Source organism: Thermostichus sp. MS-CIW-40 (assembly GCF_054058315.1).
The window spans coordinates 1-57,001 of the sequence record NZ_JBSSAC010000017.1 but is presented as its reverse complement, the minus strand read 5'-3'; the positions used below and the strand labels follow the sequence as shown (position 1 = coordinate 57,001).

Below are 57,001 nucleotides of genomic sequence, written 5' to 3'. Positions count from 1 at the left end.
TAGCTCTCAGGGTGCTTGCACGGGCGGTGGGTTGTTGCGCAAAAACGGCTGTACGGCTACAAATCCCAACCCAAACGATCCAATGACTAAGACGACTGCAGCGGCCATCCAAAGTACGGCAGAGCCCTGGGATCCGTGATGTTGCTCCCGTACCCGCTGATAAATGCCGGTGGAATAGGCTGAGGAGTCTGCCTCGCCGAGATAGGGATCCGGGCCGCCCCTATCCTGCATCAACTCGTCCAGGGAAGGAACCTGGTAGCCAGTGCGGGGGTAGGGCTCGGCAGAGGTGTGGGTGGAAGGGTGGCGAAGGGAATCAAAGGAGGACGGGACAAAGCCGTTGGATGAGAAGGAGGGGGTCTCGTTGCGGGCCTGTCGGCGCTTGAGGCGATTCAAAAAATCGTAGCTGGGAGGGGCTTCCGGTTGGCCGGGATTGGCAGTCGGGCTGTTCTGTTGGAAAGAGGCTTCAGAAGCTGCAGCAACTTGGGCAGCCTGGCCATTTGCGTCAGCAAGCCGTAGGCTGATTTGCTGCAGGCGCTTCAGGGTGTGGCCCAATTGCCCCTGGAACTCTCGGGTGATGGCAGCGAGCTCTCCAGACAACTGCTGATGCAGAGCGCGCAGGTGCTGGTTTTCCGAGGAAAGCAGGCTTACCTGCTGACGGGCAGACTCCAACTCTTCGGCCACTTGTTGATACACCTGAATCGGCACCACCCCTGGCCCCGTCTCCATTGCGGCAGGGGAGCGAAAGCCACTGGGGTTACTGTTGCTGTTGCGAGCGCCAGAGGGGCTAGAACCCCGAAAACCGTATTGCATAGATTGGGATCGACTCGGAAGGACAGGGGGCTGGGACAGCTTGACACAGAGGGATCCAAGATATCAGGGATCTCCAAGGATAGTGCTGAACACCGGCAATCTAAAGGCGTGCAGCTCTAGCGTTAGTGTAAGCCGCAATTACTACCCCAAGCATACCGCTAAGCCTTTGGAATGGGCGATCTCTTCACAGCAATTTTTCCCGCCCACAAGCGCCATTTCCCCGCTGCTTCCAGGGAGGGCCGGCTTGCGCTGTCGTTCCCACGTCACGAATACTCCCCCACCAAGTCCGGGGAGCCTGAAGATTCGGAATCTGAGGCAGAGGAGTCCTGCAGCAGCCGCTCCAGATCCCGTCGCAGAGGTGGTTCCAACTGTTCCAGCTCATTGACAAAGTCTTTTATACCCTGAAACTGGCGATAAACGGAGGCAAAGCGCACGTAGGCCACCTCACTTAGGTGTTGCAGGCGCTCCAGCACCATCTCGCCGATGCGCAGGCTGGTTACCTCTTGGGCATCTTCCAATTGCAGTTTTTCTTCGATCTCATTGACCAGCTCTTCCATCTGTCTGACGGTGACGGGGGTTTTTTGGCAGGCACGCATCACCCCTTGCAGGATCTTGTTGCGGTTGAAGCTTTCGCGGGATCCATCCCGTTTAATGACCATGATGGGCATGAACTCGATGCGCTCATAGGTGGTGAAGCGGTAGCCACAGGACATGCATTCTCGCCGCCGCCGCACACTCTGGCCACCTTCTGCCGAACGAGATTCCAAAACTCGGATTTCTTGTTTGCTGCAGCGGGGACATTTCATGGCTTGCAGTCCTTACAAAGCGACAGGTGGGTAGGAGGGTGCCTCAATTTTACCGGATGCTTAATCTTCTGGTGCTTAGACAGATTGCAAGTGAGATGGACTCTGTTCGTCGAGTGCAGATTGCAAGGGATCCCACCAAGCAGCGGCTTGCGCCTGGATCTGGGCCTTCAGCTCCGGTTCCATGCGATCCAAATGGATCAATACCCATTTCATTCTGCCCAAGGGGGCTAAGAGGGATCGCTGACGCAACAGGAAGTCCCAATACAACGTATTGATGGGGCAGGCTTGTTTGCCAACCTTTTCGCTGGGATTGTAGCGGCAATGGCGGCAGTAGTCACTCATTTTGCGGATGTACTGAGCAGAGGCGGCATAGGGTTTGGTGGAGAGCATGCCCCCATCGGCAAAAAGGCCCATGCCGATGACGTTGGGCTGCATCACCCAGTCGTAGCTGTCGATAAACACATCCTGAAACCACGCTTCTACTGCCTGGGGCTGAATGCCACTGATGAGGGCGAAATTGCTGAGCACCATTAGCCGCTGGATGTGGTGGGCATAACCATGACGGCGAATTTGATCCAGGGTGTGCTGCAGACAGGCCATGTCGGTTTTGCCCGTCCAAAAAAACTCTGGCAGGGGTCGCTGGTGGCCAAAAAAGTTGTTCTGGGCATAGCCGTTGGGCATTTGGTATTCGTAGAAGCCGCGCATGTACTCCCGCCAGCCCAGGATCTGGCGGATGAAGCCTTCGGCGGAGGGCAGGGGGATCCCGCCGCGATGGTAGGCTTGTTCGACGGCAGCGATGACTTCGTGGGGGGTGAGCAGGCCCAGATTAAGGTAAGGGGAAAGCAGGGAGTGGTAGAGAAAGTCTTCCCCAGTTTGCATGGCGTCTTGCCAAGGGCCGAAGTGGGGCAGGCGCTCGTGGATGAAGTGATCAAGCACTTGCAGGGCTTGGGCGCGGGTGACGGCCCAGCCAAATCCTTCTAGAGATCCGAAGTGATGGCCGTAGTGTTGCTTAACTTTTGTGATCACGGCCTGGGTGATGGCGTCGGGGGGGAAGGTGAGGGGCTGGGGGTAGCGCATTCCGGGTTTGGGGGGATGGCGGTTTTCCCGGTCGTAGTTCCAGCGCCCGCCCAGGGGCTTGGGGCCATCCATGAGAATGCGGAAGCGTCTTCGCCCTTCGCGGTAAAAGTCTTCCAGAAGCAGGCGCTTGCGGCCTGAGGCCCACTCGATAAATTGATCAGCTGTCCAGAGGAAGTGGTTGTTTTCCACAACCAAGAGGGGGCAGGGGAGGGTGGATCTCAGCTTTTCTATTTCATCTCGGACGGGAATATCGGCGGGCTGCATGAGGCGGATCTGCTGCAGTTGATGCTGCTTGGCCCAGGTTTGCAGCGGCTCGGCAAAGCCTTCCGCTTCCACATAGGTGACCGGGTAGCCCCGCTGTTGCAGTTCTTGGGCAAAGTGACGCATGGCCGACCAGACCAGCACCAATTTCTGCTGGTGGTGGTTGCGGGAGCTGGCCCAGGTGTGGGATTCGATGAGAATGACCGGAACTCGGTCTGGGGATAGGGTCGAGAGGGAAGCGAGGGCGGATTGCTGTGGGTGGAGTTGATCCGCAAGGATCCAAACCCCTTCTGGGCCGGCAGATGGAGCGATCATGGGATGCTGAAGCTCTCGGTCTATGGGAGGAGCGCTGAGAATGACACAGGTTGAGTTTAGCTCTGGGGGGCAAGGCCAGGTGGCAGTTGCAAGGGATCCCAATGTCTGCTGAATCTCTGCGGATTGTTTTCAAAGCATGAACGGTACAGACGAGGAGAGAGAGACATTGCCGGAGAGACCCCACAGGCCGGGGATCCCTTGCCTGCGGTGGTGGGCCGGCCTGGGGATGGTGGCCCTGCTGCTGCTGGTGATCTGGAATTGGACGGATCCCTTGCCGCCAGCCTGGGATGAGGCGCAGCATCTGCTGCAGGCGCAGGCGTTTGGGCTTCACCTGCAGCGGTTTCGCTGGGATGGGCTGTGGGGGCAGCAGTTTTTGCATTTGAACCAGCGCTACCCCCCTTTGGCCTATTGGCTGGGGATCCCCTTGGCAGTTCTACATCCGTTCAGCCGGGCGGACGGGCAGTTGCTCAACTTGGGGTTGCTGGGGGTTCTGGTTCTGGCAACCCAGCGGCTGGGACAGCGGGTCTATCGCTCTGGGGAAGTGGGCTGGCTGGCGGCGGCGTTGGTGCTCCTCTATCCGGGGATCACGGCTTTGGCCCATGTCTACATGCTGGAGTTGCCGCTGGTGGTGGCGGTGACGCTGGCGTTTTGGGCGCTGTGGGCCTATGGGGAGAAGCCTTCCTGGTGGGGGGCGGTGGGGGTGGGAGCGGGGGTGGCGGCGGTGTTGCTCACCAAGTGGACGGGGGTGCTGTTTTTGCTGCTGCCTTTGGTGGGAGTTGCAGGTCAGGCCCTCTGGCGCTCTGGGAAAGCGGTGGGGTGGTGGAAAGGGATCCCTTGGCCGGCGCGGCTGGCCCACTTGGCCTTGGGGATGGGTGTGATGCTGCTTTTGTGCTGGCCCTGGTATGGGGCCAATTGGCTGTTTGTGCTCAGCAATGGCTGGGCTTACGCCGAGACTGCCCACTACTACATCACTTGCCCAGCGGGATCCCTGTGCTGGTGGACTGCCTACTTGCGCCTTTTGCCCCTGCAGATGAGCCCTTTTTTGTGTGGGTTGCCGCTGCTGAGCGGGTGGGGATCCCTGGACAGGCGAGAGGCAGTCTTGTGGGCCACCTACGGTTCGGGCTACCTTCTCTACACCCTGGTGGACATCAAAGATGTGCGCTTCACCCTACCCCTGCTGCCTCTCTTGGCCGTGTTATCAGCAGGCGGGATCCAAAAGGCTTGCCGGTGGTTGGAGGAACGCTGGGGTGCGTGGGCTTTGCAAAGGGGAGTCTGTGCAGGGCTAGTTCTGGGCTGCTTGGCCTTGGCCAATTTGGGTCGGCCCCTCACCCCAGGGGTGGCCCCTCTGTGGACGGGGATCCAGATGCGCTGGCAGGGGAAGCACCCCACGCAGGAGCTGACCCAGTGGATCCAATCCTTGATCCAGCCAGGCTTGACCACCACGTTGGGAGTTCTCCCCAACACAGAGCTGATCTCTTCCGAAACCCTCACCTACTTAGCAGCTCTCCAGCGCTGGCCGGTCACGTTCCGCGCTGCCGGGCAAACCCCCTGGCCCGAGTTGGAGCTCTCCTTGCTGGATGGGTTTGTGGATGCCGAAGGGGAACAGGGAATTATCGGCCCTTATGGCCCGACTAAGGAGCAGATCCGGCAGCACCTGCGCAGCAGCCCAGACTGGCGACAAGATCCGGCGGTGGAGTTGCCTACGGTGGGTCGGCCGCACACTTACTTCCCTCGCTTTTCAAAGGTGACGGTACAGGAGTGGCCTCTTGAAGCTGAGGAGGTGGAGCTGGTGGAGGTTGAGGCGCTGTCGGAGCTGGGGATCCCGGCCTGGAAGTTGCGCTGGCAAGGCCCAGCTCAGAACTTGGCCCAGACGCTGGTTTGGGCGCGGCTGGAAGATGGGCAAGGACGGGTTTTGGAGAAGCGGGCCTGGGTGCTGGGGCAGAATCGCCTGCAGCTCAACTTAACGGGCGGCTGGCTGGTGGAAGAGATCTTGACGCTGCCCACAACCGACTTCCCAAGAGGTGGCCTTCTCCACCTGGAATGGCAGTCGCCCAAAGGGATCCGCCATTCCCTACACCAATCCTGGAGAGGATCCCTGTCGAGCTTCCCGAAGGAGGGATCCCCCCTTGTAACGGATCCCTTGTTTCCTCTCCGCGAGGCGGCCAGAGCTGCTGCCGCTGGGGATCTGCAGGCCCTCTCCCTTTACCTCAATGCCTGGACAACCCTGCAATACCCGACTTTTTTGACGGATCCAGATCGCATCCTGGTACGGCAACTGCTGGAGGGGGAACGGCAACAGGCTGCTGCCCAAGGCCAACCGAGCCAGCAAATCCAAAGCCACTACCAACTGGGCTTGATGTTGGCGGCGCTGTTACAACCAGAAGCAGCTCAGTTGCATTTTCAACAGATCGTCGAGCTGGATCCGGAAGACGAGTGGGCGCGGGCTTACCTGGGGTTTTTGCGAGTATTGTTCACTCACGACTTTGAGGGGATCCGGGGGTTGCGACAAGAGCTCTCGGCTGTGCTTCAGCCTCTTTGCCAGAAAACAGTTCAGGATTGGGATTTGAATTGGATTTGTGCTGCTCTTTAGCCACAAAGTCCAGCTCCATTTGAGAAACCTGGGAAAGAAGAAAGTCGGCAAAAGCTTTGGCCACCACCGAAAGACGCTTAGAGCGCAAATAGACCAAATGCCAGAACCCCCGAATGGGAAACTCTTCCACATCCAAAATAGCCAGATGATGCTGCCACCCCCCCAAGGCCAACACATGCTGAGACAAAACCGAAATGCCCAATCCACCCACAATGCCCTGGCGAATGGCTTCGCTGCTGCCTATCTCCATGCGAATGTTGAGCTTTAGGTTATGCTTCTCAAAAAGCCGCTCTACAGCCATGCGGGTGCCGGAGCCGGGTTCACGGGCTAAAAAAGGTTCTTGGGCAATGCGCGCCAGAGGGATCCCCTTTTGGCCCACCAGGGGATGATGAATGGGGGCCATCACCACCAAAGGATTTTCCAGAAAAGGTTGTGCCACCACGTCCAGATCTTCTGGCGGCATCCCCATCACGTAGAGATCGTCCATGTTGTTGCTCATCCGCTCCAAAACCTGCTGGCGGTTGATCACCTTGAGAGCTACGTCGATGCCGGGATACTGCTGACAAAATGGCCCTAGAAGACGAGGAATAAAGTATTTGGCAGTGGTGACCACTCCAATGCTCAGCCGTCCCTGCTTTAACCCCTTCAGGTCGGCAAGGGTCATCTCAAATTGATTCAATTGTTCAAAAATCTTCTCGCAGGTTTGGTGTAAAGCTCGCCCCGCTTCGGTGAGATACAGCCGCTTGCCCACCTGTTCAAACAGCGGCAACCCTACAGCTTTGCTCAATTGCTTGATCTGCATGGAAATCGTGGGCTGGGTCAGGTAAAGCTCTTCGGCAGCGCGGGTAAAGCTCAAGTGACGAGCGGCAACCTCGAAGATTTGCAGTTGATGCAGGGTAATGGCCTTCATGGACAATCAAGAAAAGCTAAAGGTTTACTACTAAATCATAAGCGCTAATCTATGCCTTTTGGCGAGATCCCCATGAGAGCCTGGCTGACGGTCACAGTGGCGAAAGGGGCAAAACCGAAGAGCAACCCCCTACCACTCGGACTTAAGGTAGAGATCGACCAAGGGATTGCGCCAGTGTGGGCATGGGCGGCTGTTTTTTTCCAATAGCCGCTCTCTGGGCAGGAGAAGAGTACGATCGCAGACATTCTCGTGGAGCATGCCTCTAACCCCCAAAACCCTGAACTTTGCTGAATTTACTGAGCTTTAGGCGGTTTGGCAAAAGTCATTGAGAGGGATATAGTAGACCAAGTTTCCCCCTGATCCTTGAGTCCACCGCAACGGTTGCCGGGAAGTGAAGGGGGAAAGCGCTCGGGGGGTATTCCTCAGGGCTTTGCGGGATACCGCCTTCCTGCTCAGAGATAGGCAGGATGCGATCGCTTCTTTCCTGAACCATGTTCAGGAGAGTTCAGCGTGAATGTATCAGTGCTAAGACTGCCAAAAAACAAAGGGAGCCGCTGGCTTGCGGGTGTGCTGGGCGCGCTGATGTTGCTGGGATCCGGAATCACGGCCCAGGCTCAGTTCTTGTGGCCCGGCCATTCCCTTTTCCCCAGCTCTGGTTCCGTAGACAGTGCGGAACAGAGGGAATCCCACTTGGCCGCTCGGCTCGACGCCTACTGCCGACAGCCGCCCGAGGAGGTAGCGCGCAAGGCTCAACTGCGCCAGCAGGCTGCCCAGTCGAATGCTGCTTGGGCCGAGTACACCCAAGTTTTGGCCGAACATGGCGCTGCCTTGATTGCCTGCCGCAGCCAACGCTGGCCCCAGATCCAGGCCATTTGGGTACGTCTGCATCCCTGTGATGCCAATCCGGGCGTGTTGGATCAGGTATTCGACCAAGTAGTGAACCTGGGCTACAACCGCGTTTTTATCGAGACCTTTTACGATGGTCGCTCCATTTTGCCGGATGGCGCAGGAGGGATCTGGCCCAGCCTACAGCCCAACGCCGACTTGTTGGATCTGGCTCTGAAGGCGGCGCGACGCCGCGGTTTGTCTGCTTATGCTTGGGTGTTTTCCCTCAATTTCGGTTACAGCTACGGACAACGGCCCGATCGACAGGTGGCCCTGGCCCGCAACGGTCGTGGCATAACCACTGTTCTGGATCCGGCAACAGCCCTTGGGGAAGATTTGGGCAGCCCGGATGAGGTGTTTGTGGATCCCTTTCATCCCCTGGCACGGCGGGATTTTGCCGAGTTGGTCCGCCGCATCCTACAGCGACAGCCAGATGGGATCCTTTTCGACTACATTCGCTATCCGCGTGGCTCAGGGGGATCCAGCGTGGCAGCCACCGTCCGAGACTTGTGGATTCATGGAGAGGCCGCCCGGAAAGCCTACCTCAATTTGGCAGAAAATCCAGCGGGTCGGGCGCTGCTGGAGCGCTATTTGAGCCAGGGCTACGTGACGGTGAGGGATGTGCAGCAGTTGGATGCCACCTATGCCGAAGAGCCCAGATGGCGTCAGCCAGGGGATCCCTGGCCCAGCCCGACCGAGAAATGGGCGCTTTCCCCAGAGTTACTGGACTGGGCTGCCCAAGACATGGCCAGCAGGAATTGGCAGGGGGATCAGCTTTCCTCTGCAAAAGATTTACCAGAGAGTCTGGAGAAACCGGCGGATTCCAGTTCTGAGGCAGCAGCACCAACTCCTGCCCCTTCCCCCACCCCCAGCGCCGCCGTTCGCCAAGAACGTTGGCAGCAGCAGCTTTGGCAGCTGAGCGTCGAGTTTGCCCGCTACGGCGTTCTCGATTATCTACAGCAGGCCGCCCAACCCGCCCAGAGGCTGGGGATCCCGGTGGGGGCTGTCTTCTTCCCAGAAGGCAACCAAGCAGTAGGAGAAGGGTTTGACGCTCGTCTGCAACCCTGGGACCGCTTTGATCCGGGTATGGAATGGCACCCAATGGCCTATGCCAGGTGTGAGGATGCCACTTGTGTAGCCCAGCAGGTGGAGCAGGTTTTGGCCGTAGCTTCTCCCCAAACCTTCGTTTGTCCGGCCATCGCCGGCCTATGGGGACAGTCGCAACGACAGCGCCCCAGCCTAGAAGTGCAAATGGCAGAGCTGGCCCGCCGCTTTCCGCAGTTGCCCTGTGTAAGCCATTTTGCCCTCTCTTGGATCGAGCCTGAAATGGAGCGCAGCCGCCGAACTTGCCAGCTCTAGCACCCCTCCTAACCCGATCTCCTGTCCACCAATTTTCATGTCAGGTCTAAGATCTACAACCCGCCTCAGAACAGAGTTGGTTTGCCAGATGTTGCCTTTTGTGGTCGTTTCGATTCAAACTAGGACACTGTATCCACATCTAAAACGTTGGTCGCGTCGTCGCGTCTTCGCGTCAGCGTTGCGGAGCAGTAATGCAGGGGATCAAAAAGCTTTTCAAGGACTCCGTCCCGCTAGCGCGATCAGTGGCCCAGGCGTCTCATCCTAAACTGAAAAATATATTCCTCCTTATTTCTTGAGTAGAAGAGGCTTTACTCAACAGCAGGGTAGGCAAATTCCAACTGTGTCAGCTACGACAATCCAGAACAGCATTGTTTGATGTTTTGTTAAAATTAAGCCAGCTCCCAACTCCCTCCAGCCCAAGTTGATCTCAGCCTCAATTGAGCAGTTATGACTCCTGAGCAGTTTGATATTGTTAACCGCCTGTTTCAACTTACCTTTCAGATCGGCGATCGCTTAGGTTGTGAGTCTTCGGATCCCGCTCAATTGTTGCTGACCGACCAACCTAGCCTGGAAGCAAGCCACGTATACTTCCCCTCGGATTACACTTGTGAGGCCCTTGATGCTGAGGTGTGGGCAAGTTATGCCGCTGAAGTGTCACCCCTAGCACAGATGATTGAGATTTTGCAGCCCTACCCCCTCACCTATGGCCTCTATCGCCAAGATGGAGTTTCGTGGTGGATCTGCGCCTTTTGGATGGCCCAAGAGGGCTTGGGAACCAACTTGCTACTGCGTGCGCATCGAGTCGAAACCTAGCAGTTATCTTGCCTGGGTCTTGCTGCGATTCGCCTGACACTATACCTACATAGACTCCGGCGCACTTAAGCCGAGGATGCCGGTGAGCAGGTTAAACAAAACCTGTCGGGTAGCTTGCACCAACTGAATGCGAGCCTGAGCCAAGGGGGGATCCTCTTTTATAAGGGGCAAAATGCGGCAGGTGTCGTAAAACTTGTTAAAATCGGCAGCAATGGCTTCCGTGTAGCGGATGATCTTGTGGGGAGCGCGCTCTTCGGCAGCGGCGATCAGCTCATCCGGCAAGGCCAACAAGCGCAGCAGCAGGGCCCGCTCTTCTGGCTCTTTGTAGGGCAGTTTTTGTTGCTCCGTCAAAGGGACTTTGTTGGTCAGTTCAACCTTTTCTTCTTCCTGTAGCCGCCGCAGCAGAGTGCAACAGCGGGCATGGCTGTAGTGAACATACACAACCGGGTTATCGAAAGTTTGCTTGACGGCCAAATCCAAATCGAAGTTGATGGGGCTGTCCATGCTGCTGCTAAGCAAAAACCAGCGGGCTGCATCGACCCCCACGCCAATTTCTGGATCTTCGATCAGGTCATTGAGTGAGACAAAGTTGCCGGTGCGCTTGGACATGCGCACTTCGGTTTTCTCACCGGTTTGTGGGTCGGTTTTGAACAATTTGACAAATTGTCCAATCAAGATTTCCAGCTTGACATCTGGGCTGAAGGCACCCACCGCCGCCTTTAAGCGGCCGATATAGCCATGGTGATCCGAGCCAAGAATGTTGATCAGCCGGTGATATCCTCGCTGCACTTTATCCCGGTGGTAGGCAATATCGGCGGCTAGATAAGTGAACGAACCATCGGCCTTTTGCACCACCCGATCCTTGTCGTCACCGAACTCTTGGGTTTTGAAATAGACGGCCTCTTCGGCCCCTGGCTTGGGATCCTCACCCCGCGGCGCTTTGGCTTTGTAGAGAAAGCCGCGCTCTTGCAGCTCCTGCAAAGCTTGCTGGATGGCGCTCAGGCCTGTCTGGGGATCGGGGGTATGCAGGCGGCGCTCGCTAAACCAGTGATCAAACTCGGTGCGTAGTTGTTGCAGGGTCTGCTTTTGCCAGGCCAGCATTTCCCCGTAGGCCAAATCAATATATTCCTCCAAGGTGGTGGGCAGAGGGCGGATCCCGGCTTTCACCTGCTCCAAGAGACGTTGGGCCATCTCGATCAAGTAGGTGCCGTGATAGGCATCTTCCGGCAAAGCGATGTCTTCCCCCTGCAGTTGCCGCACCCGCACCTCCAGAGACTGGCCCAAGAGCCGCATCTGGTTGCCGGCATCGTTGATGTAAAACTCCCGCTCCACCTGGTGGCCCGTCCAGTGCAGCAAGTTGGCCAACGTAGAGCCAACGGCAGCCCAGCGCCCATGGCCGACGTGCAAAGGCCCCGTCGGGTTGGCGGAGACAAACTCCAGCAGAATGCGCTCAGGATGGGGAATGGCTGTTTTGCCGAAGTTTTCTCCCAGATGCAGCAGCTCTTGCAAGCGCTTGGCCAAAAAGGGATCCCCCAGCCGGAAGTTGAGATACCCTCCTCCCGCCACCTGAGTTTCGATGTCCGGCAGATCCAAGTGTTTTTGCAGGGTTTGGGCGATCTGGGCCGGTGCTAGGCGGCAGAGCTTGGCCATGCCCAGGGGGGTGGGACAGGCGTAATCGCCGTAGCGAGGGTCGCTGGGGATCTGGATCACGGGGGCAATCGCTGTGGCTTGCTGGGGGGCCAGGGATCCCAGTTGGCCTGCTTCTGCTGCCTGTCGAATGGCCTCAGATACAGCACCGGCGAGAAAGCGAACCAGGGAGGTGGAAGGGGATTGGATGGCCATGGTTGAAGAGGGATACACGTGAGTTAAGAGCAATGGCGATCGGGATCCCTGCGGCAGCAGGAGCACTATCATACCGGCAACGAACCGGCCATGACCAAGGCAGAGTTCTCACCTTGGCTAAAAGGGGATCCCCCAGCAGGTAAAGGTATCCTCAAATACAGAAGTTTGACTCCGCCTTGCTAAGTTGGTTGCTTATAGTCTTCACTCCATTGTTTGCCGCATTCCCGTTTGCGGATCCCTACTGAGCCAGGTGCTGTGGAGCATATAGATATGTCCATCCCGAAATCGTCGCGTCGTCAATTCCTTCAATCTGCTGCTGCGGCTGCCTCTTGGGTTGCCGTTGGAGGGCTAAAGGCGAGGGCTCAGAGCCGCGGGCCGCTTCTGGTTTCCCAGGGACTGACACCCCTGAAGTTTACCCTCTCTTGGTTGCCCTCTTCGATGGATACCCCCCTTGTAACGGCGATCTTGAAGGGCTACTTCGCCGAAGAGGGGCTGGAGGTCACCTACGAGCGCGGTTATGGCTCCGCCGATTCCATCACCAAGATTGCCGCTGGCCAGTACGACCTGGGGGAAGGGGATCCCTACTCCATGATCGAGTTCAATGCCAAAAATCCGGACGTGCCCTTGGTAGCGATCTATGTCCACTTCAATCGCTCTCCCTTTGGCATCTACACCTTGAAAGATAAGGGCATTGGGGAGCCGGCCCAACTGGCGGGCAAGAAGCTAGGAGCACCGGCAGGGGATGCGCCGCGTCGGCTCTGGCCGGTCTTTGCCAAGCAAGTCGGCATCGATCCGGGGTCGGTGGAGTGGGTAACTATGGAGCCGCAGTTGCGCGAACCTTTCCTCATTCAAGGTCGGGTGGATGCCATCAGCGGCTTTATGACCTCAGCCATGCCCAATCTGGTGCGGGGCGGCGTCAGCTTGGAGGACATCACGGCTTTCCTTTACAACGACTATGGCCTTGAGCTGTACGGCAATGCGCTCATCACTCGTGTGCAATTGCTGCAGGAAAAACCGGAGCAGCTCAAAGCTTTTTTGCGGGCGTATGTTAAGGGTTGGCAAGACACCATCCGCGACACCGATGGCAACATGTTGGCCCTTCTGGACAAAGCCAAAGCCGAGGGGCAGGTGCTGGATATGGCAACTGAGAAATTGCGCCTCGCCCTGGCCATGCCGCGCCTGTTTGTTACCGATGAGGTGCGAGAAATTGGCTTGGGGGATGTGGTGCCCGCGCGTATGGAAACCTCAATTGCTCAGGTGGTGGATGGCTTTGGCTTGTCTAGCAAGCCCCCTTTGAAGAAAGTGTTTGACAACAGCCTGCTTCCCCCAAAATCCGAGCGGATGATCGGCTGATCTGGATGATCCGGTACCAACTTTGAGGCCTCTGTCTGTTGACTTTTGCAGACAGCTAGCCCTTCCTGCCAGCTGGTCAACTTTTCTCGATGACCGGTGAGAGACGTAGCTCAAAGGCCTACGGCCCGCTGTCGCGATTGGCTCTGTCATCCAAGCGAGATATTCCCAAAGCTTGTCCTGTTCACAGGAGGGAGCCCAAATTTCTCTTGAGGGGAGAACCGCAAGCGACCCAGAGCAGTGAGGAAATATCTCAAACTTTGTTTAAGGTTACTTAAACTTGGGAAACCAATGTGCTGGGAAAGGCAGCTTATGAGGGCTTAATGCCGGGGTGGCTTTTCCGATCCCGAAAAAAAGCTGAATAAGTGTGTGGCGCCCAGGGATCCCTTTTAACCTGGAGGGGATCACTAGGGAGTTTAGGCCCTTGGAAACTTTTGTTCTGATTAAGCAAGTTCCCGATCAAAACGCCAAGGCCGGCATCAACAGTGACGGCACGATCGATCGCGCCAAGGCCAAGCGGATGTTAAACCCTTTTGATCGCTATGCACTGGAAGCAGCTCTGCAAACCAAACGGCAACACGGGGCGAGAGTAACGGCAATTACAATGGGGCCACCCCCGGCCATTGAGGTGCTCTACGAGGCCATTGCCCACGGGGTGGATCGGGGTATTTTGATGACCGACCGCCGCTTGGCCGCTTCCGATACCCTAGCCACAGCGTATACCCTGGCCCAGACGGTTCGCTATGCTGGCCGGCCTGATGTGATCTTCTGTGGGCTCCAGACCACCGACGGCGATACGGCCCAGGTGGGGCCACAACTGGCGGAGCGATTGGGGATCCCTCAGGTCACCTATTGCGAAGCCTTCGAGATTCGGGATGGGATCCTGGTGGCGCGGCGGGCCATTGAAGGGGGATCCCAGATCGTGATGGTGCCCCTGCCGGTTTTGATTACGGTGGCCAATTCCGCTCGGCGTTTGGCCTACCCCACTCTACGGGGTGTGCAGCGGGTGCAGCGGCTAATGCGGGATGAAATGGCACGGGCCGAGGCAATCCAGATCCTCAACTTGGACGATGTGGGGGCAGACCCGGAGCGCTGCGGTCTCAAGGGATCCCCAACCATCGTGGCTGCCACCGAAAAAGTGGGGGAAATTGGCGGCAACTGTCAGGTCTTTCAGGGACAATCCGTCCCCCAACTGGTCAACCAACTGACCCAGGCCGTTGACCTCTCCCGCTACGCCGCAACCTCCTAGATCTTTACATCTTGCGCCCCACCGGCCCCCCATCGCCCCTCAATCATCACTGTCTGATCATCGACCCCAGGCCAGCTGGCTGCGGTGAAAAGTTGACCCAGAAGGACTCTGCTGACCTCGTCGCAACCCCAACCCGATTCAATCCCGATCTCAACCTAGGAGTCACAGTTTTATGGATCGCAAGCGGATATTGGTCTTCGCGGAGCAGGTGAATGGGGAATTGCAGCCCATCGGCTTAGAGTTGTTGGGAGCCGGGCGGCGGCTGGCCGATAAGCTGGGAGCCACCTTGAGCGCTCTTGTGCTTGGATACAACATTGCCCACTTGCCCCCAATTCTGATCGGCCACGGGGCAGATCAAGTCTTCATTGCCGATCATCCGGAGTTGGCCGAATACCGCACCTTGCCCTACCGCCGGGTGATCACGGACTTGATCAAAAGCTGGCCCCAACCACCCCACACCATCCTGCTGGGATCCACCACCACCGGGCGAGATCTGGCCCCCCGCTTGGCCGCCCACCTGGAGACCGGCCTGACCGCTGACTGCACCGAGCTGGACATTGGCCCCTTCGAGTACACCAACAGCAAAGATCCCAGCAAGTCCGGCTTCTTCCCCGACTGCCTTTATGCCATCCGGCCCAGCTTCGGCGAATCTCTCAAGGCTCGCATCCTTGGCCCGTGGAAAAACCCGCAAATGGCCACGGTGCGCCCAGGGGTGATGGTGCCTCTGCCCTGGGATGGATCCCGCCAGGGGGACGTGATCCCGGTGCCGGTCAACTTGGATCCCGGCGATCTGCGCCTGCAGATTGTGGAAACGGTGCGCAACCTGTCCCAGGCGGTAGATCTCACCCGCGCCAAGGTAATTGTTTCCGGCGGCTACGGGCTGGGATCCCCAGAGGGATTTGAGCTGTTGAGGGAGTTGGCCGCTTGTTTTCCCAACAGCGCCGTCGGCTCCTCCCGCAAGGCCGTGGATTCTGGGTGGATCCCCTATGCCCACCAGGTGGGCCAAACCGGCAAGACCGTCCGCCCCCAGCTCTACATCGCCTGCGGCATTTCTGGGGCCATTCAACATCGCGTGGGCATGGACAAATCCCAGACGATCATTGCCATCAACAAAGACAGCGCCGCTCCTATCTTCAAATTTGCCCACTACGGCATTGTCGGGGATCTCTACCAGGTGGTGCCGGAGCTGATCCGGCAACTGCGACAGAGACAGGAGGAGCTCCGAGAAGGCGCCGAGGGCCAGCCTTTCCAGAGCCTCGGCGAGCGGATCCCAATTTTGCAGAGTCGATGAGAGATGGTTGGCAAAAACGCTCTCAGTGCAGGGCCATTGTCAGCAGCCCCTGCTGCCCCAGCAACACCTCCCGCAACAGGGTAACCAGGCCCACCCAAACCACAGGGGCCATGTCCACACCTCCCAGCGGCGGGATCAGGCGGCGGGTCGGGCTTAACAGAAACTCCGTCAGGCCGACCACCAGCGAGTAGGGCAACCGGGAAGTATCCAGTTGTGGATACCACGACAGAAAGATGCGCAGCACAAACAAGATGGTGTAAAGCGCCAGCAGCGGGCCAAGCACCCAAGAGGTGAGAATTGGCAGCATAGGTTACTCAAAGAACAGGTTTACTGGTGGCAGTTCTCTCCATTCTGCTCTAATTGGGAGGGTCTGCTGGAGTCCAGAGATACCTCGGGGAATGCAGGCGCTCGGCCCAAGTCAAACCCCAACTTTTTTAAACTTTAACCCTCTTCCCGAAAATGGCCTTACCGGCGGGGCAGCAACAGTTAAAGACTAGCGTCATAATGGACGTATCTTGCTGGACTGCAGGCAGGGATCCCATGCAAGGAAAACTACAAGAGATCGATATCCGCAGCATCCTTCAGCTCATCGAGCTGGGCCAGCGCACCGGTGAGCTTTTTGTAGAGGCCAGCCCCTCTGTCTACTGGTTTGTCTTCTTCCTGAATGGGCGGATTATCTACGCCTCTGAAACGGAAGGGAACATTGCCCGCCTCAGAGACTATCTGCACCGCTTCAAGCTGGAAGCCGCCCTGGAGGAAATTCAAATTCCCCACAAAGCCGCGGTCAACGCCCCCGAATACAACCGCCTCTGGTCTTTGCTGGAAAACCACAAGCTCAACCCCAACCAGGGCAAGCAAATCTTGCTGGGCATGGTGCGGGAAGTCCTCTTCGACCTGCTCAGCCTCCACCAGGGTTCCTTCATTTTTGAGGCCGGATCCCCCCTGGCCCCCCAATTGACCACCTTCCCCGTCACCCCCCTGCTCACCGAGATCGTAGCCCAAGTGCAGGAGTGGAAAAAGCTGCACCCCTACATCCAAGCTCCCAACCAAGCTCCCACCATCGTCAACCCCCTGCCGCTCCAGCAAAACCTGCCCGCCCCCGTCTTCAAAGCCCTGAGCGAGTGGTCAGACGGCAAAACCAGCATTCGCCAGATGGGTCGCTACCTGGGTCGAGACACCCTGGCGGTGGCCAAGGCCATCTATCCCTACGTCCGCCAAGGGGCCATTCAACTGTCCGAGCCCGTCTTGATCGCGGAGCCCAAGCCCAGCCGTCCCCTCAAACCCAGCGATAAGCCCAGCCACATCCTTTGCATCGACGACTCCATGGCCATCCAAAAAACCGTAGAGTTCATCCTGCAAAACGAGGGCTACCAGGTTACCACCATCGGCAATCCTCTCAAAGCGCTGGGACAGGTGTTTCTTCTCAACCCCGACATGATTCTCTGCGATGTGGCCATGCCCAAGTTGGATGGGTATGAGCTGTGCGCCATGTTGCGCAAATCCAGCCAGTTCCGCGAAACCCCCATGATTATGCTGACCGGCAAGGATGGTTTTACCGACCGGATTAAGGCCCGCATGGCCGGAGCGAACGAATTTTTGAGCAAACCCTTTGCGGAAAAGGAGTTGTTGACCATTGTCGAATCCTACGTGGGCCCTCCCCCCAAACGGGGCGGTGGCGAATAGGCGTTGGGGTAGCCAAAATGTTGGCACAGAAGACTATAGGCGAAGTACTGGACAGAAGAGTGGCCTCACCGAAACAATAGGGGTAGCATGGCCGGCCCGGAGCCAGGGAGCCAGGTGAGGTTACAAGAGCAAACCTCAGTCAAAGCAGCCCGACGGTTGCGCGGGAGTGCAAAAGGAGCAAGACGGCGATGAGCAAAGTGCTGGTGGTGGATGACAACCGTACCTACCTGGAGACCATTTCCAGCTTGCTTTCCGAGAACGGTTTGGAAGTCTCCACAGCAACAGACGGCGTAGAGGCAATGGAGTGCATTCGCCAGCAGAAGCCTGATGTGGTGGTGCTGGATATTGTCATGCCGCGCATGAACGGCTACGAGGTATGCCGGGAAGTGAAGGGGGATGAAAGTACCAAACACATTCGCATCGTCATGTGTTCCACCAAAGACCAGACCTTTGATATCGAGTGGGCCAGGCGCAACCAGGCGGATGCCTATGTAACCAAGCCCTTTAAGCCCCAAGAGCTCCTGGCGACCATCAAACATCAATTGCGGGAGATGAATCGGAAATGAGTCGCGTTTTGGTGGTGGAAGATAGCCAATCCCAGCGGGAGATGATCAGCAAGCTGCTGCAGGAAAACGGCTTCGAGGTGATGACTGTGGAAGACGGGGTGGAGGCCGTAGAGGCGGTGAAGCAAAACAAACCCGACCTGATCGTGCTGGACATCGTCATGCCGCGCATGAACGGCTATGAGGTGTGCCGTCTTCTCAAGGCCGACCCTCTCACCCAAAAAACGCCCATCGTCATGTGTTCTTCCAAGGGCGAAGAATTTGACCGCTACTGGGGGATCCGCCAGGGAGCGGATGCCTACATTGCCAAGCCTTTCCAGCCCCAGGAACTGGTGGGTACGATTAAGCAATTACTGAGAGGCTGAGAGCTGCCCCTTCTGCTTCCACGCCTTTCGGTAGGTCCTGAGAACGACTCTGCGTTTTAAGCAGGGAGGGGGGCGGGATCAACAGTCCACAAGACTATCCATGCGGGGGAGCATCATGCTGGGGGATCTGGATTTATTGATGGGGGATGAGACCCAAGAGTTGCGGGAGATGGAGGCTCCCGAAGGTGAGCTATTCCTAAAGTTCAAGATTGCCACCGGGGAGGAATTTGCGCTGCCAGCGGTATCGGTTGTGGAGGTGATGAGCATTGGCCCAGAGAAAATCACCCCCATGCCCAATGTGGACCCAGTTTTGCTGGGCACGCTGAATTTGCGGGGCGAGATCATCTGGGTTGCAGACCTGGGGCAATTTTTGGGGATCAGCCCGCCCCTGAACATCGACCGAGCCGAGATTCCTGTGGTGGCCGTGATGGATCAACAGGATTTGCTCATGGGCTTGGCTGTGGATTTAATTGTAGGCATGGAGTGGCTGAAGACTGAATTGGTGCGGCCTGCCCTCACGGCTCCTGAGTCCATGGCTCCTTTTTTGCGAGGGGAATGGGTGGTGCCCGGAACGGGATCGCGCTTGCCATTGCTGGATCAGTCGGCCATCCTGCGATCCAATCGTTGGGGTTGACAGACGGCCCCCTGGGAGCTCAGCGGGAGGAAAGTGTATAGTTCCTATCAAAGATCCAAGCTAACTCCAGCCACAATGGGGAAAGTTGGACCAAATCTATCCCCTACCGATGCGTGTCGAGGCTGTTGAGGGTAAGCCCTGAGACGGCGGCAGAAAGGCCCACTCTTGCTTGACTGAATGTGGAAAAGGGGGGATAGCCTGCATCCATGGGGTTTTGAGGTGTTGGGGGCGTTCCGTTTGCATCTGTGTTGACGCGTGAACAGAGGTAGGCAAGCAGTGAAGGGAGGATCCATGGTTCCGAGCGCGAACAGTCAGAGAGACTACACCGATGCGATGGCCGCCTTTTGGCAGGGAGACTACGTCCGGGCGGTGCGGTTGTTCAACCAAGTGGCCGCTGCTGAACCGCAAGATACTGCTGTCAAGCTGCTGCTGGCTTTGGCACAAAAACAAGCTGGGCAGTTGTTGGAAGCTCGCCAAACCTACAACACCATTTTACAAACAGCCAGTGATCCCGATGAGCTGGAGTCGGCCCGGAAGGGTCTAGAAGAGCTGTTGCAAATGGCACCGGAGCTGGCGGATCTTCCCGATTCCCCAGAAGCGGACGAGTTTCGCCCTCAAGATGAGTTTGCCCGTGGGTCGGATGCCTTTTCGGAAGAGGCTTTCTCTGCTCCCGATCCCTTCTTGCAGTTCGAGGAGATGGGGGAAGAGGAGGCGGATCCCTTTGCTCAGAATCCCTTTCCACTGGAGGCAGACAGCCTTGGCAGCGATTTCATGGGGGAAGAGAGATTCAGGGATCCCTTGGAGACCGGCCTGCAAATGCCGGGAGCTGATCCATTGGGTTCATCTCACCCGATGCCGACCCATTCTCGGGTAACACCACCGGCCACCTCGCGACGGGTAGGCTCGGAAGAGGGCGGGCCTCAAACCGATCCGGTGGTCGAAGATGACTTTGCCTTCCTCAACGAGTTCGATCGAGAGCATCTGGAAGCCCTAGAAGACAACTTCGACTCCATTACGCAGTTGGCCGGCGATGCCGATTTTCCCGATGAGATGGGCTTCTCCCTGCCCGGTCTTGAGGAAGAGGAGGGGGGATCCCTGGAAGAAAGCCTGCCGACCGAATTGGCTGCCCCCATGAGTGAGCCGATCCCTGCCCCCGATGAAGATACTGCCAGTCCCGGCTCTGCCCTCTTCGAGCTTGACGAGCTAGACAGCCTGGATCGCGAACTTGCCGGCATGGATGGCGGCGAGCCGGTGGGGGCCTTCCACCCAGATGAGGGGGCGATTGGGGGGATGAGCCCAATGGCGGAGACCGGCAGCGGAGCGGCCCAAGTCCTGCTGCCCACGGCCTCCCTCCCTATTCCCAGTGTAGGTGAACAAGGGGCAAGAACCTCTGCTGGGATCGCCAACCGACCGATTGGGGATCGGCAATTGGCCATAGCGCTTATCCAAGGAGCGGTGAGTTTGGCTGCCGGGCTGGCGATTGGCCTTGGGATCCCGGCCAATGGGGGAGCTCGCTTGATTGCCGGGGTGATTGGAGGCGGGCTGATCGGCACAGGAGCAGGGGTTATCCTCGGGGCCAGCAGTGCCAAACAAATTCGCTCCACCGCCCAAGAGCTGGCCGGCCACTTTGCCGCCTTGGCCCAGGGGAATTATTCAGTACGAGCCACAGCCAACACCCACGATGAGCTGGGGCGCTTGGCCGACAGCTTTAACCAGATGGCGGCTGCCCTTGAAGCCAACTTCGCCGAACTGAGCCAGCGGGCTGCCGAGCAAGGGCAAGCTAAGGAAGACCTACAGCGCCAGGTGATTCGCCTGCTGGACGACGTGGAAGGGGCTGCCCGTGGAGACCTGACGGTGCGGGCAGAGGTGACTGCCGACGTGCTGGGGGCTGTGGCCGACTCCTTTAACCTGACCATTCGCAGTCTGCGAGACATTGTCAGCCAGGTGAAGCGGGCCGCCGCCGCCGTGAACGATGCCGCCTTGCAGAACGAGGACTTTGCCCGCAGCCTCTCTGCCGACGCCTTGCGCCAGGCGGAGGAGATTTCCAACTCCCTCAACTCCATTCAGGAGATGACGGACTCCATTCAAGAGGTGGCCAGCAACGCCCGCGAAGCGGCCAACGTGACTGCCCAAGCCACAGAAGCAGCCGCTCGGGGTGGAGAAGCTGTGGATCGCACGGTAAGTGGCATCCTGGAAATTCGCGAAACCGTGGCAGAAACCACCCGCAAAGTGAAGCGATTGGCGGAATCCTCGCAGGAAATTTCCAAAATTGTGGCTTTGATCTCTCAAATTGCCTCGCGCACCAACCTGCTTGCCCTCAACGCCAGCATCGAGGCGGCCCGAGCCGGGGAATCGGGACGGGGCTTTGCCATCGTGGCCGATGAGGTGCGACAACTGGCCGACCGAGCTGCCAAAGCCTCGAAGGAGATTGAGCAGATCGTGTTGCAGATTCAATCGGAAACCGGCAACGTGATGACGGCTATGGAAGAAGGCACCCAACTGGTGATCGAGGGGACGCGGCGGGCCGAGCAGGCCAAGAACAGCCTGGACGAGATTATCGAGGTCAGTCGCCGGATCGACGAGTTGGTGCGGGCGATCTCTCAGGCCACCGTGCAACAAACGGAAACCTCTCGCTCTGTGGCGCAGGTGATGCAATCGGTGGAGTTGACCGCCAACGAGACCTCTAAGGAGGCGCAGAAGGTGGCAGCTTCGCTCCAACAGTTGGTGAGCATCGCCCGCGAGTTGCAAACTTCTGTCGGTCGCTTCCGGGTTGGGGATGAATGAGCAAATCTGCTGTTTTGAGGGCATTCTAGGGACAAGGATCCCCATGCAGGAGACGTTATCGATCCTTAGCAAATGCCACTGGGATCCCCCTGTTCCGACTTTTGGCCGGACTCTTCGCTCAGGCGAGCCTCAATCTGTCCGGTCTGCTATTACTGATGCATACCTGTGGGCTGTAGGAAGGGCCTCCTGCCATGAATGAAGAAGCACAAAAGCGGATCCTCAGTTATTTCATCGAAGAAGCCCGCGACCACTTGGCAACGATTGAACAAGTGCTCCTCAGCCTGCGGGACAGCATGAGCGATCCCGAGCTGATCAACGAGCTGTTTCGAGCTGCTCACTCCATCAAGGGGGGAGCTGCCATGCTGGGCCTCACCAGCATCCAACGGACGGCCCACCGCATGGAAGATTTTTTCAACATCTTTCGCTCCCGTCCAGGCGGAGTGCCTGTCGACCAGCACCTGGAAACCCTGCTGCTGCGGGCTTTTGATGGGCTTTCGATGTTGTTGGAGGAGCTGCAGAGCCCCCGCGGCCTCACCCAAGAAGTCAGCAACACCACCCTGGCGGAATTGGAGCCGGTTTTTCAAGAGACCGAAAGGCACATTCAAAATCTTCTCGGCGAGGGCCCTGTCTCAGCTCCCGTCTCGCCGCCGGCGGTTCGCACCCTACAGCAGGACATGGCGGAGGTGGTGCCGCAGCAGTTGCGCCAGATGCTGGAGCTGTTTAAACAACGGGATCAGCCAGATGTCCGAGAGCGCTTGGCAGCGGCGAATGCCGTTCTCAAGGAGATCGGGCAAGTCCATCATCTGGCGGGCTGGCAACAGTTGACGGAAACTTTCGAGCAAGCTCTGGGCAACCCCGATGCCGACCTGCGTGCTCTGGCTTTGGTCGCCCTGCGGGATTTGAAGCAGGGACAGCAGCTCATCCTAGACGGCAAGGCCGAACAGGTTGCCCCTTCTTCAGAACTGCAACAATTGGCTCGCCCTGCCGCCCCTCCTGCCCCACCGGATCCTCTTGAGGTGGTGGTGCATCAGCAGATCCCGGCCCTGCTGCGCCAGATGCTGGAGCTGTTCAAACGTCCTGACGACCCGGCCACTCGACCGGCTCTGCAAGCTCTGGCCCAATCTTTGCAGGATTTGGGGCAATCTTCGGCTCTGGAACTGGGGGGCTGGACAGATTTGACCCGCTTGATCGGCGAGATTTTGGCGGATCCCAGCCAGGATTTGCGGCAGTTGGCCCTGCCGGTGCTGCGAGATCTGAAGCAAGCCCACCAGGCTCTGGCCAATGGAGCGGCAAACACCATTCAGCCCTCGGCTGAGCTGCTGGCTTTCCGCCCTGTTCCGGCAGCCCCTGAAGAGCCAGAAGTCCCTGAGCCCTTCGACCTTGGCCTTGCTTGGGGGTCTGAGGCAGAGCCGTCATTCCCAGAACCTGGGGGTGCCCCAGAGGATTGGGCTGCGGCTGCTGGGATCCCTGCGGAGGAAAGCGCTGCCCCCGATCTGAGCTGGGAAGCTGAGCCGGTGCCAGAGGCGGTAACCCTCGCCGAGACCTCTTTTGATGGAGATGAGCTCGGAGCCGACCGGTTGCCGGAGCAGGAGAGCGCAGAGACAAGCTGGGATCTGGTGGCAGAGCAGACCTCATCCCTTGGGGAAGCGGGCACTGCTGAGGACTCCGTCCCGCTGGCGGGAACAGATTCAGAGCACCGATCTGCTCCCGCGGAAGAGGGGGATCTGGATCTGAGTTGGCCAGGGATCCGAGCCGAAGCGGCTTGGGAGGAAGACTGGAGGACAGCTGCCGTGCCGGCAGAAAGCCCAGAAGAGGACGGGCAGGGAGCTGACTTGGCCTCTGTTGCGGACGACTTCGGTCGCGTTAGCGGAGCGGAGCTCTATGCCACTCCCTTGGATCTGGAGGAAGAAGCCACCTCAGCCTTTGACGAGCTGTTTGCCAACGCAGAAGCGCTATCCGATATCGAAGAGTTCCCAACGGAGCTGATCCCCTCCTCTCCTGAGCCCCTCTTGCAGACCTTTGAGGATCTGAGCCCAAGGTTGGATGAGGAGAGAGCTGAGGCCGATCTGGCGGAGCTGTTTGCCGAAGTGGTGGGTGAAGGGGCAGAGGGGTTTGTCTCTGCTGAGCCTGCCTGGGATGCTGAACAGGAGCCGACTGCCCAGAGCGTTGCTGCGGAAATGGGCGAGGGATCCGGCTTTGTCCCAGACGAAGCCGCAAGTGCCGGGGTAGAGGCCCTATTTGAGCTGGAGGAACTTCCCGTAGAGAGTGCTTTCCGGCAGGAAGGGTCTCAGCTTCCGGACTTGGAGGCCGTTCCCGCTGGTGAGCCGGAGGCCGATCCTTGGGCGGCTGAACCGTCCCCACCCCTTCAGGAAGCCCTTGAGGACGGGGAAATCGCAGCAGACCTTTGGGCTGAATTTCCCGCAGATATCCAGCTAGAGGATTTTTCCATCCCAGCAGATTATCTGGCAGAGTCGGGATCCGACGAGGTGGGATCCTCAGAGTTCGCTGACTCTGCTGCCTTCGATACTGCCGAAGACAGCCTGGAGAGCTTTTTTTCCACCCCTGCGGCAGAAGCCGATCCGGCTTGGTCGATGCCGGAAGCAAGTGAACCTTCCGTATTTTTGGATCCCTTTTTTGGCCCATCCCTGGACATCGCTGAGGCTGATGCTGCCGAAGCTGAGCAACTGGGGGATCTCTTTATCGGCGAACCCTTCCCCACGTCGCCCGACATGGCCAATGAGCCGAGGGAATCGCCAATTCCAGACTTCGGAGCCGAGCTGAGCCTAGGGGATCTCTTCGCCGGCGAGACCCTCGAGGAGGCGTCCGATGGGGACTCCATCCCCCTGACCCAATCAGCAGCTGGGGACACAGCAGAAGCCCAGGAGTGGGCGCTTCTGGAGGATCTGTTCCCGGTCCAGGAGGAGTCTTTCGCAGACCTGCAACCCACGGCTGAGGAGGCAGTCGCCCCTTCCCCCGAGCTCTCCTTCGACCGTCTCGATGCCCTATTCACCCAGGAATCCGACCCAGAAGAACTGAGCCTGGGGGCCAGGGGATCCCTCTCGGCCATGGATAGCGACAGCCAGGTGGATCTGGATGAGTTGAGCCAGTTCTTTGCAGAAGGGGAAGCGCCCCAAGAAGAACCCCCCTTGGATCTTGCCACCTTCCTGGAGAACACAGAAGCTTTGCAAGCGAGCAGCCTGGCGGAAGTGCCCGTGTCTGAGCCAGAGCCGCCGGTTGCCGCACTGGAGGAAGAAAATGCCCTCCAGCCTGCGGAGGACGATCTGGAAAGCCAGTTGGCCAGCCTGTTTGCAGAGGATGAATCCTTAGCCGTTCCTGTTGGCGAGGCCGAGACCCCAGAGGAAGAGGCGCTGGAAGCTGCTCCGGCTCCCCGTTTGGACGATTTGGCCGCCCTCTTCGACGCTGCCGAGCCGGCGGTAACCCCTGAGCTAGAAAAGGCTATCGCCCCCCTTGTGGGATCCCCTGCAGCCGCGAGCGGCGAGGCTGCTGACGACTTTGCAGCCCAGCTGGAATCGCTCCTGGGCGATCTCGAGGTTCCTGCCCAAGCACCTGCCGCTGCTCCTACACCTTCACCATCTGTTGCTGCTCCCGCTCCGGCGGCAACTGGGCCGACTTCACGGCGAACTGCTGCCCTCAGCAACCCTGTGATGCGGGTGGAGGTGCGCCACCTCGACTCCATCAACAACCTGGTGGGAGAGTTGGTGGTCATCCGCAACAGCATGGAGCAAAACCAAACCCGTCTGCGCCAGTTTCTGGATGGCCTGTTGGGCCGTGTGCAACAGCTAGGGGATCTGGGCCAGCGCATGCGGGATCAGTATGACCGCTCCTTGCTGGAATCGGCTTTGTTCTCCAGCCGCAGCAGCTCAGCCTATGGCGGCACGGTAACGGTGGGCTTCGGTCGAAATGGGGAGGGATCCAGCCGAGGAAGGCGGAGTCATTCCTCCGGCCAAGAGTTCGACAAGCTGGAGATGGATCAGTTTACGGCCTTCCACGCTCTGGCCCAGGAGATCATTGAGCTCATCGTGCGGGTGCGCGAGTCCTCCTCCGACATCGAGTTTGCCGTGGATGAGGCCGAGCAGATCACCCGCCAATTCCGGCAGGTAACCACCCAACTGCAAGAGGGCCTGAACCGGGCGCGCATGGTGCCCTTCTCGCAAGTTGCCGACCGCTTGCCCCGCGCCATTCGGGATCTCTCCATCAAAACGGGCAAGCAGGCCAGCCTGGTGGTGGAAGGCCGTGACACGCTCATCGACAAGGCCATCCTGGAGGAGCTCTATGACCCCATGACCCACCTGGTGAACAACGCCCTGGTACACGGGATCGAGACCCCTGAGGAGCGGCGGCGGGCGGGCAAGCCCCCTGAGGGCAAGATCACCGTCAAGGCCTTCTATCAGGGCAACCAAACCATCATCATCGTCTCGGACGATGGCGCCGGGATCCCGGTGGAGAAGGTCAAGGCCAAGGCCCAAAGGCTGGGGCTGCTGTCGGAGCAAGCCGACGAAGACGAAGTGTTCAACGTTCTCTTCCACCCCGGCTTCAGTGTTCGCGAGGCCAGCGAAGTGGACGATCTGGCCGGGCGGGGGGTTGGCTTGGATGTGGTGCGCCGCAACATCACCGATCTGCGCGGCAGTATCCAAGTGGATTCTGTGCGGGGCAAAGGAACCACCTTCACCATCCGCCTCCCCCTCACCCTGAGCATCTCCAAGGCCATGGTGTGTGTCAGCGACAAAGCCCTGATCGCCTTCCCCCTGGATGGCGTGGAGGAGATGCTGGATGTTCCTGCCGACGAAGTTCAGCCGGATGAGCAGGGGCGGCCCTCGATTCTCTGGCGGGATCAGCGCCTTCCCTTCCAGCCCCTCTCAAATCTGCTGGCCTACAGCCGCAGCCACAGCCGCAGCCGTTCCGAGGTGTACAGCATCACCCAGGATGAGGGCATTATTCCCATTGTCATCCTGCAAAGTGCCGGCCAGTATGTTGCCCTGCAGGTGGACAGCTTCGTGGAAGAGCAGGAAATCGTGATCAAGCAACTGCGCGGGCCTGTGCCCAAGCCACTGGGCATTTCTGGGGCAACGGTGTTGGGGAACGGGCGGGTGCTGCCGATTGCCGACATCATCGAGCTGGTGGACATAGCCCACGGTCGCCGTCGGGATCTCAACCGCTTCTGGCTGGATCACCGGGATGAGGAGCCAACCCCAGAAGAGGTGCGCCAGACCACCGTGTTGATCGTGGACGACTCGATCACCGTTCGGGAGCTGCTCTCGATGTCTTTCCAGAAGGTGGGCTACCGGGTGGAACAGGCGCGGGATGGCCAGGATGCCTGGGAAAAACTGCGCGGCGGCCTGCCCTGCGACCTCATCTTCTGCGACATCGAGATGCCGCGGATGGACGGCCTAGAACTGCTCACCCGCCTGCGGGAAGACAGCAACTTCAAGCATCTCCCGGTTGCCATGCTCACCTCGCGAGGGGCAGAACGGCACCGGCAAACAGCACGGGAGCTGGGAGCAACTGCCTACTTCACCAAGCCCTATCTGGAAGAGGAGCTGCTCAGCGCTGCTGCCCGCATGTTGAGGGGGGAACAGTTGTTGGCGCCCAACCCAACTTCCTAATCGCGACAGCGGTGCGGTTCCCGTTCAGTGTGGCGCAGCAACATAGGGTGCTGTAGGCATGGCACTCTCCCATCAGCGGGTGCCGAACAGGCGATCCCCTGCATCTCCTAGGCCGGGGAGGATGTAGCCGTGCTCGTCTAGGCCATCGTCTACAGCAGCGGTATAGATTGGCACATCTGGGTTCTGTTCGTGGAAATACCGGATCCCTTCTGGGGCGGCCACCAGGCAGATGAAGCGGATCGACTGGGGTCGGGTTTGGCGTAGGCGCGCTACAGCCGCTGCTGCCGAATGGCCGGTGGCCAACATTGGATCCACCACCAGCACCTCACGATCTTCGATATCGGTGGGCACCTTGAAGTAGTACTCGATGGGGATCAGGGTATGGGGATCCCGATATAGGCCGATATGCCCCACCCGTGCTGATGGGATCAGCTCCAGCATGCCGTCGAGGAGCCCTTGGCCGGCCCGCAGGATGGAGACAAGCACCAACTTTTTCTCTGCCGCCAACATCGGCGCCAACATTGGGGCCATCGGGGTTTGAATGGACTGTAGCTTGAGGGGCAGATCGCGGGTCACCTCGTAGGCCATCAAGAGGCTGATCTCCCGCATCAGCGCTCGGAAGTCGGCGGTTGTAGTTTCAACACGGCGCATGAGGCTGAGCTTGTGCTGCACCAGAGGGTGATCGATGGTAATCACCTGGGCCACCATGCTGTGCTCCTGAGATAATCGGGATCCCGTGATGGATGCCAGAATAGCAGAAGCGCTTGTCCCCCCGGTGGGCCGAAGGCTCTATCTGCTTGCTGTTGTCAAGGGGAGTAATCCGTGCAGATCCGCTTTGCTGTGGTGAGCGATCCCCACGTCGCCCTCCCTTCCACCCTTTGGGATCACCCCAGCCGATTTCACCTGGTAGAGGTGAGCATCCCGGCTCTGGAACAGGTTTTGCAGCATCTGGTGCAGTTGCCTCTGGATTTTCTGCTGTTGCCGGGGGATCTGACCCAGCATGGGGAGCCGGAAAACCATGCATGGCTGGCAGAGCGGCTGGCTCGACTGCCCTTTCCGGCTTTTGTGGTGCCCGGCAACCACGATGTGCCCCAGCCCAAGGCCAACGGGCGCTCCATCGGTTTGGCGGATTTTCCCCGCTACTACCGAGCTTTTGGCTATGAGGATGGGCAGTCTTTGGATTACAGTCGGCTGTTGCGGCCAGGGATCCGTTTGATCGGCCTCAATTCCAACCATTTTGATGCTCAGGGTCAATTGGTGGGGTGTCTAACCCCAGAACAACTGACCTGGCTGGAGAAAGAATTGGCGGCAGCCAAAGAAGAGCTGGTGCTGCTGATGGTGCACCATAATGTGGTCGAGCATCTGCGCGGCCAGTCTCTCCATCCCTGGGGGCGTCGCTACATGCTGGAGAATGCCTCTCAGTTGCGGCGGCTGCTGCAAGCTTATGGGGTGCAACTGGTGTTCACCGGACATCTGCACATCCAGCACATCGCCCGACGAGGGGGGGTTTACGACATTACCACCGGCTCTTTGGTCAGCTTTCCCCACCCCTACCGCCTTGTCGAGATCCGGTCGGATCGAGAGACCGGAATCCAAGTCCATATCCAGAGCTACCGGGTGGGATCCCTGCCCGATTGGCCCGATTTGCAAGCGTTCTCCCGGGAGTGGATGGCCCAGCGCAGCGAACCAGCGGTGGTTAAGTTTTTAACCTCCGCACCGCTGAATTTGCCTTTGGAACAGGCACAAGCCTTGGCCCCACAATTGCGCTACTTTTGGGCAGCGGTGGCTGCCGGGGATCCAGACCTCACTTTCCCCGACTTTCCCCAGCCAGCAGGCCGATTTCTGGAGCGTTTCAGCCGTTGTTTTCGCTGCCCGCCTGATAACCAGGCCCAGTTTCGTTTGATTTCGATTTTCTCTTTTCCAGTTTCTAAGGATCCCCCCCAAGGGGGAACCCTCAACTTGAGTTCAAGGGAAAACGCCAGATCTCAAGCTGTTTCCAATTTCTAGGGATCCCCCCGAAGGGGGAACACCATTCGAGGGGACTCGCGTTTTTCTGGTCTGGTCCCAATAGCGTGTTTCCAATTTCTAGGGATCCCCCCGAAGGGGGAACAGTATTACTGGAACTACCGTTCCCAACGGTGGGTTCGTATGAGTTTCCAATTTCTAGGGATCCCCCCGAAGGGGGAACTACTACAACGACGATGGCAGTGTCAAAGTTGAGGGGGGGGGGAATGTGATCAGTGGTAATCACTTTGTGCAGACCACCAGCAGTCAAGGGACGACCATCGGGCGGGATCGCAGGGGCAACCACTGGCTACACCATTTTGTCCAATGGCATCGTTTGCACTGGCAGGGGCAGAACCCGCACTTGTATCATTCCGCCCAATGTGCCTATTTACGCCGTACCCAGCCGTTGACCGTAAATCTACTATCGGCAAACTGCCGTGAGGGACAAGTCACGGGTAAAACTTCGTGCATCAGATAGCTGGGAAAGAAAATGATAGTGTTGTTGGCAGGAACATAGGTTTTATAGGTGTCGGCTTTGACATACATATTGTTTCGCACTTCAGAGTCGTAGATCAGCAGTTCCCCCCCAGAAAACTGCTTGGGTTCTCGGTAGAAGTAATAGACATAGGTCAGTTCCCTTTCTTTGGCATCAGGACTGCCGTTGTCATTGTGCACTTTGTAATAATTGCCGTGGTTGTGCGCTGTCATTTGACATTCGATGTAGGCGATGGGAAATGGCTCCATTTTTAGGCTTTTGAGCACTTGGGGGATTAGCATTTGCACATAGTGGAGAATCACCCCTGAAAACTCAGGGAAGTCATGCAGCACCCATGAACGGCGGTATTCACTGTCATTCGCTGAGTTTCGGGAAGGGACAAACCGCCCTTCGTTGGCGATCGCATATTCTAGTAACTGTTGGTTTTTGTCCCGCGGCAAAAAGTTATCCACCCGTGCATAGACCGCAGGCTGTTTTTGGGGCGCGGTGGTGGGGGTGTGGACATTGATAGCCTTGTTAGGAGTGATAGACCAAAGCCTGATCCCCTCTTGCTCGTCAACTACACAACAGCGGAAGTTGCGCCACGGAAATTCATAGGCGAGGGGTTGTTCCCGCAGAATTGCCAAGCGGGACTCTGGTAAACCTAAAACCTGCCCCAGTTCCTCCGTGGTGAGCCAATACCCCCTCTCGGCAATCTCTTGTACTGCCTGCAGTTGGCGCATTAAATCTGTAACTTTTTCCCAACCTTCTGGCATAGCTACCCCCCTGCTCTCTGCCATGCTGACCAAAATCTCGCCATCTGCTCAGCTGTGCCCACAGTGATCCCAAGTCCTGTTTCCAATTTCTAGGGATCCCCCCGAAGGGGGAACATGGCCGCCCGCCGCACCTCCGGTGGCACCTTGGCCAAGTTTCCAATTTCTAGGGATCCCCCCGAAGGAGGAACTTCACTACTCAATAAATTGGAGGAGTACTATGGCTACTGGTTTCCAATTTCTAGGGATCCCCCCGAAGGGGGAACTCCACCCCTATTAAAGCCAAGCAGGGCAAGGGATGCAAGACCCGTTTGCGAGGGATCCGGAAAAAAGGGGGCAAAAAGAGTTTCGGCGAGGGGGTTTTGGGGCCGGAAAGCCTTGTGGCACAAGGCGTCGAGGGATCCGAAGAAAGAATGGGCTTTTCCGAGATTTTGAGGGACGCTCGCAGAGGCGTTGATACCGTTTTGGTGTTCTTTTGGAAACATCAGGATCCCTGAGGTTTGGCTAGGCTATCTGTTGGCAGGTGGCGAGCTCCTGCTAGGGTTGCTCGATATGGGAGCGAGGCTCCAGGTGGATGAGGATCCGCGCCGGCCCGTAGCGCCCTTGCAGGAGGTGTTCGACTTCCTCAGTGAGGCGGTGGGCGGACTCAATGTCCTGTGGCTCCACCACCAGGTGCATCTCGATAAAGACCATTTCCCCTGGGATCCCGCGGGAAGTGATGTCATGGCAGTCGAGCACGCCTGGCACGCTCAGGATCAGATCCCGCAGGGCCTCAGAGGGGATCGCCACCCGGTCGGTGAGGTAGGGAAGATACTCCTGCAGCACTTCCCAGCCGCTTCGGAGCACCAGCAGCGCCACCGGCAAAGCCAGGGCTTGATCCAACCAAGGGATCCCCCAATAATGCATGCCGGCCAACCCCAGCAACACTGTCAGCGTCACCCCAACGTCGCTGAGGGTATGGCGCGCATCGGCCAACAGCAGCGAGCTGGACAGAGCTTTGCCCCAGCGGTGCTCGTAGAGGGTGACAAAGACGTTAATGCCCAACACCCCCACCATCACCCCCAAGGTTAGCTCGTCAATCTGCAGGTGGGGCTGGGGCTCCCAAAACCGCTCCACGGCTGTGCGCAAGATTTCCAGGCTGGCCATCCCCAAAAAGGCAGCGATCCCCAGCGCTCCAATGGCTTCAAACTTGCGATGGCCGTAGGGATGGTCGTCATCGGGCTCTGGCGAAGAAAAGCGCATGGCCACCAAGCCCAAAATGTTGCTGGCGCTGTCGGTGGAGCTGTGCAGGGCATCGGCAATTAGGCTTAGGGATCCCGTCGTCAGCCCCAGGATTAACTTGATCAGAAACACCAGGACATTTAGCCCTAGCGTGACGTACAGCACCCTCTGCACTTGGCGCTGACGGCGGCTGGCTATGGCAGCAGAATCCAGAAAGCTCACTGCAGCTCGGGCGGGGATCCACAGATATCCTGCTTTATTCTGTCACCGACCTCAATAGGGGTAAGGGAGGGTACCCTAAAAGCAAGCTGCTAAGGCTTAGTCAAGTGGCCGCCGATTGGGGAGCGAACTCTGAGTATGCACGTTGCTGTGGTAGGCGCTGGCTATGTGGGCCTGGTAACAGGGGCTTGCCTGGCTCACCTAGGAAATAGCGTTATCTGTGTGGACAACAACCCCGCCAAGATTGAAGGGCTGCAGCGGGGTCGCCTGCCCATCTACGAGCCCGGCCTGGAAGAGCTGGTGCGGGAGGGAACTGCGGCGGGTCGGCTGCACTTTAGCACCGATCTGGGCTCTGGGATCCAGGCCAGCGAGGTGGTGTTTATTGCCGTGGGCACCCCGGCCCTGCCCAGCGGGGATCCCGATCTGCGCTACGTGGAAGCAGTGGCGCGGGAAATTGGCCAGCATCTGGACGAGCACTATCGAGTCATTGTCAACAAATCCACTGTGCCCATTGGCTCTGGGGACTGGGTGCGCATGCTCATTTTGGACGGGGCCGCCGAAGCCGCCAAGCAGCGGCTGAGCAGCCGAGAAGTGGGGAGGGATCCTGAGGCCAGATCCCTGACCTTAGAGCTCTCCCCTTGGACGCCGCAGTTTGACGTGGTGAGCAACCCCGAGTTCCTACGGGAGGGCAGTGCCATCCAAGATACCTTCTACCCGGATCGCATTGTGATTGGCTCCAACAGCCCCCGCGCCATTGAAATCATGCGGCAGCTGTATGAACCCATCCTCAACCGCCAGCAGGGCCTGCAAGGGGATCCCGTGCCTTTGCTGGTCACCGACCTGGCTTCTGCCGAAATGATCAAGTATGCCGCCAACGCCTTCCTGGCCACCAAGATTAGCTTCATCAACGAAATGGCCAATATCTGCGAGCGCACCGGCGCCGACATCACCCAGGTGGCAGAAGGGATCGGCCTAGATAGGCGCATTGGCCGCGCCTTTCTCAACGCTGGCATAGGGTGGGGCGGAAGCTGCTTCCCCAAAGATCTGGCGGCTCTTATCCAAACCGCTGCTGACTATGGCTATGAGGCCAAGCTGTTGCGGGCCACGGTGGAGGTTAACCGAGAACAGCGGCAACGTTTGGTGGAAAAGCTGCAGCAAGCCCTCAAGGTGCTCAAGGGAAAAACCATTGGCCTACTGGGTCTGACGTTTAAACCCCACACCGACGACCTGCGGGATGCCCCTTCCCTGACTTTGATCGAACAACTCCACCGTCTGGGGGCCAAGGTCAAGGCATATGATCCAATTGTATCCGCCTCGGGGATGCGGGAGGGGCTAGCCCATGTGGTGGTGGAAACGGATGTGTTTCGCCTGGCCCAAGATTGCGATGCCCTGGTGCTGGTGACGGAGTGGCCGGAGTTTTTGTCGCTGGATTACCGACGGATTGCAGAGCTGATGCGGCGGCCCTTGCTCATCGATGGCCGTAACTGTCTGGATCGGGAGGCGGTGCGGCAGGCGGGCATAACCCTCATTGGAGTGGGCTGGTAGGCGCTGAGAAACAAGGGGAATTCATGAAAATCTTGGTTACAGGTGGCCTGGGATTTATCGGATCCCACTTGGTAACCCGCCTTCTGCAAGAAGGCCACTGGGTCATTTGCCTGGACAATGGCTCCACAGGCCGGCAGCTCAATGTCCAGGCCCATCTGGACAACCCCGCCTTTCAGTTCATTTGGCACGACGTGGCGGATCCCTTGCCGCCCGCTTTGCCAGAGGCTGGGATCCAGCAGATCTACCACCTGGCTTGCCCCGCTTCTCCCCCCCACTACCAAGCGGATCCCATCCGCACCATCCGCACCAGCGTCTGGGGCACCTATCACCTGCTGCAACTGGCCCAGAAAACAGGGGCTAGGTTCCTGCTGGCCTCCACCTCAGAAGTGTACGGGGATCCCCAAGTGCATCCCCAACCGGAAGACTACTGGGGCCACGTCAACCCCATCGGCCCGCGGGCCTGCTACGACGAATCCAAGCGCTTGGCGGAAACCCTCACCTTCGACTGGCAGCGGCAATACCAAACGGAGATCCGGGTGGCCCGCATCTTCAACACCTACGGCCCCGCCATGCGGGAGGACGATGGCCGCGTGGTGAGCAACTTTATCGTCCAGGCCCTGCGCGGGGATCCCTTAACAGTTTATGGGGATGGATCCCAGACCCGCAGCTTTTGCTACATCTCCGACCTGGTGGAAGGCTTGATCCGGCTGATGAACAGCCCCTACCCCGGACCCTTTAACTTGGGCAACCCAGAGGAGTTCACGATCCTGGAGCTGGCCCAGCAGGTGCTCGCCCTCACCGGCAGCCCTTCTCCCATCGTTTACCGGCCTCTGCCGACGGACGATCCCAAGCAGCGGCGGCCCGACATTCGCAAAGCCCGTGCCCTCTTGGGGTGGGAACCTCGGATCCCGCTGCAAGTTGGGCTGCAACAGACCATCCCTTACTTTCGTCAGCGGCTGGGGCTGGACTAATCATCAGGTGCTCCCGACAACCCCAACCCGTTTGAGAACCATTTTCGCCTCAGCTCGGTTGACCTGGGTGAATGGCTGCCAGCGGCTCCAGTTGGCGGGCTTGCTGTTGCAGCCGACTCACCAACTGCCGACATACCACTTCACACAGCTCAAAGCACATGGGATCCGCAATTTGGTAATAAACACTCACCCCCTTGGGCTGACGGCTGACGATCCCTGCCTGCGCCAAGATTTTCAGGTGCTTGGAAACATTGGCCTGGCCCATACCCGTAGCTTCCAAGATTTGGGTGACGTTCTTGGGCCCCGAGCGCAACTGACACAGGATCTGCAGGCGGCTGGGTTCCGCCAAAACCTTGAAGTACTCTGCCACGCTGTCGAGAACCTGCGGCGTCAGGATCGTGCGACACTCATTCACATCCGCTCTGCTCACCGGCTTTCTCCCATCAACAAACCTGCTTGCGCCGTTCGTCAACTTGATTTTAACACTAGATAGTTATATAGTGTTCCTAGAAAGTCCAAGTTCACGTCGGGCTTTCGATACCAGACAGGAGGGCACTATGCTATTTCGCCAACTGTTCGACGCAGAAACAAGCACCTACACCTATTTAATCGCGGATCCGACAACTCGCGAGGCCGCCCTGGTGGATCCGGTACTGGAGCAGGTGGAGCGGGATTTGAAGCTGATTCGGGAATTGGGTCTAACCTTGAAGTACTGCCTGGAAACCCACGTTCACGCGGATCACATCACGGGAACCGGGAAGCTGCGGGAACTGACCGGTTGCCAAGGGGTGGTGCCAGTACAGGCCAAGGCTCAATGTGCAGATCGTTTCATCGGTCATGGGGAAACGCTGCAAGTGGGATCCGTCGTCATTGAAGCCATCGCTACCCTGGGCCACACCGACAGCCACATGACCTACCGCGTGAATGGGGATCGCGTCCTTACCGGAGATGCCCTGCTGATCCGCGGCTGTGGGCGCACGGATTTCCAAAGCGGGGATCCCGGCCTGATGTACGACCATGTTACCCAGCACTTGTTTACGCTGCCCGACGAGACTTTGGTCTACCCCGGCCACGACTATCGCGGGCACACCGTCTCCACCATTGGCGAGGAGAAGCGCTGGAACCCGCGCTTTGTGGATCCGGAAACGGGCAACCTGCGTTCCCGTGAGAGCTTCATTGCCCTGATGAACAGCCTCAACCTGCCCCAGCCGAAGAAGATCCAGGAAGCGGTGCCGGCCAACGAGCAGTGCGGCCAAGTGGCAGCAGCGGTTTAATTCCTTCTGGGCAGCGAGGTGCAGGGTAAGCCCCCGCCGGCTGGGGAGCCCATGTGAAACTCCGATGGTGAGGGCCTGCTGCTCTGGGTAACCTTCTCTCAATTGGCTTGCCAGAAATGGAGAGTTTGAGCGTGGATCGAGAAAGTCTCTATGAGAGCGATTTCTACGCTTGGATCCAGCAACAAGCTCAATTTCTGCGGGATCGGGCCTGGGAGAAGCTGGATCTGCCCAATTTAGTCGAGGAGATTGAATCGTTGGGCAGGCAACAGCGGCAGGAACTGCGAAACCGACTTGCAGTTTTGGTTGGGCATCTCCTCAAGTGGGAGTACCAGCCAGAGGGGAGATCCGCAAGCTGGCTCCTCACCCTCCAGCTGCAGCGGCAGGAAGTTCTGGAGCTTCTTGAAGAAAGCCCAAGTCTCAAGCCCTATTTGCCAGAGGCCATCTCCAAGTCTTACTTGGGAGCGCTGAAGCTGGCCCTGGAGGAGACCAAGCTGCCCAGAAAGATTTTCCCCAAAACCTGCCCTTATTCCTCAGAGCAAATCCTGGATAGCCGGTTTTACCCCGGTGAGCCCAGTCATTTGCTTGAGGAGGGGGACTAATCCCAAAAATCGCTGCATTTTGCATTTTAGACAACGCTAGAAGCAAGGAGACAACCATGACCGTAACCCAGCAAAACCCCACGCCTTCTCAGGAACGGGATCCCCGTCTCAAGGAGATCGATGCCCTGACCTTAAAACAGTGGCTGGATCAGGGGCGAGTCCAGCTCATTGATGTGCGGGAGCCAGGAGAATACGCCGATGAGCGGATCCCGGGGGCCATCAACATGCCCCTATCTACCTTTGACCCGGCCAAAGTGCCTGCTTCCACGCCAGAGAAGCCGGTGGTGTTGCACTGCCGCATGGGCAGCCGCTCCATCCGCGCCGGTTGTCAGTTGCTAGACCGCGGTTGGCCGGAGGTGATTAGCCTTAAGGGAGGGATCGAGGCTTGGAAAGCGGCCAAGCTGCCCGTTACCCGCACCCAAAATGCGCCCATCTCCATCATGCGGCAGGTGCAGATTGCGGCGGGATCCCTGGTGCTCACCGGAACCCTTCTGGGGGCCTTTGTCAACCCCTGGTGGCTGCTGCTGAGTGGCTTTGTGGGCGCTGGGCTGGTGTTTGCGGGTGTAACCAACACCTGTGGCATGGCTCTGCTCTTGGCTCGCATGCCCTGGAACCGAGGTCAGGCGCTATGAGTGGGATCCCTTCTACTTCCTCTTCGGGGCAAGGGATCCTGGCGCGGTACCTGCCCTTTGCCAAGGATTCCCTTTGGGTCTTCCACTATCAACGATCAGATTTGCCGGGAGATCTGATCGCCGGCCTTGTGGTGGCTATTCTGCTGGTGCCTCAGAGCATGGCCTATGCCCTGTTGGCCGGGTTGCCCCCCCAAGTGGGCCTGTACGCCAGTATTTTGCCGGTGATCGTCTATGGACTACTGGGATCCAGCCGCGCCCTGGCGGTGGGGCCGGTGGCCATCATCTCCCTCTTGGTGGCGGCAGGGTTAGAGCCGCTGGCCGGTCGCGTCAGCGGGACGGAGTCCTTGCCGGGCAGCCCGGAGTATGGACAGTTAGCTTTGGGGCTGGCCTTGGAGGTGGGTCTGGTCCAGGGGGCCATGGGGTTGTTGCGGCTGGGGTTTTTGGCCAATTTCTTAAGCCACACGGTGGTGACTGCCTTTGGCAGCGCGGCAGCCTTGATCATCGGCTTCAGCCAGCTCCGCCACCTCTTGGGGGTCAAGATCGCCAACACGGAGTCCTTCTTGCTGTTGGTGCAGCGGCTGTGGCAAAGCCTGGACAAGGTAAACTGGGTAACCTTTGGCTTGGGGCTATTGGCCATATCCCTGCTGGTGTACGCCCAGCAAAAGTTGCCCCACCAACTGCGGCGTTGGGGTGTGCCTCCAGGTTGGGCCTTGATTTTGACCAAGGGGGCACCGCTAGCGGCTGTGCTCGTGACCAGCCTGCTGGTCTGGGGCCTAAACCTCTCGGAGAGGGCAGGGGTATCCGTTGTTGGCTCCATTCCTTCCGGGCTGCCCCCTTTGAGCTTCCCCCAGTTGAGCTGGGAGCAGTGGACAGCGCTTCTGCCCACAGCCTTGGCCATCAGCCTGGTGGGCTTTACGGAAAGCTATGCGGTGGGGCAGTCGCTGGCCAGCCAGCGGCGCCAGAAAGTGGATCCCAACCAGGATCTGGTGGCCCTGGGGGTGGCCAACCTGGCGGCAGCCGTGAGTGGTGGCTACCCGGTAACCGGTGGGATCAGCCGCTCGGTGGTTAACGCTCAGGCCGGGGCCAACAGCGGCCTGGCCTCGGTGGTCACGGGATCCCTGATAGCCCTGGCAGTGAGCTGGCTGATGCCTCTGTTTACCTTCCTGCCCCAGACGACCCTAGCAGCTATTGTGCTGGTGGCAGTGCTGGGACTGGTGGATTTTCACCCCTTGCTGCAGAGCTGGCGCTACGACCGCGGCGATGCCTTGGTTTGGCTGGTCACCTTTGCCAGCGTGTTGGGGATCGGGGTGGAGCCGGGGATTGGGCTGGGGGTGCTGGTTTCCATCCTGCTCTTTCTTTGGCGGGCCAGCCGTCCCCACATCGCCATTGTTGGCCAGGTGCCGGGCACCGAGCACTACCGCAACGTGCTGCGCCATGAGGTGATTACCGATCCGCGCATCTTGGCGGTGCGGGTGGATGAAAGCCTGTTTTTTGCCAACGCGGCCTACCTGCAGGAGTCCATCCTGCAGGAGGTAGCAGCGCGGCCAGCAGTGGAACAGGTGCTGCTGGTGGCCAGCGCCATTAACTTCGTCGACGGCAGCGCTTTGGAGGCCCTGGCCCAGTTGGTAGAACGTCTGCAGCAAATGGGGGTGGGCTTTGCCCTGGCCGAGGTGAAGGGGCCGGTGATGGATCGCCTCAAAAGGGCTGGGTTTGTGGAGAAAGTGGGCGCCGAGCGCTTCTTCTTGTCGACCCACCAGGCGATGCAGGTTCTCAAGTCTCAGACGAACTCTATGCCGGCAGCCGCTTCCGGATGAGCACAATCGGCGTTTGCTCTGCCGCATTGCCGGCTGGGTTCTTGCGCAGCGCCTGCTCCACCAGCTCCTCCTCCACGCCAGGGCTGGTTGCCAGAACGCTTACTTCGCCTAGATCGTTGGCATCGACAATGGCCACCTCGTAGCCGGTCTGGGCATGGAGCTCGGCCACCAGCTTGGCCGGATCCCGCGGCCCCAAGACGATGAACTGGTCGTAGGGGGGCAAAGTGCCGGTGACATCGTCGATCAAGGCCGCCTGCTCCCCCGCCAGGGCGTAGAAGGCTCCGCGGATCCCCAGCAATTTGGCCAGGGATCCGACGACAAAAGCCCCCAACACCCGCCAGGCCCCCGAACAGTCGATCAACGTCTGCATCCCATAGCAGCTTGAGAGACTGGTTTTGGAAGGGAAGAAGTAGCAGAGGGTGCGGGCCAGCCAGCCGGGCTGCACCTGCAGGGGATGGCGAAAGTTGCCCTGGACGATGGCCGCCGCGCTTTCCGAGATGGCCACAATATCGCCGGGCTGGATATGGGGGCCTACGTAGTGCCGCAGCACCTCGGCTAGGTCGTCGCTGGGGGTAAGCAGATGGGTGGGAACAGGAGCCCAACTCACCAGCCCCTGCTGCTGCCAGGCCAGCTCCGGCAAGGGCTCCACTTCCTGCAAGGGCAGGATCAGGTGGCTGGTCTTCAGGGTGCGCCGTTGCCGCCCGTACTGGATGTAGTCCAACTCCAGCCAGGCCGAGCGCAAATCTGCCAGCCCTTCCCCCTCTAGCTCGATCTCGACTTCTAAGCCGGTCTGGCTTTGGGGGGAGATGATGTAGGCCTGCCAGTAGTTGTCTGGGCGGGGGGGCAGATCCGGATGGCGGGAGCGCAGGCGGATCCTACTTTGGATCCCTTCGAGGGAGCCGGCGCTGAGCAGATGCAGCCGCGGCTGCACCTGGGCCAAGGTGACCTCAAAAAGGGGGTTGAGGTTGCGGGCCACAAACTCGGCCTGGATAAGCCAGCGATGAGGGCTGAGGCGGCTGAGGCGCCAGCTCTGGGGCTCCACCAGCAGACAGTCGGCGGGGCGGGTCTTCAGCCAGTACAGCAACGTCGCCACACTTAGGAGCAGCCCGGCCACCACCTGGATCCAGGCCGAGGGATCCCAAAGCCAGCGCCCGATCCCCCAGAGGCTCAAGACCATGCCAGCCAATACGCCAGCCACCACACCTCGGCTCACCATCCGAATGGTTGCCATTGGGATCCCACTCCTTAAACCCTGCTCAAGTCTGCCCCTTCCTTCAGGCCTGCACCCTAGACTACAGGTACGCTCCCCAGCCCTAGCCATCCTACCGGGAAACCGCCAGCACCCTGTAGCAGGATCCCTATCTACACCTTCATCTCAAACAGTTAGACTAAAAATAGATTGCACCCTAAGTTTTCTGCCGCATCCTTTGGAGGTTGCCCATGGCCCAAAAACAGCAGTTCAAGAGCTTTGACGACATGATCCAGGGATCCAAAACTCCCATTCTGGTGGACTTTTACGCTACCTGGTGTGGTCCCTGTCAGGTGATGGCTCAGGTGTTGGAGCAGGTGAAGCCGCAGGTGGGGGATGCTATTTCCTTCGTGAAGGTGGATATAGATAAATACCCCAACATTGCTGCCCGCTGGGGGATCTACGCTGTGCCGACTCTCATCCTGTTCAAAGACGGGAAGCCGGTTGACCGCATCGAGGGGCTGTTGCAGCCTCGCGCCCTGGTGGAGCGGTTGCGGGCGCAGATCGGCCTGCCGGTCAGCTAAGGGCAGATAGACCTTGAGGGCGTTTTGGCAGGAGCTTGAGGCGGGGCCGGTTCTCCAAGTTCACCAGGCGGGAGAGGTGCCCTACCGCAGGGCGTGGGCTTGGCAGCAAGTCAGGTTGGCCCAGATGATCCGCGATCCCCAGGTGCCAGATGGGCTTTTGTTGCTCACCCACCCGCCGGTCTACACCCTGGGGGCGGGGGCCGATCCCAAGTTTCTCAAAAGCCTGGCTGGACAGATAGGATCTCCAGACACTCAGCCAGAGTCCCCTGTTACTGAGGGGCCGGAGATCCTGCGGGTGGAGCGGGGCGGCGAAGTGACCTACCACGGGCCGGGCCAGTGGGTGGGTTATGCCCTGCTCAACCTAAAGCGCCATAGGACTGTCTACGGCTCCCACGGCCAGCCGGATCTGCATCGCTACCTGCGCCACCTAGAAGAGGTGCTCATCCAGACTGTGGCCCACTTCGGCCTGCAGGGGGAGCGGATCCCTGGCCTAACAGGGGTTTGGGTGCAAGGCCACAAGGTGGCGGCCATCGGCATCAAGGTCTCCCGCTGGGTGACCTACCACGGCTTTGCCCTCAACGTCTGCCCGGATCTAGCTGCCTTCGAGGCCATCGTGCCCTGTGGGATCCCTGATCGCCCGGTGGGATCCCTGGTTCAGTTTTGTCCCCGAGTAACGATGGCGGCAGTGGCCCCGGTGGTGGTGAAGTCCTTTTGTCAGGTCTTTGGGCTGCAAGCTCAGGAAGTTTCCTTATCAGAGTGGTTGGGAGAACGCAAGTCTCTAAAGACTCAAGGCTAATCCACCCCCAACTGGCGCAGCAGTTGTTGCATGATGGTTCGGTCGGCAAAGTTGCCACTCTTGGAAAAGAGAGCCAAGGCCTGGCGAAAGTCGGCCATGGCGGCTTCTCGATCCCCCAGTTGCAGGTGGGCCACGCCGCGGCTGAAGTAGGCTTCTGGAATTCGCGGATCCAACTGAATGGCCCGCTCCGCATCGGCCAGAGCTTCTTCCGGCTGGCGCAACTGGTTGTAGACGTAGCTGCGGTTCACATAGGCCGGAGCATAGCTGGGATCCAACTGCACCGCCCGATCCAGATCCGCCAGGGCAGCTACGGGATCCCCCCGCAGCAACTTGAGGGATCCCTGCCAGTTGAACTCGGAAGCGGTGTTTGGGGCCGAGGTCTTCTCAGGAGGAGGTGGGAAGGCAGGCAAAGAGATGGCAGGGGCAGGAGCGAGGAATGCTGCCAAGAAACCTATCAGAGCTATCCTTCCCCATCGACACTTGATTGTGCTCCGCACCGCTAATGACGTCCTCTTCGGATCCCGAACTAGTTCAATATAGACCGTCGGCGAGAGGGGCAACCCCCTGCACTTAACTTGCAAGGGGTGCGGGGAGCTACAAGTTCCGCGCTCTGGCGGGAAAGTCAGCTAGAAATCGCAGGAGCCCCGCACTGTACCCGTAGGGTCAGTGCCGGGAGGAATGCGCTTTGATGAAGTACAATGAACTTATGAGCCAAGTCCTGACCATATCCTGCAAGCTCAAGGTGTCCCCGTCGCAAGCCGCCAAATTGGACGCGACGATGGATGCCTTTGTACAGGCATTGAACTGGGTCAACCAGAACACGCAGGAGAAGATCGTCAACGCGGTCAAGCTGCAATCCCTTTGCTACTACGAGATTCGAGCCCGGTTTGGCTTGTCCAGTAACTTGGCTCAACAGGTGTGCAGACGGGTAGCGGGTTCCCGCAAAGTGGCTAAGCAGAAAAAGCGTCCCGTCAAGGAGTTTAAGAGCGGCTTTGTTACCTACGACGCTCGCATCTTTTCGTTCCGTCAAAAAGACTGGACGGTGTCGCTGACCACGGTTGAAGGGAGAGAACGCTTTGAGCTAGCCATTGGTAACTACCAGCGTGGGATGCTGGCTGGTTCCAACCCAAAAGCTGCCACGCTGGTCAAGCGCAAAGATGGCTCCTACTACATCCAGATTTGCGTAGAGGAAAAGCCACCCAAGCAACAAGATACCGACAAGGTGATCGGGGTGGACTTGGGAAGGACAGATATTGCCCATACATCGGAAGGAGATAACTGGAATGGACAGCAGTTGAACCGAGTCCGAGACCACTACTCCCGGTTGAGGGCGGCACTCCAACGCAAAGCCAGTAAGGGCACACGCAGTTCGCGGCGCAGATGCAGAGAACTGCTGCAACGGCTGTCTGGCAAGGAGAGACGCTTTCAAGCGTGGGTCAATCATCGCATCTCCAAAGCTATTGTCTCTAGGGCAAAAGCTACCAACAGCGCTATTGCTCTGGAAGACTTGACAGGGATACGGGAGCGTATCAACCAACAACCCCGCAGCAAAGCCGAGCGACGCAGGGCCAACAGTTGGGCGTTCTACCAACTGAGGCAGTTTCTGGAATACAAGACTCTGCGTGCAGGAGTTGCTTTGATTCTGGTGCCGCCTGCCTACACGTCGCAGACCTGTCACAAGTGTTTGCACATCCATCCCGACCCTGCGCAATCCTATCGCAGTGGCAAGTCGTTCAAGTGTGGGCACTGTGGATGGGAAGGGGATGCGGACTGGAATGGGGCCAACATGATTGCCAAACTTGGGGCTGTCGTAAACCAGCCTAGAGGTCCGTGGTTGGCTTGCCAACTGCAGGGCTACCGAAAGCCCGCCCCGTACTGCGAAGCAGTCAGGGTCGGGTAGTTTACGGTCGAGATACCGACTCCTCTGCCAAGTCGTTCTGTGACGCGGGGCAGGAATGCCCAATGGCAAGGTTGGGAGGCCCAAGCTCTATTGGCTAGAGTGAGGGCGGGGGGATGTTACAAGGAAAGCTTCTGGAATAGATGAGCCACCGGCAGGGCAAATCCTGGAATAACCTCTTCACCTTCTAGAAGATCAACCGATTTCAGGAGGCGGTCAGGCTCTTGAGAGCTGCGATACACCAGGACGTAGTGCTCGCTGGGGTGAACCAGCCAAACCAGGCGGCTGCCATTTTCAAAGTACTCCACCAGCTTGTCATGAATTTCTTCAACCGTATTGCGGGGGGAAAGCACTTCAACAGCCAGATCTGGAGCGCCTTCCAAAAATCCTGTGGGCAGTTCAGCCATGCCCTGCAAGCGTTCTTTAGCAAAAAAAGAGATGTCAGGGGAGCGCCAATTTCCACTCTTCATCTTAAAAGCAGTGCTGGAATCTAAAACGATCCCCAGCTTGTTGGACAAAACGTAGGGGGTCAAAGCTGCCAATAGGAGGCTGCAGACATAACCATGGAGTGCCCCCGCGCTTCCCATATCAATTGGCTTCCCATCAACAATCTCGTAGCGATGTCCCTCCCTGGACAACGCCATGAATTCTTCGGCTGTCCAAGCTCTTTTTCCCTGAGTTGGCACAGCTCCGACGGTCATCTGCAAACTCCTTGCTGCTCCTTCGACACCGCAAGCCAAGCCCGCAGGGATCCCCCAGCGGCTTTTCCTCGAGGGGGGACGCCAAAGGCTAAAATAGCCTAGCTCATCCTACTGTACCGACGGAAAAGGCACCTTGATCGAGCGCTACACTCTGCCCGAAATGGGCCAGATTTGGTCCACTGCCCACAAGCTCCAGACCTGGCTGCAGGTGGAGCTGGCTGTCTGTGAAGCGCAAGCGGAGCTGGGGCGGATCCCGCAAGAAGCCCTGCAGGAGATCAGAGCCAAAGCCGCCTTTGACCCGGCGCGGGTTTTGGAAATTGAGGCGGAAGTGAAGCACGATGTTATTGCCTTCTTAACCAACCTCAACGAGCACGTGGGCGAGGCAGGGCGCTACATCCACCTGGGCCTGACCAGCTCGGACGTGTTGGATACCGCTCTGGCCGTGCAGCTTGTGGCCTCGGTGGAGATCTTGCAAGCTCGCCTGGCCGACCTCATCGCTGCTATCCGCGACCAAGCTCGGCAGTACCGCTACACCCTCATGATCGGCCGCACCCACGGTGTTCACGCCGAGCCGATTACCTTTGGCTTTAAGCTGGCAGGGTGGCTGGCCGAGTGCCTGCGCCACCAAGAGCGCCTAGCTCGCCTGCGGGAAGTGGTGGCGGTGGGCAAGATCTCTGGCGCCGTGGGCACCTACGCCAACGTGCCTCCCCAGGTGGAGCAGTTGGCCTGCGCTCGCCTGGGCCTGAAGCCCGATACAGCCTCGACACAGGTAATCTCGCGGGATCGCCACGCTGAATACGTGCAAACCTTGGCTTTGATTGGCTCTTCCCTAGAGCGCTTTGCTACTGAAATCCGCCACCTGCAGCGAACAGAGGTACTGGAGGCTGAGGAGTACTTTGCCCCCGGCCAAAAGGGATCCTCTGCCATGCCCCACAAGCGCAACCCCATCAAATCTGAACAGCTAACCGGGATTTCCCGCCTCCTGCGGGGGTATGCCCTTCCGGCTCTGGAAAACATCCCCCTTTGGCATGAGCGGGACATCTCCCACAGCTCGGTGGAGCGGGTTATCCTGCCCGATGCCTCCATTCTCTGCCACTACCTGCTGGTGAACATGGCCGACCTGGTGCGCCACCTGCAGGTTCACACCGGCAACATGGAGCGCAACCTCAACCTCTACGGCGGCGTCATCTTCAGCCAGCAGGTGCTTCTAGCCTTGGTGGAGAAGGGCCTTAGCCGCGAGGAAGCCTACCGCCTGGTGCAGGAAAATGCTCATCGCGCCTGGAACCAGCCGCAGGGGGACTTTCGCGCCAATCTGCTGGCGGATCCCCGAGTGATGGCTCACCTCAGCGAGGCGGAACTGCAGGCTTGTTTTGATCCGCGGCGCCACCTAACCCACTTGGACGAGATCTTTGCCCGCCTGGGCATTTGAGGGATCCCCTATGGTTTGGCAGCGGCAGCACGTCTTGGGCTTGGCGGATTTTACTCCCGAAGAATACCAGATGGTTTTGCAGACCAGCGCCAGTTTCCAGGAGGTGTTGACGCGGCGGTTGCCCAAGGTGCCCACCTTGCAGGGGAAGGTGGTGGTGACGCTGTTCTTCGAGCCTTCCACCCGCACTCGTTCCAGTTTTGAGCTGGCGGCCAAGCGCCTTTCGGCCGATGTGCTTAACTTTTCCCCTGGCACTTCTTCCTTGGGCAAGGGGGAGACGCTCTTGGATACGGCCCGCACCTTTCTGGCCATGGGATCCGATCTCTTGATCGTTCGCCATGCCCAGGCAGGAGTGCCCCAACAATTAGCTGCCGAGATCGACCGCCGCGGATCCCCTGTGGGCGTTCTCAATGCTGGGGATGGCCTGCACGAACATCCCACCCAAGGTTTGCTGGATTTGTTTACCCTCTGCAGCCATCTGGATCCCCGGCGTCCCCGTCTGGAGTTGCTGCAAGGGATCAAAATTGCCATTGTCGGCGATATTCTCCACTCGCGGGTGGCCCGCTCCGATATCTATGCCTTGGTGACTGCCGGAGCTGAGGTTCACTTAGCCGGCCCTCCCACCCTATTGCCCAAAGATTTTGCCCAGTTTGTACCCGGCCATACGCTCCCTGTCCATTGGCAGCTAGAGCCTGCCCTCGAAGGGTCGCGTTTTGTTATCACCTTGCGCCTGCAGCAGGAGCGCATGGGCGAGTTCCTTCTCCCCAGCTTGCAGGAGTACCATCACTTCTTCGGCCTCACGCGGCAACGACTGCGCCTGTGCCACCCGGATGTCAAGCTTCTGCACCCCGGCCCGGTCAATCGCGGTGTGGAACTCAGCTCCGAGGTGATGGAGGATCCCGGCTTGAACCTGATTGAGCAGCAGGTCACCCACGGCGTGGCGGTGCGCATGGCCCTGCTGTACCTCATGGGGGGCGGGCGGATCCCAGCTTAGAGCCCAGATCTTTCTCTGCTCGGGGAACATGTAGAGCTGCCCCACGTCTAGAAGGTTGGAGTCTATCTTCTAACCAATTCTCTCTGCCAAAAGCCGAAAGAATCTCTGGGCGGGGCTTTTCCCGCCCTGCTGAAATCATGTCCAAGCTTGCCGAGAGGTGAGCAACATCTTTGTCTCAAATTTTACACATCTTGGATCTGGATCGAGTTTTTTTGCAGCCGTCTAAGCTTAGCTCTTATTCAAGTTGTGTCCGTTTAATTGGTTGTCAAACGAGATAGAAGTTCAGCAGCTAGACCTTTCCGCGGATTCTGGGCTCCAGGATCCTGATTTTGCTGAAATCCAAACTGGCCAAGACCACCAGATGGAAAATCGAGGTTTGGAAACGAGTCAGTATACTCAAAAAATATCGATTTTTCTCTTGACTTAACCTAAGGTTAACCTTTAGATATCCCTCTGTTAACTTTGAGGTTATAGGGTTGAAAGTGTTGATTCGCAACAGATATTACCTATGCGAACCCTGCTTTCTGCTTTCTCCCTCACCGCTCTAACAGTAGGATTTCTAACAGCGACCTCGGCTCAAGCCCAAACCGTGCAAATCTCCGGGGCGGGCGCGACCTTTGCGGCTCCTTTGCTGCAACGTTGGTTTGACGCCTACAACCGCACCGTAGACCCCACTGTGCAAGTCAGCTATCAGTCTGTCGGTAGTGGTGCTGGCCTAGAGCAGGTGATCAATGGCACTGTGGACTTCGGCGCTTCCGAGGCGCCTTTCTCCGGTGCTCGCCTGGAAAGCTTCCGAGCTAAATACGGCTATGATCCCCTACAGTTGCCTCTGGCGGGAGGGGCCATCGAGTTTGCCTATAACCTGCCCGGCATTGAAGACGGAGAGCTCATCCTGAAGCGGGAAACCTACTGCGGCATCGTGACCGGCGAGATCACCCGCTGGGACGACAATCGCATCAAGGCCGATAACCCAGGTATAGCAAACAAGCTGCCACCCCTGGACATCACCTGGGTACACCGCTCTGATGGTTCTGGGACTACCTTTGTGTTCACCAACCACATCAGAACTGTCTGCCCTAATTGGACAGCCGGTGCTGGTACTTCTGTCGAGTGGCCTGTTGGCATTGGAGCCCAAGGGAATGAGGGCGTAGCCGCCACCATCAAGCAGGAGCCAGGGGCAATTGGCTACGTGAACCAGTCCTATGCCAAGCTGGAAAAGATGGCCACTGCTCGCTTGGAAAACAAAGCGGGCAACATTGTTAAGTTCTCGACTGAGGCAGCTACCTCGGCGCTTGATGCTCCCATTCCTGATGACTTTGCGCTGTTGGTGCCCGACCCTGAAGGGCCAAATGACTACCCAATCGTGGGCTTGTTCTGGGTGATGCTGTACCGCGAGTATCCCGATCAGCAGAAGCTGACCAAGCTGGTGGAGGCTCTGAAGTGGACCCAGGGGCCAGAGGGTCAAGCCATCACCAAGGAGCTGGACTACATCCCTATGCCTGAGGCGGCTATCCAGCGGATCTTTGCAGAGCTGGATGCCATCACCGTTAACCCCAATGCGGTGCGATGACTGGGTTGCAGCCTGAACTCCACTAGAGTGGAGCTGGTGGCCGGCTGAGGAGGCAGATGAGGCTTTCTCGGTCGGCTGCTGGGCTTACCTTGCACGGTGGGATTTTTAGGAAAGATTTTGAACCGAAGATGATCATGGGAGAGAGGCTATGACTTCAGCGGCTACGGGTTATGGTTCACCACCAAACCCGGATATCGATGTTGACATTGAGAAAAAGGCAAGCCCGTCCCGGGCTGTTGATGTGGGTTTTGTCCGCCTGACGCTGGCCTTGGCAGGGTTTGCCGGCATTATCCTCATCTGGGTGATTCTTCAAACCACCGAAGCGGCTCTGCCGGCGATTCAGCAGTTTGGCTTGGGCTTCCTGGTTACTGCCCGCTGGAACCCGGTGGAAAACATCTACGGGGTGCTACCACAGATTTATGGCAGTTTGGTAACCTCTCTGGTGGCTTTGATTTTTGCCATCCCTCTGGGCATTGGCACTGCCATTTTTTTGACGGAAGGTTTTGCCCCCAAGTGGGTAACGGCGCCGATTGGCTTTGCCATTGAGCTGATCGTGGCCATTCCCAGTGTGGTGCTGGGGCTGTGGGGGATCTTTGTGCTGATTCCAGCAGTGCGGCCCATCTTTCGAGCCATCAACCAGACGCTGGGTTGGATCCCTTTCTTGAGTGGCCCGGCTCCGCGGGGGCCCAGCTTGTTGATTGTGGCTATGGTGCTGGGGATCATGATCTCTCCCATCATCATCTCCATTACCCGCAGTACCTTTGAATCTCTGCCACGCAGCCTAAAAGAGGGGGCTTTGGCTCTGGGGGCAACCCGCTGGGAGACCATCTTAACGGTGATGATCCCTGCCGGCCTGTCGGGTATCGTCAGCTCGATCATGCTGGCGCTGGGACGGGCTTTGGGAGAGACCATGGTAGCGGCCATGCTTTCTGGCAACGCCAACCGCATCAATATCTCCCTAATGCAGCCGGGATCCACCATTACCGCCTTGATTGCTTCTCAGTTTGGGGAGGCAGGACGCTTGCAGGTTTCGGCTCTCATGTATGCCGGCGTGGTGCTGATGGTGCTGACGTTATTGGTCAACATCGTTGCCGAGATCATCATCCGCAAGTTTCAAAACTTGGAGCAGTAACTTGGGAAGCAGAAAGAAGATGAAGGAGCACTGTTATCATGTCCGACTCAGCACAGCTTGCCCCTGAGAAGGTTGACATCGACATTACTCGTGCCGCCATTGCCCCTGTCCGCAATTACACAGGCATTGTCCTAACCCTGCTGAGTGGCCTCTTTGTGGCGGTGATCATAGCTTCCCTATCTTGGGTGCTGTGGGATGTGGGCAAGGAAGGCATCCAGCGGATAAATTGGGATGTCCTCACCCAGACCCGCTACCCTGCCCCTGGCCTGGCGGAAGGGGGCTTTGGTCACGCAATTGTCGGCAGTTTAATGGTGCTGGCTACGGGGGCGGCTTTGAGCTTTCCCTTCGGCATCTTGGCGGCAGTGTACTTGTCCGAATTTGGTCGCGGCACCCGCTTGGCTTATCTGGTTAAGTTTTCCTGCAATGTGCTCACGGGGGTACCGGCCATTCTCTGCGGCCTGTTTGCCTATGCTGTGGTGGTGAGGGGATCCGGCTTTTCGGCTTTCTCGGGAGGGGTGGCTTTTGGCGTGCTGATGCTGCCGATTGTCATCCGCTCCACCGAGGAGGCGTTGCTGCTGGTTTCGCCCGACATGCGCTTGGCTTCCCTTGGCCTGGGCTCAAATCGCTTTCAGACCACAATGCGCGTTGTTTTGCCGGCAGCGGCACCGGCCATCGTAACCGGGCTAATCCTGGCTTTGGCCCGAGCGGCAGGCGAGGCTGCACCTCTGCTCTTTACCGCCTTCAACAACAATTTCTGGTCTACTGATCTCTTTGGCCCGGTGGCTACCTTGCCGGTGATGGTCTACTTTTTCTCCATCATTCCCTACAGGGTGCAGCAGCAGCTGGCTTGGGCGGGCGCTTTGGTTTTGTTAGCCATTGTTTTGGCGGCCAGCTTGACCGCTCGCTTTTTGGTGTACAAGACCAGGAAATAGCCTGAGGATTCTCAACAAAGTCTTGAATCGAACTCTTCGTCGAACTCTAGCTCTTTTTGTGAGTGCTGCCATGCAAACTCAATCTCTTAACCAGACCTCTTACGTTTTCAGGACCGAGAACCTGAATGTCTACTATGGCTCCAATCTGGCGGTAAAAAATGTTACTCTGGACATCCCAGCCCGACAGATTACTGCGTTTATCGGCCCTTCCGGCTGTGGCAAAAGCACGATTCTGCGCTGTTTTAACCGCACCAACGATTTGATCCCCGGTGCTCGTGTAGAGGGCAAGCTCACCTACCACGGCAAGGATCTCTACGCCAAAGAAGTCGATCCGGTGGCGGTGCGGCGGCGTATCGGCATGGTCTTCCAAAAGCCCAATCCCTTCCCCAAAAGCATTTACGACAACGTGGCCTACGGCCCGCGGGTGCTGGGGATGAAGGTAGACTTGGACGAGGTGGTGGAAACCTCGCTGAGGCGGGCTGCCCTTTGGGATGAAGTCAAAGACAAGTTGAAAGAAAATGGTCAGTCGCTGTCGGGAGGGCAGCAGCAGCGCCTGTGTATTGCCCGGGCTCTAGCGGTGAAGCCGGATGTGATTTTGATGGATGAGCCCTGTTCGGCGTTGGATCCCATTTCCACCCGCCGCATTGAGGAGCTGATGAAGGAGCTGGAGGAGGAATATACCATCATCATTGTCACCCACAACATGCAGCAGGCCGGCCGCGTCTCGGATATGACGGCTTTCTTCAGCGTGGAGGTGTCGGGATCCAACCGTGTGGGCGAGCTGATTGAATTTGACAGAACTGAAGTCATCTTCAACAGCCCCACCAAGCAAGCCACAAGAGATTATGTGGAGGGCCGCTTCGGCTAATCGACCTGGCCGGACAGGGATCCTTCCCATACTGTTCTCGGCAAACCCTTTTGCAGGCAATTTCTGCCGATGATGGAGTCTGAAGAACCGTTGCACCCAAATACGGATACCTATGATCGTTGCCGCTCCTGACAAGCTGCAGGCTTTGCGTTCTGACTTAGAGGGTATTGAGATCATCACTGATCCGGCTCAGGTGGCCAAGTTGTCGTTGGATTTTTACCACTACAGCCCCGTGCTGAGCCGACAACTGAGCGACAAGCGGGGAGATTTGGTGGTGCGCCCCGCCGATGAGGCCGAGGTGATGCGGGTGGCAGCGGCCTGTGCCAGGCTGCGGATCCCGGTTACGGTGCGCGGTGCCGGTACCGGTAATTACGGCCAATGTATCCCGCTGGCCGGGGGTGTGATCCTGGACATGGGCAAGCTCAACCAGGTGCTTTGGGCAAAGCCGGGCTTGGTGCGGGTGCAGGCGGGGGCCAAGTTGATGGCCATCGACAAACACACCCGGGAGATGGGCTGGGAGATCCGCATGGCTCCTTCCACCTATCGCACGGCCACCATCGGGGGGTTCATTGCCGGCGGCAGCGGCGGCATTGGCTCTGTGACCTACGGCCAACTGCGGGATCGGGGCAACATCTTGGGGCTGCGGGTGGTCACCCTGGAGGAAGAGCCCCGGGTGCTGGAGCTGCGGGGAGATGAGGTATTCAAAGTAAGCCATGCCTGGGGCCTCAATGGGATCATCACTGAGGTGGAGATCCCGCTGGCGCCTGCTTATCCTTGGGCGGAGCTGGTGGTGGCCTTTCCCCCTGAAGTGGGCTTTATGCCCTGTGCCCATTTTGGCCAAGCCCTGGGAGATGCGGATGGGATCATCAAGAAGATGATCAGCCTGCACGCTTGGCCGATCCCCAGCTACTTTGCACCGCTGCGGGGCTATCTGCCAGAGGGATCCGCTGTGGCCCTGTTGATGGTGGCCGAATGCAGCCTGGAGCCGCTGTTGGAGCTTGTCCGGGAACATGGGGGCCAAGTGGTTTACAACAAAACGGCCCAGGAGGCCAGCAAGGGGATCTCGCTGGGGGAATTTTCTTGGAACCACACCACTTTGCACTGCCGCAGCGTGGATCCCAGCCTTACCTATTTACAATCGGCTTTTCCCGCCGACCGGGAGCTGAGGCTGGTGCAGCACATGTACGAGTATTTTGGCGACGAAGTGCTGATGCACCTGGAGTTGATTCGCATCAACGGGCAAGCTACCCCCGTCGGCCTGCAAATTGTCCGCTTTACCACCGAAGAGCGTCTAAACGAGATCATGCACTACCACGAAGAGCAGGGAGTATTTATTGCCAACCCCCACACTTTCATCATCGAAGACGGCGGGCGCAAAGTGATGGATCCGCGCCAGATTCGTTTTAAAGAAGAAGTGGATCCCTATGGGTTGCTTAATCCGGGCAAGATGCGCACCTGGCAGAAGCAAGCCTCTGCTTGAGGAAGCGCGGCAATTGGCCTCAGTCTATCTATGTTGTCGGTATTTAATGCATAATGGACTGCCTGTGTGAGGCAAGACCAGGCCAGAACTGTGGGGTCGGTGCTGTGGGAAATGCTGTCCACTGTCGAATGCTTGTCAAACTTCCGGCAGCCAATCTTCTGCCAGCACCAACTCTGGAGAGTAGGGACAGACATCTGGAAATGTCGAGATTTCTATCCCCGTTTGCCTGGCTGCTTGGCGGCGCGCCCGTTGATAACTCTCTTCAAGTTGCTCTACCAGATAACCTTTTAGGCTAGGGCTATCTTCTATGGCCAATCCGATTTGGGTTCGCGCATCTGTAATGGAATCTAGCCAGCTATCTGAACGGCGCTGAGGTTGATATTGCCACTTGAGTAGATGCAGCAGAAGGCGAGTTAATTGACTGGTAATCCCTCGTCGTTCGCTCTTACCCAAATTCTCAACCTCTTCAATTAAGTGTGTTAGGTCAATTTCATGCCAGCGCCTTTCCCGCAATAGCCGGGTTGTTCGGTCAATCCACAAGTTAAAGTCTGTCGAGTATAGATTGCTCATAGCTTTGTCCTGCTGAAAAATAGGGTCGCGATAATTATGAAATCCAGACTACGTCCTTCTTGAGTTTACTACAATAAAACCTGTAACACCTGAGTTCTCAACCGTCTGGGAGCAGAGTCCTCTGGTGACAAACCTTATCCAGGCAACTCTTTCTATAGTCATTTCGATTTAAAGCAGGACACTGCACCCACACTTAAAGTGCACCGAGCCGGAAGGCTTTTCAAGGACTCCGTCCCGCTGGCGCGATCAGGAGCCCAGGCGTCTTACCCTAAACTGAAGCAACTATATTTGACGAATATTTGACGGAGAGTGAATGGAGAGGGTGTCCCTGTGGAGAAAGGTTCAAACAAACGCTTTAACTGCCATAGTAGTTGATGGCTAAAGCTCCCACCAGAGTAAGCTGAAAGACCAAGATCACGAAGTAGAAAATGGCGCGGGGCTTGAACAGAGTGAGCATCAAGCCTATGGCTTTCAAGTCTACTATCGGCCCAAACACCATAAAAGCCAACAGGGATCCCGGCGTGAAGGTGGCGGCAAAGGAGAGGGCGAAAAAGGCATCCACCGTCGAGCAGATGGAGATGATCCCGGCCAGGGCCATCATGATCAGGATTGAGAGCAATGCATCTTGGCCATAATCCAGCACAAACGAACGCGGGATCACCGTTTGAATCAGGGCCGCCATCGCCGAGCCCAAGATGAGCACGGATCCCAATTCGCGGATCTCCCTGGCCCAGGTCTGCAGCAGGAGAACTCCTTTTTGTCCCCTGGAGGGAGAAGGCGCAGCGGCCAGAGCAGAGCGATACACATCTTCAGCCGTTTGTAAAGTGGCCAGGGATCCGCCAGAGGCCCCTTGAGCAGGGCTCTGGGATCCAATCCAGAAGGTGCCCCCCCGCAACAACGGCGAGCAGGAAGTGCTTTTCGGATCCGTCTCTTGGGGGCGATTGCGCTGCAGCTCCCGCCAGACTGACGGCTGCAACAGAGGCTGGAAATCCTTTTGCAGGCTGAAGATCAAGCCGACGACAACCGCAATGCCAAAGGAAAAGAGAACTCGGTAGATCACCAGCTCCGGCATGGAGCGAAAGGCAATCCAAGTGGAAAAGATCACCACCGGGTTAAACACCGGCGCCGCCAACAGAAAGGCCACCGCCACGTGGGGTGGGATCCCTTTGATCACCAGTTGACGGGCCACCGGCAGGTTGCCGCACTCGCACACCGGGAAAAAGAATCCTAAAGCGCCACCGGCCACCGCGCTGCCGATTTTGCCTTTGGGCAGGAAACGGGCCAACTGGGATCCCTCCACAAACACCGCCAGCAGCCCCGACAGAAACACCCCTAGCAGCAAAAATGGCATGGCCTGCACCACAATGCTCAGAAACAGGGTGAACCCGTCTCGCCAAAGGGGAGAGTCTAAAAGGCTCAACACACCGCCTCACGCACAATTTGGGCCTTACTGAGTTTGGATCCCGGCCCAGCGCCCTGTCAAACGGCTCTCAACCCCGCTCTTCTATGGGGATATAGCGTTGCTGGCGTTCACCTGTGTACACCTGGGTGGGTCGGAAAAGCCGATTATCGGACAACTGCTCCCGCCAATGGGCCAGCCAACCCGCCGCTCGGGCAATGGCAAACACCGGTGTAAACAAATCTTCTGGGATCCCCAGCTTGGCGTAGACCAACCCTGAGTAGAAGTCCACATTCGGGTAGATCCCCTTCGGCCCCAGCAACTCCTCGCACACCCGTTCCACTTCCAGGGCGATGTCGTAGTACTTGTCGTGGCCGTAGCGCTCAAACAGCTCCTCAGCCAGCCGCTGCAGGATGGTGGCCCGCGGATCCTTCACCTTGTAGACTCGGTGCCCCATGCCCATGATGCGCTGTTTTTTGGCCAGCTTCTCCTCGATAAACGAGCGCACATTTTCCACCGAGCCGATTTGCCGCAGCAGCATCATCACCTGTTGGTTGGCCCCCCCGTGCAACAGCCCCGAAAGGGTACCCACCGCCGTGGCCAGGCTGCTGTAGGGGTTAGCCAGCGTGGAAGCGCTCACCAGAAGGGCAAACGTAGAGGCATTGACCGTGTGCTCGGCGTGCAGGATCAGGCAGATGTCAAAAATGCGGGCCAACCAGGGATCCGGCTTCTTGCCCGAGAGCATGTATAGGAAATTGGCAGCATGATCCAGGTTGTCGTCCGGGGGAATGGGATCATTGCCCTGTCGCATCTGGTGGAACATCGCCACCATGGTCGGCAGCTTGGAGAGCAACCGGGTGACGGTGCCGAACACATAGTCGGGATCCATCTCCCGCAGCGGGTAAAACAGCCCCAAGCCCGCCACACAGGTTTGCAGAGCATCCATCGGGTGGCCCGACTCTGGAAACGACTTGATCATGTCGCGGATGCGGTATTTCACCCGTCGATGACTGCGGATTGCCTGGTCAAAGTTGTCCAGCTCCGATTGGGTCGGCAGCTTGCCAAAGATCAGCAAGTAGGCTGTCTCCAGAAAGGTACTGTGGGCGGTTAATTCCTCGATGGGGATGCCCCGATATTCCAGGATCCCCGCCTGGCCATCGACAAAACTAATGTTGGAGCGTGTGGCCGGAACGCCTTCCAAGCCTGGTCTGTATTCGCCATCCGCCATGGTCGGATCCTTAGAGCAAGTATTTCCTAGATAATGATGAATCAAGGGTTGCCAAAGGTGCCTGGAACCCAACCCCTTGTTCCTCTTGGGCAGCACTGACCCCGCTTCGCTACAGTAAAGCAAATTTTGGATCCCTGCAGCCAAGTGCTGCCCCTGTCATCCTTCACAGAGAGCTGGGCTGGGATCCGCCTTCTATCTTGCAACAGCTCCCGCTGCCCGACGCAAAAATTGTTGCTATGGTGAGAACTGCGCCCGGCTTGAGGGATCTTGGCGCTTGCCGGAGCCGTGAAAGTTCGCTCCCCCGCTTGGAGATCGGCATCGATGTCGGATACTGCTCAAACTCACCTTGGCTCCAGCCCAGTGCAAGGACTGGAGTACGTGGTGCTGGGAGTGGCCACTTGCTTCCAGCAGGATCAGGAAGGTCGCCTGGTAGAGGTTTTGGTGGCCGAGCCGGTGCCTGCTGCCGATTTGGACTGCCTGGCCCAAGAACGCCGCAGCACTTCCTATGTTCTCCTCTACGCCACAACCTACGCCGAGATCGTGAACAACGGGATCCCCACCTTGCCCACCGATGTTTTCCCGCCGGGGGTGCTGTTGGGGGAAAACTTCCTGTTGGGGGAAAACTTCGTGGAACGGGTGCAAGCAGCGGCCCGCACCTATCGCAACAAGCCCCAGTTTCGCCACATCCCCTTACACCAAACCTGCACTCCAGAGCGGGGGGTGTTTAAGCTCAATCACAGCGTTGAGCCGCGACGGATCCTCAATGCAGTTGTAGAGGTAAAGGATGCCGACAACATCAAACAGCACCCCCACACCCATCAACGGCTCTGACTCACTGGGCTGTACGGGTCAGACGTGCCCTGGAAAGCAGGTTGAACCGCCACTCTGGGCTAGGCTTCGGGATCCCTCTACCCTTCTGGAGCAGGTACGCAGCGGTCAGGTTTGGCTGGTTAAGGGAATGGGATCCCATGGGCTGTTGCTGGAGAAAGCTCATATTGTCGAGCTGCTGGAGTTTGGTGCAGCCGTTGGCCTGGCCATCGATCGCGATTGCCGAGCGGTTTTGCCGATCGCGTAAGCGGGACGGAGTCCTTTTGGCCAAGTGTATCTGCAGGCCCCTGCCACTTTTTTGGAGCGTCAGTGGGGCTATCGTCGTCGCGCTCGCAGCACCGAGATCCTGCAAAAGTTGACAGAGGCTTACCCCAGCCGGCGGCGGGCTACCCTTCTCTGGCAGCATCTTCATCAGCAGTTTGGGCCGGCGTTGCTTGCTTCTGTGCCGGACGAATGGCTAGGACGGTTGGTGGGGGTGTCGGGAGATCTGATCCAACGTTGCCGCCAAGAAATGAGGATCCCTGCTGGCGCTTTGGGCTGCAGAGAGCAAGATTGAGACGGGGGGAGCCCAAGAGAGCATGACTCTAGTCAATAATAAGCTCAACTATACTGAAAATAATGTATAATATGTTCAGTACGGATTACTACCAGTTGATCTTTCTGTTT

Annotated in this window: 48 protein-coding genes; 32 read left to right on the top strand and 16 right to left on the bottom strand. The window is 58.2% G+C overall.

From position 1 onward, the window contains the following. Positions 1–6: 6 nt before the first annotated feature. From ACVWXF_RS07365 to ACVWXF_RS07355, 3 genes are all read right to left on the bottom strand, one after another. Positions 7–810 carry a hypothetical protein gene (locus ACVWXF_RS07365; RefSeq protein WP_457474045.1) on the bottom strand — a complete coding sequence of 268 codons (804 nt, stop codon included), beginning with the start codon at positions 808–810 and terminating at the stop codon, positions 7–9. Between the two features lie 263 nt (positions 811–1,073). Then, positions 1,074–1,616 (bottom strand): transcriptional regulator NrdR, encoded by a 543-nt coding sequence (nrdR, locus tag ACVWXF_RS07360; RefSeq protein ID WP_011433544.1) that lies wholly within the window; start codon positions 1,614–1,616, stop codon positions 1,074–1,076. A 75-nt stretch (positions 1,617–1,691) separates the two neighbouring features. Beyond that, positions 1,692–3,269, bottom strand: a complete 1,578-nt coding sequence (locus ACVWXF_RS07355) for a cryptochrome/photolyase family protein (protein WP_457474044.1) — start codon at positions 3,267–3,269, stop codon at positions 1,692–1,694. Positions 3,270–3,405: 136 nt separating this feature from the next. On the opposite strand from ACVWXF_RS07355, the gene ACVWXF_RS07350 reads away from it, so the two are divergent. Continuing rightward, positions 3,406–5,859 (top strand): phospholipid carrier-dependent glycosyltransferase, encoded by a 2,454-nt coding sequence (locus tag ACVWXF_RS07350; protein WP_457474043.1) that lies wholly within the window; start codon positions 3,406–3,408, stop codon positions 5,857–5,859. Here ACVWXF_RS07350 and ACVWXF_RS07345 read toward each other — a convergent pair. Further along, positions 5,741–6,769 (bottom strand): LysR substrate-binding domain-containing protein, encoded by a 1,029-nt coding sequence (locus ACVWXF_RS07345; RefSeq protein ID WP_457403513.1) that lies wholly within the window; start codon positions 6,767–6,769, stop codon positions 5,741–5,743. The two genes, ACVWXF_RS07350 and ACVWXF_RS07345, sit on opposite strands and share 119 nt — an antisense overlap. Before the next feature lie 567 nt (positions 6,770–7,336). Between ACVWXF_RS07345 and ACVWXF_RS07340 the strand changes: the two genes are divergently transcribed. Next, positions 7,337–9,013 carry a hypothetical protein gene (locus ACVWXF_RS07340; RefSeq protein WP_457474042.1) on the top strand — a complete coding sequence of 559 codons (1,677 nt, stop codon included), beginning with the start codon at positions 7,337–7,339 and terminating at the stop codon, positions 9,011–9,013. A 447-nt stretch (positions 9,014–9,460) separates the two neighbouring features. Beyond that, positions 9,461–9,826 (top strand): hypothetical protein, encoded by a 366-nt coding sequence (locus tag ACVWXF_RS07335; RefSeq protein ID WP_414408635.1) that lies wholly within the window; start codon positions 9,461–9,463, stop codon positions 9,824–9,826. Positions 9,827–9,871: 45 nt separating this feature from the next. Here the strand turns inward: ACVWXF_RS07335 and argS are convergent, their stop codons facing one another. Further along, the gene (argS, locus tag ACVWXF_RS07330) at positions 9,872–11,668 is read right to left on the bottom strand and encodes an arginine--tRNA ligase (RefSeq protein WP_457474046.1); all 1,797 of its coding nucleotides are present in this window, start codon (positions 11,666–11,668) and stop codon (positions 9,872–9,874) included. Positions 11,669–11,938: 270 nt separating this feature from the next. Between argS and ACVWXF_RS07325 the strand changes: the two genes are divergently transcribed. The 3 genes from ACVWXF_RS07325 to ACVWXF_RS07315 all read left to right on the top strand — a co-directional run bounded on the left by ACVWXF_RS07325 (position 11,939) and on the right by ACVWXF_RS07315 (position 15,558). Then, on the top strand, positions 11,939–13,021 hold the full coding sequence (locus tag ACVWXF_RS07325; protein ID WP_457403517.1) for an ABC transporter substrate-binding protein: 1,083 nt from the start codon (positions 11,939–11,941) through the stop codon (positions 13,019–13,021). Positions 13,022–13,442: 421 nt separating this feature from the next. Continuing rightward, on the top strand, positions 13,443–14,267 hold the full coding sequence (locus tag ACVWXF_RS07320) for an electron transfer flavoprotein subunit beta/FixA family protein (protein WP_011433536.1): 825 nt from the start codon (positions 13,443–13,445) through the stop codon (positions 14,265–14,267). Between the two features lie 172 nt (positions 14,268–14,439). After that, the gene (locus ACVWXF_RS07315) at positions 14,440–15,558 is read left to right on the top strand and encodes an electron transfer flavoprotein subunit alpha/FixB family protein (protein ID WP_457474041.1); all 1,119 of its coding nucleotides are present in this window, start codon (positions 14,440–14,442) and stop codon (positions 15,556–15,558) included. Positions 15,559–15,580: 22 nt separating this feature from the next. Here the strand turns inward: ACVWXF_RS07315 and ACVWXF_RS07310 are convergent, their stop codons facing one another. Beyond that, the gene (locus ACVWXF_RS07310) at positions 15,581–15,865 is read right to left on the bottom strand and encodes a YggT family protein (protein WP_457474040.1); all 285 of its coding nucleotides are present in this window, start codon (positions 15,863–15,865) and stop codon (positions 15,581–15,583) included. 233 nt (positions 15,866–16,098) lie between these two features. Between ACVWXF_RS07310 and ACVWXF_RS07305 the strand changes: the two genes are divergently transcribed. The 6 genes from ACVWXF_RS07305 to ACVWXF_RS07280 all read left to right on the top strand — a co-directional run bounded on the left by ACVWXF_RS07305 (position 16,099) and on the right by ACVWXF_RS07280 (position 27,211). Continuing rightward, a complete protein-coding gene (locus tag ACVWXF_RS07305; protein ID WP_414419298.1) occupies positions 16,099–17,241 on the top strand; it encodes a response regulator in 1,143 nt (380 codons plus the stop codon). A 188-nt stretch (positions 17,242–17,429) separates the two neighbouring features. Beyond that, positions 17,430–17,807, top strand: coding sequence for a response regulator (locus ACVWXF_RS07300; protein ID WP_414328794.1), 378 nt, complete (start codon positions 17,430–17,432; stop codon positions 17,805–17,807). Further along, complete coding sequence (locus tag ACVWXF_RS07295) at positions 17,804–18,169, top strand: response regulator transcription factor (RefSeq protein WP_011433531.1); 366 nt, start codon at positions 17,804–17,806, stop codon at positions 18,167–18,169. Before ACVWXF_RS07300 ends, ACVWXF_RS07295 begins: the two co-directional genes overlap by 4 nt. Positions 18,170–18,284: 115 nt before the next feature. After that, positions 18,285–18,803 (top strand): CheW domain-containing protein, encoded by a 519-nt coding sequence (locus ACVWXF_RS07290; protein ID WP_414328792.1) that lies wholly within the window; start codon positions 18,285–18,287, stop codon positions 18,801–18,803. 291 nt (positions 18,804–19,094) lie between these two features. Then, positions 19,095–21,587: a methyl-accepting chemotaxis protein gene (locus ACVWXF_RS07285; RefSeq protein WP_457474039.1), complete on the top strand. Its 2,493-nt coding sequence runs from the start codon at positions 19,095–19,097 to the stop codon at positions 21,585–21,587. 191 nt (positions 21,588–21,778) lie between these two features. Beyond that, on the top strand, positions 21,779–27,211 hold the full coding sequence (locus tag ACVWXF_RS07280) for a response regulator (protein WP_457474038.1): 5,433 nt from the start codon (positions 21,779–21,781) through the stop codon (positions 27,209–27,211). A 72-nt stretch (positions 27,212–27,283) separates the two neighbouring features. Here ACVWXF_RS07280 and upp read toward each other — a convergent pair whose 3' ends face one another. After that, positions 27,284–27,919: a uracil phosphoribosyltransferase gene (gene upp, locus ACVWXF_RS07275; RefSeq protein ID WP_457474037.1), complete on the bottom strand. Its 636-nt coding sequence runs from the start codon at positions 27,917–27,919 to the stop codon at positions 27,284–27,286. Between the two features lie 114 nt (positions 27,920–28,033). Here upp and ACVWXF_RS07270 point away from each other — a divergent pair, with 114 nt between their 5' ends. Then, the gene (locus ACVWXF_RS07270; protein WP_457474036.1) at positions 28,034–29,218 is read left to right on the top strand and encodes a metallophosphoesterase family protein; all 1,185 of its coding nucleotides are present in this window, start codon (positions 28,034–28,036) and stop codon (positions 29,216–29,218) included. 384 nt (positions 29,219–29,602) lie between these two features. On the opposite strand, the gene ACVWXF_RS07265 is transcribed toward ACVWXF_RS07270, so the two are convergent. After that, the gene (locus tag ACVWXF_RS07265; RefSeq protein WP_414344481.1) at positions 29,603–30,493 is read right to left on the bottom strand and encodes a 2OG-Fe(II) oxygenase; all 891 of its coding nucleotides are present in this window, start codon (positions 30,491–30,493) and stop codon (positions 29,603–29,605) included. Between the two features lie 510 nt (positions 30,494–31,003). After that, positions 31,004–31,909: a cation diffusion facilitator family transporter gene (locus ACVWXF_RS07260; RefSeq protein WP_457474035.1), complete on the bottom strand. Its 906-nt coding sequence runs from the start codon at positions 31,907–31,909 to the stop codon at positions 31,004–31,006. A 135-nt stretch (positions 31,910–32,044) separates the two neighbouring features. On the opposite strand from ACVWXF_RS07260, the gene ACVWXF_RS07255 reads away from it, so the two are divergent. Continuing rightward, a complete protein-coding gene (locus tag ACVWXF_RS07255) occupies positions 32,045–33,451 on the top strand; it encodes a UDP-glucose dehydrogenase family protein (RefSeq protein ID WP_414417016.1) in 1,407 nt (468 codons plus the stop codon). A 23-nt stretch (positions 33,452–33,474) separates the two neighbouring features. Beyond that, entirely contained in the window at positions 33,475–34,422 is a 948-nt protein-coding gene (locus ACVWXF_RS07250) for a UDP-glucuronic acid decarboxylase family protein (RefSeq protein ID WP_457474034.1), read from the top strand. A 49-nt stretch (positions 34,423–34,471) separates the two neighbouring features. Here the strand turns inward: ACVWXF_RS07250 and ACVWXF_RS07245 are convergent, their stop codons facing one another. After that, positions 34,472–34,852 (bottom strand): ArsR/SmtB family transcription factor, encoded by a 381-nt coding sequence (locus ACVWXF_RS07245; RefSeq protein ID WP_457398146.1) that lies wholly within the window; start codon positions 34,850–34,852, stop codon positions 34,472–34,474. Positions 34,853–34,979: 127 nt separating this feature from the next. Here ACVWXF_RS07245 and ACVWXF_RS07240 point away from each other — a divergent pair, with 127 nt between their 5' ends. The 4 genes from ACVWXF_RS07240 (at position 34,980) to ACVWXF_RS07225 (ending at position 38,741) form a co-directional block, all read left to right on the top strand. After that, positions 34,980–35,696 carry an MBL fold metallo-hydrolase gene (locus ACVWXF_RS07240; protein WP_414413400.1) on the top strand — a complete coding sequence of 239 codons (717 nt, stop codon included), beginning with the start codon at positions 34,980–34,982 and terminating at the stop codon, positions 35,694–35,696. 116 nt (positions 35,697–35,812) lie between these two features. Further along, the gene (locus ACVWXF_RS07235; RefSeq protein WP_414352140.1) at positions 35,813–36,295 is read left to right on the top strand and encodes a DUF29 domain-containing protein; all 483 of its coding nucleotides are present in this window, start codon (positions 35,813–35,815) and stop codon (positions 36,293–36,295) included. A 56-nt stretch (positions 36,296–36,351) separates the two neighbouring features. Next, the gene (locus ACVWXF_RS07230; protein ID WP_457474033.1) at positions 36,352–36,927 is read left to right on the top strand and encodes a rhodanese-like domain-containing protein; all 576 of its coding nucleotides are present in this window, start codon (positions 36,352–36,354) and stop codon (positions 36,925–36,927) included. Next, on the top strand, positions 36,924–38,741 hold the full coding sequence (locus tag ACVWXF_RS07225; protein ID WP_457474032.1) for a SulP family inorganic anion transporter: 1,818 nt from the start codon (positions 36,924–36,926) through the stop codon (positions 38,739–38,741). Before ACVWXF_RS07230 ends, ACVWXF_RS07225 begins: the two co-directional genes overlap by 4 nt. Here the strand turns inward: ACVWXF_RS07225 and ACVWXF_RS07220 are convergent. Next, on the bottom strand, positions 38,716–39,972 hold the full coding sequence (locus ACVWXF_RS07220; RefSeq protein ID WP_240527862.1) for a coenzyme F420-0:L-glutamate ligase: 1,257 nt from the start codon (positions 39,970–39,972) through the stop codon (positions 38,716–38,718). The two genes, ACVWXF_RS07225 and ACVWXF_RS07220, sit on opposite strands and share 26 nt — an antisense overlap. 209 nt (positions 39,973–40,181) lie before the next feature. Here ACVWXF_RS07220 and trxA point away from each other — a divergent pair, with 209 nt between their 5' ends. Next, positions 40,182–40,514 carry a thioredoxin gene (gene trxA, locus ACVWXF_RS07215; protein WP_011430556.1) on the top strand — a complete coding sequence of 111 codons (333 nt, stop codon included), beginning with the start codon at positions 40,182–40,184 and terminating at the stop codon, positions 40,512–40,514. 13 nt (positions 40,515–40,527) lie between these two features. Continuing rightward, entirely contained in the window at positions 40,528–41,310 is a 783-nt protein-coding gene (lipB, locus tag ACVWXF_RS07210; protein ID WP_099813144.1) for a lipoyl(octanoyl) transferase LipB, read from the top strand. On the opposite strand, the gene ACVWXF_RS07205 is transcribed toward lipB, so the two are convergent. Further along, positions 41,307–41,756 (bottom strand): tetratricopeptide repeat protein, encoded by a 450-nt coding sequence (locus ACVWXF_RS07205; RefSeq protein WP_168175114.1) that lies wholly within the window; start codon positions 41,754–41,756, stop codon positions 41,307–41,309. The genes lipB and ACVWXF_RS07205 overlap by 4 nt on opposite strands. A 260-nt stretch (positions 41,757–42,016) precedes the next feature. Here ACVWXF_RS07205 and ACVWXF_RS07200 point away from each other — a divergent pair, with 260 nt between their 5' ends. Next, a complete protein-coding gene (locus tag ACVWXF_RS07200; RefSeq protein WP_414508825.1) occupies positions 42,017–43,210 on the top strand; it encodes an RNA-guided endonuclease InsQ/TnpB family protein in 1,194 nt (397 codons plus the stop codon). 116 nt (positions 43,211–43,326) lie between these two features. Here the strand turns inward: ACVWXF_RS07200 and ACVWXF_RS07195 are convergent, their stop codons facing one another. Next, positions 43,327–43,908, bottom strand: coding sequence for a Uma2 family endonuclease (locus ACVWXF_RS07195; protein WP_011430559.1), 582 nt, complete (start codon positions 43,906–43,908; stop codon positions 43,327–43,329). 133 nt (positions 43,909–44,041) lie between these two features. Here ACVWXF_RS07195 and purB point away from each other — a divergent pair, with 133 nt between their 5' ends. The 7 genes from purB (at position 44,042) to ACVWXF_RS07160 (ending at position 52,310) form a co-directional block, all read left to right on the top strand. After that, entirely contained in the window at positions 44,042–45,337 is a 1,296-nt protein-coding gene (purB, locus tag ACVWXF_RS07190) for an adenylosuccinate lyase (protein WP_457474031.1), read from the top strand. A 10-nt stretch (positions 45,338–45,347) separates the two neighbouring features. Further along, entirely contained in the window at positions 45,348–46,328 is a 981-nt protein-coding gene (locus ACVWXF_RS07185; protein ID WP_099887442.1) for an aspartate carbamoyltransferase catalytic subunit, read from the top strand. A gap of 508 nt (positions 46,329–46,836) precedes the next feature. Continuing rightward, positions 46,837–47,898: a phosphate ABC transporter substrate-binding protein PstS gene (pstS, locus tag ACVWXF_RS07180; protein WP_457474030.1), complete on the top strand. Its 1,062-nt coding sequence runs from the start codon at positions 46,837–46,839 to the stop codon at positions 47,896–47,898. Between the two features lie 148 nt (positions 47,899–48,046). Further along, positions 48,047–49,030, top strand: a complete 984-nt coding sequence (gene pstC / locus ACVWXF_RS07175; protein ID WP_457474029.1) for a phosphate ABC transporter permease subunit PstC — start codon at positions 48,047–48,049, stop codon at positions 49,028–49,030. 38 nt (positions 49,031–49,068) lie between these two features. Next, complete coding sequence (gene pstA, locus ACVWXF_RS07170) at positions 49,069–49,962, top strand: phosphate ABC transporter permease PstA (protein WP_099813137.1); 894 nt, start codon at positions 49,069–49,071, stop codon at positions 49,960–49,962. A gap of 70 nt (positions 49,963–50,032) precedes the next feature. After that, entirely contained in the window at positions 50,033–50,830 is a 798-nt protein-coding gene (gene pstB / locus ACVWXF_RS07165; protein ID WP_457440561.1) for a phosphate ABC transporter ATP-binding protein PstB, read from the top strand. A 112-nt stretch (positions 50,831–50,942) separates the two neighbouring features. Beyond that, positions 50,943–52,310 carry an FAD-binding oxidoreductase gene (locus ACVWXF_RS07160; protein WP_457474028.1) on the top strand — a complete coding sequence of 456 codons (1,368 nt, stop codon included), beginning with the start codon at positions 50,943–50,945 and terminating at the stop codon, positions 52,308–52,310. Positions 52,311–52,445: 135 nt separating this feature from the next. Here ACVWXF_RS07160 and ACVWXF_RS07155 read toward each other — a convergent pair whose 3' ends face one another. The 3 genes from ACVWXF_RS07155 to ACVWXF_RS07145 form a co-directional block, all read right to left on the bottom strand. Further along, complete coding sequence (locus ACVWXF_RS07155) at positions 52,446–52,880, bottom strand: DUF29 domain-containing protein (protein WP_011433505.1); 435 nt, start codon at positions 52,878–52,880, stop codon at positions 52,446–52,448. A gap of 355 nt (positions 52,881–53,235) precedes the next feature. Continuing rightward, positions 53,236–54,303, bottom strand: coding sequence for a permease (locus tag ACVWXF_RS07150; protein WP_457474027.1), 1,068 nt, complete (start codon positions 54,301–54,303; stop codon positions 53,236–53,238). A gap of 67 nt (positions 54,304–54,370) precedes the next feature. Next, positions 54,371–55,507 carry a citrate synthase gene (locus ACVWXF_RS07145; protein WP_011433503.1) on the bottom strand — a complete coding sequence of 379 codons (1,137 nt, stop codon included), beginning with the start codon at positions 55,505–55,507 and terminating at the stop codon, positions 54,371–54,373. A 321-nt stretch (positions 55,508–55,828) separates the two neighbouring features. Here ACVWXF_RS07145 and ACVWXF_RS07140 point away from each other — a divergent pair, with 321 nt between their 5' ends. The 3 genes from ACVWXF_RS07140 to ACVWXF_RS07130 are packed head-to-tail and all read left to right on the top strand — an operon-like array spanning position 55,829 to position 56,891. Next, positions 55,829–56,338 carry a hypothetical protein gene (locus ACVWXF_RS07140; RefSeq protein ID WP_457474026.1) on the top strand — a complete coding sequence of 170 codons (510 nt, stop codon included), beginning with the start codon at positions 55,829–55,831 and terminating at the stop codon, positions 56,336–56,338. Then, entirely contained in the window at positions 56,292–56,582 is a 291-nt protein-coding gene (locus tag ACVWXF_RS07135) for a hypothetical protein (RefSeq protein ID WP_148202743.1), read from the top strand. The genes ACVWXF_RS07140 and ACVWXF_RS07135 overlap by 47 nt, the downstream gene beginning before the upstream one ends. A gap of 24 nt (positions 56,583–56,606) precedes the next feature. Then, on the top strand, positions 56,607–56,891 hold the full coding sequence (locus tag ACVWXF_RS07130; RefSeq protein WP_414421520.1) for a hypothetical protein: 285 nt from the start codon (positions 56,607–56,609) through the stop codon (positions 56,889–56,891). Positions 56,892–57,001: the final 110 nt, after the last annotated feature.

What these genes read in the sequence shown, in the direction of transcription:
- ACVWXF_RS07350 (WP_457474043.1), top strand. Translation starts at nt 3,406, where the DNA reads ATGAACGGTACAGACGAGGAGAGAGAGACATTGCCGGAGAGACCCCAC.
- ACVWXF_RS07140 (WP_457474026.1), top strand. Translation starts at nt 55,829, where the DNA reads ATGTCGGATACTGCTCAAACTCACCTTGGCTCCAGCCCAGTGCAAGGA.
- ACVWXF_RS07295 (WP_011433531.1), top strand. Translation starts at nt 17,804, where the DNA reads ATGAGTCGCGTTTTGGTGGTGGAAGATAGCCAATCCCAGCGGGAGATG.
- pstA (WP_099813137.1), top strand. Translation starts at nt 49,069, where the DNA reads ATGTCCGACTCAGCACAGCTTGCCCCTGAGAAGGTTGACATCGACATT.
- ACVWXF_RS07300 (WP_414328794.1), top strand. Translation starts at nt 17,430, where the DNA reads ATGAGCAAAGTGCTGGTGGTGGATGACAACCGTACCTACCTGGAGACC.
- ACVWXF_RS07230 (WP_457474033.1), top strand. Translation starts at nt 36,352, where the DNA reads ATGACCGTAACCCAGCAAAACCCCACGCCTTCTCAGGAACGGGATCCC.
- ACVWXF_RS07335 (WP_414408635.1), top strand. Translation starts at nt 9,461, where the DNA reads ATGACTCCTGAGCAGTTTGATATTGTTAACCGCCTGTTTCAACTTACC.
- ACVWXF_RS07265 (WP_414344481.1), bottom strand. Translation starts at nt 30,493, where the DNA reads ATGGCAGAGAGCAGGGGGGTAGCTATGCCAGAAGGTTGGGAAAAAGTT.
- upp (WP_457474037.1), bottom strand. Translation starts at nt 27,919, where the DNA reads ATGGTGGCCCAGGTGATTACCATCGATCACCCTCTGGTGCAGCACAAG.
- ACVWXF_RS07220 (WP_240527862.1), bottom strand. Translation starts at nt 39,972, where the DNA reads ATGGCAACCATTCGGATGGTGAGCCGAGGTGTGGTGGCTGGCGTATTG.
- ACVWXF_RS07290 (WP_414328792.1), top strand. Translation starts at nt 18,285, where the DNA reads ATGCTGGGGGATCTGGATTTATTGATGGGGGATGAGACCCAAGAGTTG.
- pstS (WP_457474030.1), top strand. Translation starts at nt 46,837, where the DNA reads ATGCGAACCCTGCTTTCTGCTTTCTCCCTCACCGCTCTAACAGTAGGA.
- argS (WP_457474046.1), bottom strand. Translation starts at nt 11,668, where the DNA reads ATGGCCATCCAATCCCCTTCCACCTCCCTGGTTCGCTTTCTCGCCGGT.
- ACVWXF_RS07185 (WP_099887442.1), top strand. Translation starts at nt 45,348, where the DNA reads ATGGTTTGGCAGCGGCAGCACGTCTTGGGCTTGGCGGATTTTACTCCC.
- pstC (WP_457474029.1), top strand. Translation starts at nt 48,047, where the DNA reads ATGACTTCAGCGGCTACGGGTTATGGTTCACCACCAAACCCGGATATC.
- ACVWXF_RS07200 (WP_414508825.1), top strand. Translation starts at nt 42,017, where the DNA reads ATGAGCCAAGTCCTGACCATATCCTGCAAGCTCAAGGTGTCCCCGTCG.
- ACVWXF_RS07225 (WP_457474032.1), top strand. Translation starts at nt 36,924, where the DNA reads ATGAGTGGGATCCCTTCTACTTCCTCTTCGGGGCAAGGGATCCTGGCG.
- ACVWXF_RS07235 (WP_414352140.1), top strand. Translation starts at nt 35,813, where the DNA reads ATGGAGAGTTTGAGCGTGGATCGAGAAAGTCTCTATGAGAGCGATTTC.
- ACVWXF_RS07285 (WP_457474039.1), top strand. Translation starts at nt 19,095, where the DNA reads ATGGTTCCGAGCGCGAACAGTCAGAGAGACTACACCGATGCGATGGCC.
- ACVWXF_RS07160 (WP_457474028.1), top strand. Translation starts at nt 50,943, where the DNA reads ATGATCGTTGCCGCTCCTGACAAGCTGCAGGCTTTGCGTTCTGACTTA.
- ACVWXF_RS07310 (WP_457474040.1), bottom strand. Translation starts at nt 15,865, where the DNA reads ATGCTGCCAATTCTCACCTCTTGGGTGCTTGGCCCGCTGCTGGCGCTT.
- ACVWXF_RS07145 (WP_011433503.1), bottom strand. Translation starts at nt 55,507, where the DNA reads ATGGCGGATGGCGAATACAGACCAGGCTTGGAAGGCGTTCCGGCCACA.
- ACVWXF_RS07305 (WP_414419298.1), top strand. Translation starts at nt 16,099, where the DNA reads ATGCAAGGAAAACTACAAGAGATCGATATCCGCAGCATCCTTCAGCTC.
- nrdR (WP_011433544.1), bottom strand. Translation starts at nt 1,616, where the DNA reads ATGAAATGTCCCCGCTGCAGCAAACAAGAAATCCGAGTTTTGGAATCT.
- ACVWXF_RS07195 (WP_011430559.1), bottom strand. Translation starts at nt 43,908, where the DNA reads ATGACCGTCGGAGCTGTGCCAACTCAGGGAAAAAGAGCTTGGACAGCC.
- ACVWXF_RS07315 (WP_457474041.1), top strand. Translation starts at nt 14,440, where the DNA reads ATGGATCGCAAGCGGATATTGGTCTTCGCGGAGCAGGTGAATGGGGAA.
- ACVWXF_RS07255 (WP_414417016.1), top strand. Translation starts at nt 32,045, where the DNA reads ATGCACGTTGCTGTGGTAGGCGCTGGCTATGTGGGCCTGGTAACAGGG.
- ACVWXF_RS07155 (WP_011433505.1), bottom strand. Translation starts at nt 52,880, where the DNA reads ATGAGCAATCTATACTCGACAGACTTTAACTTGTGGATTGACCGAACA.
- ACVWXF_RS07240 (WP_414413400.1), top strand. Translation starts at nt 34,980, where the DNA reads ATGCTATTTCGCCAACTGTTCGACGCAGAAACAAGCACCTACACCTAT.
- ACVWXF_RS07280 (WP_457474038.1), top strand. Translation starts at nt 21,779, where the DNA reads ATGAATGAAGAAGCACAAAAGCGGATCCTCAGTTATTTCATCGAAGAA.
- ACVWXF_RS07135 (WP_148202743.1), top strand. Translation starts at nt 56,292, where the DNA reads ATGCCGACAACATCAAACAGCACCCCCACACCCATCAACGGCTCTGAC.
- ACVWXF_RS07325 (WP_457403517.1), top strand. Translation starts at nt 11,939, where the DNA reads ATGTCCATCCCGAAATCGTCGCGTCGTCAATTCCTTCAATCTGCTGCT.
- pstB (WP_457440561.1), top strand. Translation starts at nt 50,033, where the DNA reads ATGCAAACTCAATCTCTTAACCAGACCTCTTACGTTTTCAGGACCGAG.
- ACVWXF_RS07365 (WP_457474045.1), bottom strand. Translation starts at nt 810, where the DNA reads ATGCAATACGGTTTTCGGGGTTCTAGCCCCTCTGGCGCTCGCAACAGC.
- ACVWXF_RS07355 (WP_457474044.1), bottom strand. Translation starts at nt 3,269, where the DNA reads ATGATCGCTCCATCTGCCGGCCCAGAAGGGGTTTGGATCCTTGCGGAT.
- ACVWXF_RS07345 (WP_457403513.1), bottom strand. Translation starts at nt 6,769, where the DNA reads ATGAAGGCCATTACCCTGCATCAACTGCAAATCTTCGAGGTTGCCGCT.
- ACVWXF_RS07250 (WP_457474034.1), top strand. Translation starts at nt 33,475, where the DNA reads ATGAAAATCTTGGTTACAGGTGGCCTGGGATTTATCGGATCCCACTTG.
- trxA (WP_011430556.1), top strand. Translation starts at nt 40,182, where the DNA reads ATGGCCCAAAAACAGCAGTTCAAGAGCTTTGACGACATGATCCAGGGA.